Here is a 57,671-nt window from a genome sequence, read left to right on the forward strand (position 1 = left end):
TAGAACTTTTCTCCTTCCCCCAACCTCCAAAGCGTACTTCCAGACCGGAAGCTTGTGGATTGCGACATTTGGCCTTTCAAGTTGGGAGTATCGAAGAAATGGTCATCTATTGCAACCAAAACAATATTGCGGTAGAACCTATCCGAGTGGATGAAATCACCGGAAAAAAATTCACCTTCATCTCCGATCCTGACGATTTGCCCATTGAATTTTACGAGCAATAATTTTATCCATTTGTAAACGGATAATTGTTACCTTGTTGCAAACTAATCATATATGAAACTATTCTTGATTATTTGCTTGTTTCTTGTCCATTCCATAGGTGCACAGAACACCCTTTCTTGGGAAGAAGGAATGGAGTCGCCGGAAGCCACGCTCAAACATGTGGAATGGATGACCGGTCACTGGAAAGGGGAAGCTTTTGGCGGCATTACGGAGGAAATCTGGAGTCCGCCGTTGGGAGGAACCATGATGTTCTCCTTTAAATTGGTAGCGGAAGGCGCCGTAAGTTTTTATGAATTGGGGCACATCCGGGAATTGGACGGAACCTTGTTATTTCAACTGAAACATTTTGACGGTGACCTCTTCGGGTGGGAAGAAAAAGAAGAAACGGTAGACTTTAGGTTGGTGAAGCTTGAGGGAGACAGGGTCTATTTTGACGATTTCACTCTTGAAAGGATTTCGGACCAGGAAGTGAATCTATACGTTGTCATAGAGAATGAAGACGGCTCCCAAGAAGAGGTGCAGTTCAACTACAAAAGGCAATAGATGGCAAAAAGAAAGTGTCTGGAATGTGGGGCTGAAGTCATGGGCAGGGCGGACAAAAAATTCTGCAACGACTATTGCCGAAACGCATACAATAACAAATTCAATAAGGACAGTAAAAACCTCGTACGGAACATCAACAATCGCCTACGAAAAAATTACCGGGTGTTGGACAGTTTCAAACTTACGGACGGTAAAACAAAGACCACAAAAACCCGACTCATGGACAAGGGTTTTGATTTTGAGTACATCACCAATCTTTATACCACCAAAAAAGGAACCACCTACTTTTTTGTCTATGACTTGGGCTATCTGCCCTTGGACAATGATTTTTACATGATCGTAAAGCGGGAATAATAGTCACGAAAACCGCAAAAACAAAAAAATCCGAATCTATGAAAACACTAGTATCCGCAACATGGCTACATCAGCATATAGAAAAACCCAACCTGGTCATTCTAGATGCCAGTTCGGCGACCAATGGACAGACCATTCCAAAGGCTAGGTTCCTGGACCTGGATCATGCTTTTGTGGATACCTCCAGCCCATTTCCCAATACCGTTCCCAATCCAGAACAATTTGAGCTTGCATGTCAAAACCTGGGCATCGACAAGGATTCTGAAATTGTCGTGTTCGACAATAAGGGTATTTATACCAGTCCACGGGTTTGGTGGTTGTTCCAGCTTATGGGACATAGCAGCATTAGCGTTTTGGACGGTGGCCTGCCCGCCTGGATAGAAAATGGTTTTGAAACGGTTACGGAACATTTCAAGCCGACAAAAAAGGGAAATTTTAAGTCGGACTATCAAAAAGATATGGTGATTACCTTTGAGCAGATCAAGGCAAATATCGGGCAACAAAAATTTGTTGTTGTGGATGCGCGGTCGGCAGGAAGGTTCAATGGAACGGCGCCAGAACCCAGAAAACATTTAAAGAGTGGCAGTATACCAAATTCGGTAAATCTCCCTTTTGAGAATGTACTTGAAAATGGCAAATTCAAGTCTGCGGAAGATATCAAAAACCTGTTCCAAAGCATCTTCAAAGAACCCCAAGAGATGGTCTTTAGTTGTGGATCCGGCATTACTGCCAGTATCATTTTATTGGCCAGTGTTATCGGATATGAAAAAAGTCTAAAACTATATGACGGTTCCTGGACGGAATGGGCGGAATTGAACCAACTAACAACTGACAATAAATAGCACGTTTCAGGAAATAGCAAAACCCTTCAAAATTTCAATTTTCAAAAATTCCAAAACGATAGCATTATATTTTGCAGGTTCGTTGGCTAGTCTACATGCTGAAAACATAGCATTGGAACCCAAAAAAAATGCCTCCTTTCGGAAGCACCTTTATTAACTAACTTGGGTTAAAAATTTATTTCCAATTGTGGCCGCTCAGTTTTAGGGCCGCAATGACGATGTCCTTTCTACTGATCTGGCCCACCAAGATACCGTTTCGCATCACGGGTAGTCTTCTTCTGTTATGCTGGGCAAAAATACCGGCAGCATCGAATATTGAAATATCATCGGGGATGGTTTCCACATTTTTTGTCATGAAGTTCTCAACGTTCTTTTCCAAAATAGGCTGATTAAAATAGCGGCTCTCGGAAATTTGCTTCATACAATCGGCCTCTGATATGATGCCCACCAAAAAACCGTTATCGTCCAACACAGGACCACCCGAAATATGATGCTTCGCGAATTTTTCCATGACCTCCAAAATCGACTGATCCGGCCTAAAGGTCACCAATTTGGTAGTCATGTAATCGGCCACCAATATAGGGGCCTCAAATTCCTTTTTAACGGTCTTCCTGATTCCTTGAAAGCTTTTGATTCCCATGAGTATATATTTAGCGGTTGATTAATAAATATATTAAAAAAAAGTTAATATGGTAAAAAAAATAGATGAATGGTTGCATCTCTTTAATATTTAATAATTTTAGACAGAACCGATAACCAATGAAAAAGACATCCTCCGTACTTATTTTGCTCCTCTTGACGTTGGCCGTGTATTGGAGCATTGCTTCACTAATGCCCACATATTCCGCGGATATAGACCTTGAGAGGGATAGCTTTTCCACAGATAGGGCCTTGGCCCAAGTGGAAGCCATTTCCAGGGAACCCCACGGGGTTGGATTTCCCGCACATCAAAAAGTACGTTCCTATATCGTTTCCCAATTGGAAAAGATGGGCTTGCAGACCCAACTACAATCGGGGTATACCTCCGGGGACTGGGCAAACCTTAGTAAGGCTACCAATATTCTGGCCAGAATCAAAGGAACGGGCAAAGGCAAGGCCCTGTTATTGTTGAGCCATTATGATAGCAGTCCGCATTCCTCCTTAGGCGCCAGCGATGCCGCTAGTGGGGTTGCCACCATTTTGGAAGGGGTTAGGGCCTTTTTGGCAAAAAACGAACCCCCTAAAAACGATATTATCATCCTAATTTCCGATGCCGAGGAGTTGGGCCTTAACGGTGCCGATTTGTTCGTAAGGGAACATCCATGGGCCAAGGACGTTGGATTGGTCATCAATTTTGAGGCACGTGGCAGCGGTGGCCCCGGGATTATGCTGTTGGAAACGAACCGTGGCAACTATAATTTGATCAAGGAGTTTACAAAGGCAAATCCGCAATATCCGGTAGCCAACTCACTTTCCTATAGTATTTACAAGTTGTTACCCAACGATACGGACCTAACCGTGTTTCGGGAAAAAGCGGATATCGATGGATTTAATTTTGCCTTCATAGACGACCATTTTGACTACCATACAGCCAAGGATACTTATGAGCGATTGGATAAGAATACCCTTGCCCACCAAGGCAGTTATCTAAGTGCCTTATTGGACCATTTTAGCAACTTGGATTTGAGAACGGTGCGCAGTTTGAAAGATTCCGTCTATTTCAATGTTCCCATTTTTAAAATGGTCTCCTATCCATTTGAATGGATTTGGCCTATGCTCTATTTAGGAATGGCCCTTTTTATTGGGTTGTTGGTATTGGGCATACAAAAAAAAGCCCTGAACGGAAAGGACATCCTTAAAGGTTTTGTCCCCATGCTATTGGCCCTGGTTATCAACGGAATCGTTGGGTACTTTTCATGGGGCGTACTAAAATCAATATATCCGGCCTACGCGGATATCCTGCACGGCTTTACGTATAACGGCCATGCGTACATCCTTGTTTTTGTTTTTTTCTCCTTGAGCATCTGTTTCTACGCCTATCACAAATTTCAGTTGGTTAAAACCCCCAATCTGTTGATTGCGCCCCTGTTTCTATGGTTGGTGATTTGCGGTCTCCTTTGTTTCTATTTGAACGGTGCGGCATTTTTCATCATTCCCGTTTATGCCAGTTTAGCGGCCCTTTATATCCTTATCAATCAAAAGAGTCCTAACGGATTCTTATTGTTGTTCTTGGGCTTGCCGGCTATTTTTATTTTTGCACCCTTCATCCAACTTTTCCCTATTGCACTAGGACTCAAAATGATGGTCGCGAGCACGGTATTCACCACGTTGACCTTCTTTCTGTTGCTACCCTTGATCATACGGTTACGGAACAAAAGGGGCTTGGCATTTTTGAGTTTTTTGTTGTTCCTGGGCTTCTTTGTATCGGCGCATATGAATTCCGGTTTTAATGCCGATACTCCAAAACCCACCAGTTTATTGTATGTATGGGATGTGGATAAAAATGAGAGTCGCTGGGCCACGTATGAAAAGGTGCTATCGGAATGGACACAACAGTATATAGGCGACACCAAGACCCGGCCGCAGAATCTGGCCGAAAATACGATCAGCAGCAAGTACGGATCAGGATTTAGTTATATAGCCGATGCCCCAACGAAGGAGGTCGCCCCGCCGATCATCGAGGTACTATCGGATACCGTTATGGGCACCAATCGGTCTATAAAAATTCAAGTAATGCCCCAACGAAATGTAAACCGATTGGAAGTCTTTACCAACGACACCCCCATTAATAAGGCCATTGTGAACGGTATTGCACTTTCCGATTTCTATCTGAAGGAACGAAGGAACGGAAAATTGGTGACCCACTACATCAGCGATAACGATACGACAAAGCTAGCCCTTGAGTATCCGGTGGAAGCAACACTTGAACTTACCTTTTACGAGGCAAGCAATGACCTGTTGAACAATCCACAGTTTACGATCCCGAAACGGCCAGAAGACAACATCCCGATGCCCTTCGTGCTGAACGATGCCATATTAACCATCCAAAAAATGAAGTTTGAGTAAGGTAATAGGAGTCATAGGCTGCGGTTGGTTGGGACTTCCCTTGGCCAAATCGCTCGTAAAAAAGGGTTATAAAGTAAAGGGTACCACTACCTCCAAGGAAAAATTGGAAACCCTTTCCACAGAGGGTATTGCACCGTTCCTGGTAGAAGTTTCCGAACATGAAATACAGGGAGATATCTTGGAATTCCTAAATGGGACGGACACGCTAGTGGTTAACATTCCTCCAAAACTTAGGGGCAAGGGACCTAAAGAGAACTATGTGCGTAAGATAGAACTGTTGGTAGCCAACATATCGACCTCGGCTGTTCGCGAGGTGCTTTTTGTGAGCAGTACATCGGTGTATGGTGACGGTCAAGGGGAAGTGGATGAGGAAACCATCCCTGTGCCTACATCGGAAGCCGGCAAACAGCTTTTGGCCACCGAAGAACTACTAAAGGAACACACACTTTTTAAAACGACCATCCTCCGGTTTGCGGGACTTATCGGTCCGGACAGACATCCCATATATATGCTATCGGGCAGAACGAACCTTTCTGGAGGTAATGCCCCGGTCAACCTCATCCATCTGGAGGATTGCATCGGCATCATGACTTCCATAATACAGAATAATTTGTGGGGCGAAACAATTAACGGAGTCTATCCAGCCCACCCAACAAAGAAATCCTACTATACCCAAAAGGCCCATGAGAAGGGATTAAATCCACCCAATTATGATACAAGTGATACTGAAAATCCTAAAATAATCACTTCTTGTAATCCTTTTATTACTAAAATTTACGTTTTTTCTACTTCTATCTGATTCATTTTCACCACAATTTTTGAGACTTTCACAACAAATTCGTCGAATTTTTGTTAATAAAATGTTGATTTTTAAATCGTTATCGATGAAATAAATAACTTAGAGTAAACAATAAAACAATATATCATGAAAAATTCTAAGCTTAACGAAGGGATTATCATGGAGTTGGAACGCTTGATCGCACAAAGCTGCGGGGACGAGCGAAAATGCAGGAAGTTTACACAGCTACATGTAGCATTGCTCAAAAAATACTACAATGCCGCCTATGTTTCCATAGACTATCACAGAAGACGCATAAAAATGGACGTTCTTATGGATGATGCTTCCTATAGTCCGGGAAAGATAAATCTCAACCTACCTGTCTTGCACATCAATCTTTTGTTCGGGAACTTGAAGACCTTCCTGCGCGCTTGTATCGATAGGGACCAAAAAAGTCTGGGATTCTATGCCCAGTTGTTGAACAACTTTAGGCAAAAGGAAAAGACCTATTCATTGGTGTAAGATACCCGTAGACAAAATAACCAGGAGCTATTAAAGAGTCGAATCCCGTGTCATCCTGAGGCTGTCCAAATCGTATTTCCCATAGAAAAGGGCCATTGGTTTGGACAATCTCAAGCTTGCTATCCATGGAATTATGGACTTTTTAGACTGCCTATTTTCTTTTGCACACAATTAAAGCTTTCGTTAACAAGTTCATTCGGAATAATTTAATAGTTTAGCGCACCAAAAAATAATCAAAAGAGTGATGAAAAAATTAGTTATGGTGCTTGTGTTGACCGTAGGTCTTTATGGGACGGCACAGACCAAAAGTGAGCTTCAAAAACATTATGAGGAATTTTATAACCAAATGAGGTTACAAGGGGATGTAGATGGCGTTATCAATGCCCTTACCCACCTGAACGTGCTATCTCCTTCCAAGGAACGTATGGATACCCTCGCCTATATCTACGCCAACGACAACCAGCACTTACAGGCTCTTAATACCATAGGGATTGAAAAATTGGATACCGATTCCGATCTGGCCGTTCAAGTGAAGGCAATATCCTTAAAAGCATTGAACCAGCCCAAAAGGGCCTTGGAACAGTTTGAAGTACTGTACCAAAGAAACCCAAATCCATATCTGGCCTATGAATTGGCCGATCTAAAGATTCAGGTAGGTGACAACGCTGGTGCATCGACCAATATTGAATATGGGATTACTAATTCCAAGGACGATATGCGCTATGCCTTTTATGAGCGCCAACAACCCTATGATGTTCCCTTAAAGGCCGCATTCCTTCATTTGAAGGGACTGGTACAATTCAATACCGACAAAGAAAATATCGATACCGCCATAGCTATCATAGACGAAGCCTTGGCCATTGATCCCAACTTTAACTTGGCCAGTTTGAGCAAGCAGGCACTGACCGCAAGAAAACAAGCACCTACAGAAGAACCAAAGCAATAGTATCGCTTAGAAATAAAGCAAGACCGTTTGAGAACTATACCCTTGAACGGTCTTTTCTTTTTGGCTACCTTCCTGTTACATTTGGATGCCCTACAGGCGAAAGGTCGCTACACAAGTCAATACATAGTTTCTTGGTCCGAACCTTAAAGCTAAAATTCTGGTTTCTAGCTAAATAAGGTTTTGGGGATTCCTTTAATATAATTGGTTGACCGTTTTGGATTGCCTAGGAATCTGAAGAATCCATAGCTGTGGTAATTGAACCTACATTGGGGTTGGTACGTTGCCCAATGCAGGGCATCCCGTGTTTCAGTAATTTCTAATTTCCATTGCCTGTTGAGTTTTTAAGACGAATGCCCACAAAATCAATGGGCACTAGAGCTCGTCAGTCTCCATTAATTCTGCCGGTAGGGTATTGTTTACCGTGACATTAAATTGATCCCTTAAGGCATTGTAGGCGGTAATGAGTTCCTTGATGGAGACTTCCGGGTTCAAGCGATATTCCAAATCGCCCTTTGTCTTCAAAATATAGGTTTTAACGACCTTCTGTCTCCCCTTTATTTGCGGAATATTGAACTCGGCAGGATATTCACTATTTTCCAACGCCTTTTGCTTTTCCACTAAATCCTCAATGACCAATACCAGGTCTTCCCTAGTATCTATGGTATAGATGCGTTCAAAACCTTGATGAAACATACTGTAGTCCTTCCACCCGTCAAGAATAGCTTTGGCCTTGGCGTTCACTGATATGACTTTTGGCAATTCGTTGGCCATGGCCCCAAAACTGGATTCCTCCACGATGGCCGTCTCTTGCACCCCCTCTTTACAGGAGACCAAAATCAACAGCAATACAAGAAAATACCCGAATTTTTGCATAGATCGAAGGTACACATTTTAAGAAAAGGTATCTTTACCCATTAGGTCATTTAACTTCATTTTTAATGGAAAAATACATTTTGATTATTGGTGCCTGCGGACAGATCGGAACGGAACTCACACTCACTTTGCGGGAACGCTATGGGGATGACCGTGTCATTGCCAGTGACATCCGCGAGGGTAGCGATAGTTTGATGCACTCTGGACCTTTTGAGATCCTGGACGCCACCAACTATGATGCCCTGGAAGAGGTGGTAGCCTACTATGACATCAGCGAGGTCTATTTAATGGCCGCCATGCTAAGTGCCACGGCCGAAAAATTCCCCATGCGCGCCTGGAACCTCAACATGAACTCCCTTTTCAACGTGTTGAACCTGGCCAAGGAAAAGAAGATCAACAAGGTCTTTTGGCCGTCCAGTATCGCCGTATTCGGGCCCACAACGCCCAAGGACCATACACCACAACATACCATCATGGAACCCAGTACCGTCTATGGTATCAGTAAACAGTCCGGGGAACGGTGGTGCGAATATTATTTTAAGAAGTTCAATGTGGATGTGCGCAGTCTACGTTATCCAGGACTCATCAGCTGGAAGACCATGCCCGGTGGCGGTACCACTGACTATGCCGTGGAAATCTATCACAAGGCCTTAAGCCAAGGGTGTTATTCCTGTTTCTTAAAGCAGGATACCATGCTTCCCATGATGTTCATGGACGATGCCATTAGGGCAACCTTGGAATTGATGGAAGCAGATGCTGAAAACATTAAAGTACGCTCTGCCTATAACTTGGCCGCCATGAGTTTTGACCCAGAGGAAATGGCCCGAAGCATTCAAAAGCATCTTCCTGATTTTAACATTGACTATGAACCTGATTTTAGACAGCTCATTGCCGATTCTTGGCCCAAAAGTATAGACGATTCCCACGCCCAAAATGATTGGAACTGGAAGCCGGAATTTGATTTGGACCGCACTACGGAAACCATGCTGGAGAATTTAAAATCCTAGAGGTTAATTAAAGGATTTCCGAAACTCCCTAGGTGAAAAGCTGGTTTTGGTCTTAAAGAGTTTGCTAAAAGACTGCGGGTGCTCAAAACCCAGTTCATAGGCAATTTCACTTACTGATAATGTTGTCGTAGAAAGTTTTAGTTTGGCCCGTTCCACCAATTTTTCATGAATATGCTGTTGGGCATTCAATCCTGTCAAATGCTTTAATGTACTGCTAAGATAGTTAGGAGATACATGTAATGCCTCGGCTACAAAGTTCACGGTAGGCAAACCTTTCACTTGAGCTTTCCTCTCAAAAAAATCCTTTACCACCTCTTCAAAACGGGAAAGAATTTCATGGTTCTGCTGTTTCCGAGTGATAAACTGTCTTTCATAAAATCGTTGGGCATAATTGAGTAGCAGCTGAATCTGGGAAATAATAATATCCTGACTAAACCGATCCATATTGGCCTGATATTCCTGTTTGATATTTCTAAAAATCTCCGCCACGACTTTTTCCTCCTTCTCGGAAAGGAAGAGGGCTTCGGTCAAAGAATAATCAAAAAATTCATAGTTTTTAATGGTATTGGCCAACGGCGTATTCCAAAGGAAATCCGGATGGATCAGCAATATCCATCCAGAAGGTTCCTTGTTTTTATCCTTTTCTACATAGTTGATGTTGAGAATCTGATTGGGAGCAAAAAAAGACATCAATCCTTCATCAAAATCATACTCCTGTTGCCCATACCTATATTTTCCGGGTACATCTTTTTTCAGCGCGATGGAATAATAGCCCTGTAACCAACTTACATGGTGGTTTTCAGGGGTGTGGATAATAGAACTATAATCTACCACGCTAATCAATGGATGTTCCGGTTTTGGTAACTGACGAATTTTATGAAACTCGCTAATGGAATCGATACGATGTACAGGCTTGTTCTCCATTGCTTCAATTATAGCATGGTTCCACCAGAGGCTTCAATGCGTTGTCCATTGATCCATCGAGCATCCTCCGTACATAAAAAAGCGACCAATCCTCCAATATCTTCCGGTTCCCCTACTCTTCCCAATGCCGTAACACTGGACACCATTTTTCGTTTTTGTTCGTTGGTCTTGTTCTCACCGTTCCCAAAATCTGTAGCTACCGCACCCGGTGCCACAACGTTGGCCCTGATTTTTCTATCGCCCAATTCCTTGGCAAGGTAACGGGTAAAGACCTCCACACCACCCTTCATGGACGCGTAGGCCGAGGATTTGGGAAAGGTGAATCGAGCCAATCCAGAAGAAATATTAATAATACCTCCACCATCGTTCAAGTATTTTAGGGCTTTTTGGGTCAGGAAGTACACCCCTTTTAAATGAATGTTCATCATCTCGTCAAAAACTTCCTCGGTGGTTTCCAAAAATGGTTTGTAAATGCCCGTTCCGGCATTGTTGATGAGAAAGTCGAAGTGGCTGCTCCCCATAGTTTCTTTAAGTCCCTCTTCCAATTGGCCATAAAAGGCATCAAAAGTGGAAATATCGCTTGTGTCCAATTGCAGGGCAAAAGATTTTATCCCATATTTTATAACCTGTGCTACGACGTTCTCCGCAGCATCCCTATTGGTATGATAGGTTATCACCACGTCCAAACCTTTTTTAGCTATCTGCAAGGCCATATCCTTACCCAGTCCCCTACTTCCTCCTGTAATTACTGCAATTTTATTCGTACCCATAATGTCATTGTTTTTGTTTTAACAAAGTTCGGCAGGTTTCTCCCGTAAAACGTATCCAAATCCATGGATAATGAAGCCAAATCCGTTTCTTCATCTTAATCACCTCTAAAGATAAACCCTTTGTTCTTTCAGAGCTAGTAGTCAAATACCGACTTGGAAATGGGGATGCTCTGAAAAATATCCGATCACATCCTTAATTTCCTATTTATTATTTTTTGTGTCCTGGTTCCCAAATTAGTCTTAGGAAAGAGCTTAATCGTTCATTTTCCCGACTTACAGGAATTCCACCAACGATACCGATCATAAGATTATCGGCAATACCCAATCTCATCTGAGGTCGTATAGTCATATCAAAATCACTTCGGCCCATGGTTTTATTAAACTCCACTCCAATAAAATTTCGGGTACCCGTTATCATATAATGAAAACTGGTATTGATGTCGTACGTGGTGTGAAACTTTTGGGTTTCAAAATTTTGCGCTATCATGGGACCTGTATAGATAAGGGAATGAATATTGGTTCCCCATCGCTTTGCAATAACCAAAAAAGGGTTATAGACATTTCCGGAAATAAAGGGCGCCCCAAAATTTCTAAAGTTGGACAGTTCAAATTCATTGATGTATCCCAAAGCCATAGAAGTGGCCATAGGTTCGCTCACAAAAAAAGACCATTGCGCAGCTATTTTGATACTGTTTAATTTGTTGGAAGGCAACGAATCCCTTTGAGTGCCGTTTAGGGGCGAATAAAAAGTGAAAGGTAGTTCAACTTCCAAACCTAACCTATCCATGGGGGCCCATTCGTACTCGATCAATGCCTCATAGGAATCGAACCTTAAATTATCTGTAAGTCCAAATCCCAAGTTCCATTCCTTTTCGCCTTTTCTGGCGCCCAAATCACGGATAAGGTCAATATAAAGCGGTTCCGCATGCAACACCTTGCCGGGTTCCTTTAGGCCTTCTACTTGATGAATATATATGCTGTCTTTTTCGATATTTGAAATTTGGGCCATGCCGGTGGCCGAAAGTGCCCATACGCAGATGAACACTACTAACTTTCGTGTTTGCATTTTTAATTTGTTAAAGCATTAGAAATTAATCCCATATCGCCATGGCGCAGGGAAAACGATGTGCTAGAAAACAAATTAAACTTTGGGCGGAGGGGTAATTAATTGACCAAACCCATGGGGTAAGTGTATTTGATAATCGGGAAAGGCTCGTAAAGAGGTATCAAGATTCGAAGTATCCAAACCAAAATCAGAAACGATCGCTGATATAAGATTTATTTTTACTTTAGAAGGGCTATTATGCTCCTCCGTATCCGGATCGTCAAATTCCTCAAAAGCTTCCTCAAAACCCAATAACTGCTCAACGACTATTTCAACGATACTTTCCTGATCGTTAAAAGTAAGATTTTCAGGAATATACTCTGGTTTGGGATCTATGGTATCTACACTAATATTCAAAAGGTACAATCCCATGAAACCCCAAAGGAACCTAACATAAACGCTATTTCGTATTTTACCGAACACGGGTCAAAATTAGTCTCCCTGTTAGATTTACCAAATGTTTAACCCATTTTTAACGTCGCGGATTTATTCCAAATCATCCGGTTCTATATGAATAAGGACATGTTCCAGATTGGGTATGACCCACTTGAGATGGTCCTGTAGTCGATGGGCAATTTCATGGCCCTCCCGCACAGAAATATCGGCCTTTACCATCGCATGGAGATCAATATGGTACTTCATACCGGCCTTACGGATGTAACACTTTTCCGTTCCTTCAATACCTTCAACCTTCAGGGACTCGACTTTGATTTTTTCCAAAATATCATCATATCTGTGTTCGTCCATGATCTCGCCAAGGGCAGGCCTAAATATCAGATAACTATTATATAGTATAAAGCCCGAAGCCAATAGGGCCGCCCAATCGTCCGCGGTTTCGTAGCCCTTGCCAAAAATCAGGGCAATGGAAATACCCACAAAGGCCATAACGGAGGTAATGGCATCGCTTCTATGGTGCCAGGCATCCGCCTTTAACGAGGAACTATGTGTTTGTTTGCTCTTTTTGAGTACTACCCTATAGGACACTTCCTTCCAGAGAATAATGATACCCAGTACGATCAAGGTCCAAGGCTTGGGGACCTTGTGGGGCGTGCGAATGTTCTCGATACTCTCATAGGCGATGACCGTGGCCGAGGTCACCAAAAAAGCGACGACCAAAAAGGTAACCAAAGGTTCAATTTTCCCATGACCGTAGGGGTGGTTATCATCCGCGGGCCTTTTGGCATAAGTAAGGCCGAACAACACCAACAGGGAAGAAAAAATATCCGTGGTGGACTCAATGGCATCCGCAATGAGGGCATAGGAGTTTCCAAAAAATCCTGCCAATCCCTTTACCAAGGCCAAGGCAGTATTTCCTATGATGCTGAAATACGTGGTGCGAATAGCGCTTTGTTCGTTGGTCATATCCATTAAGAAGCTTCCAAAAGAGTGGTACAAAAATACCACCTTCCAAGCGTTCAGAAAGCCTAATTCCACGATAGTTTTTGTACCGACTTTACTTTAGATACCTGTCCTCAAATGCGCCCACCTTTTGTTTGAGATAATTTGGCGCATCCAAGCGGATTCCCAAAAAGAGATGGTAGAACACCCTGGTATCATGATTGACCACTGTGGTGTTTTCCTGTTTGTATTGGGTTCCCGATAATGTTCCATACAGGCCGGAATAGAATCGGTCTCCGTTATAGCCTATACCTACCCTTCCATCCCATCGGAACAATACATTATTCTGATCGCTGACATTCTCCCCGGTGTTGAGACGGGTCGTAAGTTTGGTGTGCAGATACCCCACATGGGCCTGTGCACCCAATGAGAGATAATATTTTTCCTTGGCCACAAAGGTATAGGCATATCCCGGACCGACGCTCGTTTCCCAGTTGTTGGACTTCTGCGTACCGGAAGTCCCAGAGGTATCGTCCACAATATAATATCGTAAATTGAAGGTAGGCATAAAACTACCGGCACTCTTTAATTGCCGCTCCGTTTGTGAGGTTAGGCTTCTAATGGAAAACCTGGAATTGTTGTAATATCCTGCCGAAAGGGAAAAACCCTTGTATCTAAGATCCGGGAACTGAATAAAGGAGTCTCCGGGATCTAGGGTGGTAAAATCCGCTGTATTGTCCAAATAATATCCCTTTACCCTATCATAAGAGACCTCAAAAAAACTGTGTTTAAAAATAAGGGTAGTACCCAAGCTAAAGCTTTTGGTCTCCCCTTTTCTATTTTCGTCCCCGTTGCCCGGAATAAAATCCGGGGCCAAGGAAAAACCGACAGATATGAACCTATAATTTAAATTGTACCGTAGGTTGGTCGCCGCGTTGGGGTGGATGACCAAGCGTTGATTGGGCGTACGTACCTCGAATACCTCATAGGCGTTGTTCAGGGAAAGGTCCATGGCGACCTTATCGTCCATTTTTTGAATAAAGCCGTCCTCCACAATCGTATTGGCATCCAGCTCTTGGGCATATACTGGAAGTAGCACAAAAATGGCACATATAAGGAACGGAATCAGTTTATGGATTGGCATGAAAAAAAAGGGCTTCGTTGTCATATCCCAAAGGTTGGATGGTCACTTAAAGATACGAATGCAGATGGTTTTTTAATCGATACCTTCTTATAAACCATAGGCCTTTTTGGCACTAGCAATCTGTTCCTCCTCGGTAGTATCTGGGTACAACAGGTATCTTGGAGCGATGATGGGTTTCACCCTTTCAACGGTTATCCTCGTGATGGTCGAAAAAGGAAATTTCCCTTCGGTCATTTTAGTCAGTATCCCTTCCATTGATTGGAAATCGGGATGGGATTTCTGTATGATTTCCGCCTTCCCTATCACCTGAAAGCCCTTTTGCACCAAAATATCCAGAAAGCTGATGCATACCTGCGGATTCTGTTGAATGTTTTTTACCGTTTGCGGCGATGCGATATTCGCCACAATGATACCATCCTCCCCGTATTGTGCAAAAATTTCCTTTGGGGAAACGTTGGGCAGGTTACCCTTGGATGCCGTGGCCAACCAGCACAAGACGCTTTTGGACATACACGCTTTAAGTTCTTCGGATAGTTTCATGTTGAAAATTGACTATTGGCAATCCAATTTACATTTAAAACAATTAAAAATCCCTTCAAAATAAATTTGGGTTTAAGGTTTCCCAAGATCCTGAAGCAAAACATAGCTGGGCGGTCAGTGTCATCCGCGTCACTTTAATTCCAATAGCTCGAACAAATCCTTTCCCGCTATGGTTTCCCCATTGAAATAGAAATAGCGCCAGCCGCCCTCCGGAGTATCGTTGTCCACCTCCAAACGCTCCGTTGGGGTCACAATCTTAAAACGCCTTCTTTCCGTATTGATGTAGGGAATTTGCAGACTATCCAGTAGGTCCATCATCTGGGCACTGTACCACATAAGGTCGTCCATGGCGGTAAAATAATCCTCTTCACCCCATTTGGATTCCATGGCCTCCAACTGAAGGGAATCTGGGGAGACCCCCACCACGCTTCGTTCATTCAGCTTTATTTCGTACAGCACCTCCTGTGGCCATAATGTCTTGAACACTTCACAGACCACGAGCATATCCTCGGTGAATTTTTGACCACTTTCTTCCAAGGTGTTTTGAAAAAATGCACGGTGTGCCTTCTTCCATTGGGCCAGCGCGTCTACTTCAGTACCCATATCTATAGCAGCATACGCAGCCGAAATCTGATTGAAAGGCACTGTATCCACCTGTACGGTCACAATGATGGCCTGTGCTGTCCCGTCAAAATTGGTGATGATGTGTTTAGTACCTACCGTAGGCAAATCCGCACCCGCCTCTTCGTACCAGGCATATAGCCCTGTGGATGCCGTCTTTTTGCCCTCCACTACCAGTTCCGCCAAGCGATCCGCATCCTTTTGGTTGTTGTGAAAAAACCAAGATTCTGGTATTTCTTCATTTTTAAATCCTGGATTTGCTTGGATAAAATCCTCCCACATTTTGTAGACTGATGGGTCAATTTCAGTTTCCGTAGGCACCTCGGTTTTGGGTGCGGGTTTGCAGCTAGCCAAAATGAATAGTAAGATAAAAGGGAGGTTTTTCATTTGTTTATTGTCGAAGGTTTCGTATAACAGTCAGTTACAGGGTTTATATGCGTTAATTTTCGGTTTGGCACTGACGTTAGCAATTCCGAGTGGACTCGGACGCAGTCGAATCCGCCGTAATTGCGATTATATATTTTTGCCAGTAGTGTTTTTTATTTTATCTCATATAGATTATTATTAAAATCTTCGAGCACAAAAACCTTGTCAAATTCTGATTTTACACTATATTTTATGTTTCGGTCAATCAGATATGAACTGTCTCCATTGCTTCCAATAACAATAAGTAACCACTGTTTTTCAGTACTGTTTTCTTTGTATTTTGAAATTAGTTTCTCTTTTTTCGAAACTGCCTTAATTAATATTTCATTAGTTAAATCCTTTTGCCACCAAGCTCCTAAACTTTCAGAAATATTAATTCCGGAATGAGGCATTTTCCATATTCTTTCAATAAGTGGATTTTCCTCTAAAATATCAGTTAGAACATATTTTTTTACTACTCGAACAACGGTAGCTATTAATTCTTCCTTTTCGGAAAGTTTAAAATTAACGTATGGCAGGAGGTAGCAGTTTGCAAGGAAATTAGGTAAGCTATTATCTTTTTTCAATTCTAATTCCGCTAAGTCAAATATGTTTTTAAAAAAACCTTCTCTTTCCTTTGATTTATTGTCGACAAGAATTTGATGTTCAAGTCCTACTAATTCAGTCCCATTGGTCAAGATAAAATCGGGTTTTTCAGTAACCTTTGATATTTCAAAATCATTTTCAAAGAACATTAAGAATTTCCCAACGTGACAAATTTCAAGAATCTTTTGTTGGTTTTTTCTTCTTTCGGTAAGCAAAGGTTCCAAATGTGAGTCAATCAGTTTTCTTAATGACTTTTTGTTTTCAAAAACTGATTTATTGTTTTCAATTATTCTCATTTCTCACATTACTGGCAACAATTGTATATAGTAACAAGTTACTATGATTCTACTTTAGGGGAAGTAGTTTAAAAATCCTACAAATAATTGGTTGGTGCAAATAAAGTTTTGGATTAATAGGTCTCGACTTAAGTTTATCTTGAGCGCCGTCGAAAGACTCGACCGGACAATTGAATATGCGATGTCATGCTGAGCCTGTCGAAGCATTCAACACGCCCATGCTAAAACCGATTATTATACATTTAGATTCCAAAAAGCTCCCCTCCCTGACCAGGGAGGGGTGTTCCGCGACAGCGGAACGGGGAGGGTTGGAATTATGGTACTACTTCTCTCCACTTGCCGTGAAAATGAAAGGTTTGTTCTCCGATACTTTTTCCATCGCCGAAAAAGTATCCAAAAAGGCTAGGCTGATTTTAGGATACTTGAAATCCAAGAAGTCCTTGGCCCGCATCGCCCAGGCCGTTTCCGATTGCATCGGAATACTTTATGGGCGATTTCCTATTGCCCCGACACCAAGGCCTCCCGGATTTACTACGGATCCCAAAATAGGCCGCTTTATTTCCTAACATAAATTTGTGTTACATGGCACTCTTTAACATCCAAAAAAGCTCCCCTCCCTGAGTAGGGAGGGGTGTTTCGCGATAGCGGAACGGGGTGGGTCGAGGTTTTCTTTCCGATACTTTTTCAATCGCTGAAAAGGTATTTAATATCAAAAAGTAAATTAACCCTTTCCGCTATCAACCAAAAAAAGCCCTTTGAAAAAGGGCTTTGAGTATGTTCTAGTTTGGTTCGCTTAGAGCTTAGGGCTATCTGGATGCCTTAAAACTATATTGATGTTGCCCTTTAAAGGTATTCTGTGTTTCCTGATATCCAAAGATATGATAGACGTCTTTTCCCAATTCCTTTGCGGATCGGACAACGGGTCTTTGAAAAAATAAGTGCTTACTATCGGTGTGCTGGGTGGGTCTTTGAAAAGATTTCATAATACTGTATGTATTTAGTTAATGATAATTTTTCGATTTTTTTAGGTTCAAACCTCCCGCAGGGCGCACCTTTAAAATCACCAGAGTGCCGGTCCTTAACTACATAACTATCATTTTGTTATATCTAAATGTATTAAAAAATTCATCCGGTAGGCTTGTTTTGAATGGGCATAAAGCAAGAATTATGACAACCCCAATTGTGGTGCCGTCATTTTATCAAGTATTGATTTTTGGTGATGGTTTTTTGCTAACCATATTTGGTTGTCAACGGGAATGGACATACAATAAAATCGACACCCTGTACATATTGCAGGGTCACGAACAAAACAAACTAATTCCAAAGAAGACGTAGCTGTTTCATTAAAAAAACATTAGTTCATCTTAGCCTTCTGAACATCCCTATTATTTACGTTCCTTGTCCAACCGTTTCTTAGTTTGTTTGGCCTCATTCAATAGCGAATCTAAATCCGTTCTATTAAAATACTGCCCATCATTGATAACGGCATAAATATCCCGCGTGCCACGAATGTCCAGCAACGGATTACTGTTCAAAATTACCATATCCGCCTGTTTGTTGGCTTCAATTGTCCCCATCGTATTTAATTGCCCCATTAATTCGGCTCCATTTATTGTTGCACTTTGCAAAATTTCTAAAGAGGTTAACCCTGCTTTTTGAAACAGCTCCAACTCTTGGTGTAGCGACAATGCAGGGTAGACAAATGTATTTAAGGCCGCAGCATCACTACCCGCCAGTATTTTTATTCCAGCTTTTTGAATGTAGGGTAGTTGTTTGGCTATGAGTTCATAGCGTTTTTTACGATCCATTTTCTGCTCTGGGGTGTCATTTGCCATTCTATCAATCCTCCATTGATAATTTGCAGTAAAACGATCTGTTAGAAATTCTAAAAAGTCATCCTCAGAATGGTCGTCCTCCTCCAAATATGCAAGTTGTTTTCCCCCTATCAAAGTAGGTGTTATGGCAATATTAGTTTTACTTAATTTTTGGTAGGCAAGCATGGCGGTATCTTGGTTAAAAGCTGTACTGTAATATGCATTGGCTTGGTTCCTTGAAATATCCCCAGAATTCAGCCGCTCTACAATACCCTTTTCATCACTACCTAACCGTAATAAATAACTCGCATGTTCTATACTTGTAAAACCCGCATCCACAACTTCTTGAATCGTCAAATCAATGGGGATATGGCCGGAAACCTTAAAACCTCGCTTTCTGGCCTCTTGTACACTTTTTAGAAATAATGGCCCCGCCAGTGTATTTTCAGTTATTTTTACCAAATCGACATTGTAGGCTTCAAGTTTGTCAAGCATTTTACTCAGATCATCCTCATTAGCTATTTCCAAATCCCCTTTCCAAATGGAGTTTATACCTTCAAGTTTTCTGCCAGCGGTAAATATTTGGGGTCCCAATAATTTATCCTCTTTTATATCCTCTCTCCAAGCCAATACCTGTTCTCCAAGATCGCTTGCCATATCCCTTACTGTAGTAATACCATAGGCTACAAAAACGGGAAGTAGTGCGAGGTTGTCGTCAACAAGGTCTTGACCTTCAATATGAACATGCATATCCCAAAGTCCCGGAATAATAAATTTGCCTTCAACATTAATCTGATTATTAAGATTTATCATGGATTTCAAAGTGTTATAATCTCCCACCCTTTTTATTATTCCGCTATCTATAAGTATTGCCTTATCTTTTAAAACATTACCGTTCACAACATCTATTATAGTAGCATTATATACCAAAATAGCCTTGGTAGAGAAATCATGGTTCTTTTCTCTTGTTTCCTTGCAGGATATTAATCCCAAAAAAATTATAAATCCAAATAAAATAATTCTTCCCATATAAAATTCCTTTTACCCAATAACTAAAAGTAACTATTACTAGCCCATATGGCAGCGCTGATTTCTTTCACTTTATAATTACATTGCCCATTTTAATCCTAATTGCTATAGGAATGAAGCACAGTGGTTGAGCTTCTACTTACTGTGGAGTGACATACTACTAAATCCCTGGCCGCAGACTAAACATACTAAATAAGTGTGGATTTTACTTGGAAAAATCCAACAGTAATGCATTATAGGCATGCAACATAAGAATAGCGCAAGAAAATTAGATTGGATGGCAACTATTTTAGACCGCCAAATCATCCTTTATAACCTCCATGGAGCTGTTCGATTTTCGTTCCAACAAGGCAAACCCAAAGGTGAGTACACCAACCCGACCAATGAACATCAAGATAATGACCAAACCCTTTCCCCAGTCCGAAAGGCCAGCCGTAATCCCAGTACTTAGCCCAACGGTACCCAAGGAAGATGCGACTTCAAAGAGGATTTGCCTCAGTTCGAACGTTTCGGTAAAGGTGAGAAGAAAAGTGAAAAGAAAAATGATACTGGTATACAGAATAAAGGTGGACGTAGCCACATAAAGCCGTTCAAAGGGGATGATCCTATTGAAAAATGTTATCTGACGTTGCCCAAACAGCCTACTTTTAAGCACGGATATCATCGCGGTCAAGGTCGTAATCTTCATACCGCCCGCCGTTCCCGAAGGTGATGCACCTATGTACATTAAAAATATGACCAACAATAAGATGGGAAGACTTAGGCCGTCCGTAGAAATGGTATTGAAGCCCACGGTGGTCATGGCGGTCATAGTCTGAAAAAAGGATTCCGTCAGTTTGGACCCTGATGCTTGAACACTAGGTTCCGCGACATAAATCAGCAGGGTCCCCAACCCTAATAGCAATACAAAACCATAGGTTATAATCTTGGTGGTAAAGGAAATCTTTTTGGAACGCCCGGAAATACGATACCACAAATCCGTAATCACGATAAACCCCAAAGAACCCGCAATGGCCAGTACCGAAATAATGGTATTTATAAACACGCTATCACTATAGCCTTCAAAACTATCGTTGAACAAGCCAAAACCGGCCGTACAAAAGGTCGAAACGCTGTGAAAAATGGAAAACCAAACCGCTTTTAGGGGTTCCATTCCGGATTGCCTGAAGGCTATGAAAAAGCCAACGGCCCCCAGCACTTCCATGACCGTGGTAAAGACTACGACACTCTTGATAAAATCCCTGATTTTTATGGTATTGGGCATGGTAAATTCCGCCCCAAGAATTTTGTTATGCCAGGCCGATATGTTCCTCGTAGTGAACAATAGATAGTATGTGGTCAAGGTCATGTAACCAACTCCTCCAATCTGGAACAGGACCATAATTATGAATTGCCCAAAAAAATTGTAAGAATCATAAACACTTACCGTCACAAGACCCGTAGTGGAAATTGCCGATGTAGAAATGAACAGATTATCAAGCAGGCCTACATTTGTTTTATGAAATATTGGCAAGGACAACAGTCCAAAACCAATAATTGTGTACAGAAAAAAACCCCACACCAAATTCATTTGGGGGGATTTGCTAACCTGGAATTTCTTATACCATCGAACAAGCCTGTCGATACGGTTATTACGCTTTTTCATGCCGCATACTTACAAACATCAAAAATAGTGGCCCAAACCCAATGAAAGGTGCCTTTTAACTAAACTTAAGTTTCCTTTCAATGTCCTTGATCATCTCGTTGGCAATGTCCTTTCCGGTAGCGTTTTCAATGCCTTCCAGACCTGGGGACGAATTTACCTCCAACAATAAAGGTCCCTTATTGGAACGGATGATGTCCACACCGGCGACGGCCAGATTCAGGGCTTTGGTAGCCTTTAGGGCCAATTTCTTCTCCTCTTGGGTTATCTTGATCATGGACGCCTTGCCACCCTGGTGGATATTGGCCCTGAACTCGCCCTTTTCCGCTTGGCGCTGCATACTGGCCACAACCTTGCCATTGACCACAAAACAACGAATATCCTGTCCGTTCGCCTCCTTGATGAACTCCTGCACCAATATATTGGTATTTACGCTTTTAAATGCGTTGATTACACTTTCCGCAGCCTTGTTCGTCTCGGCCAACACCACGCCCTTACCTTGGGTACTCTCCAACAATTTAATGATCAAGGGCGCACCGTTCACCATTTTGATCAAGTCCTTGGTATCCATGGGCGATTTGGCAAATCCCGTAATGGGAATGTGGATATCGTTCTTGGAGAACAACTGCGAAGCAAAAAGCTTATCGCGCGATTGGGTGATGGACTCCGCAGAATTCTGGCAGTACACCCCCAAATTGTTGAACTGCCGGATTACCGCACAGCCGTAAAAAGTCACCGCAGGTTTTATTCGCGGAATTACGGCATCAAAATCCCTTAGTATATTCCCCCCACGATACCGAATCTCGGGAGAATGGGCGTCCAACTTCATATAGGCCTGTTCCACGTTCAAAAACACGATCTCATGCCCACGGGCCTCGGCCGCTTCCATCAAGCGTTTGTTACTGTACAGGTTTGGGTTGCTTGCCAACAGACCAATTTTCAATCCCGTTTTTTCCTTGTAATAGGGCTTGTACTTTTCCGTAATCTCATCCTCGCTAAACTCCTGTATCTGATAATTTACCGCAGGGTTCACAATATAACGGTCCGTCAATGCCTCCCTACCCAACAGCATACGGAATTCCATAGTGTCCCTGTTCGCCAGCGTAAGTTCAATGTCAAAGGTGTTTTCGCCCAAGGTAACTGGGGTACGTACTACCAAACGCTCTTCTGAAATACCACTGGAGCTTTTTACCATACGCCTATCAATCAAACGCGCCTCACAGTTTAAGGCAATACTACGGTTTTCCTGCAAGGGGTTCACCTCGAACTTTACCCATTCCTGGGCCCCTTTGTTCACAATTTTCAAGTTGGTCGCCTGTATGGAGGAAGTCTTGGCTCCGGAATCTACCCTAGCTTTGATGGCCGGAACGCCCAATTCCTTAAACACACACCATTCCTCGCTACCTATAATCTTTAAATCTTCCAATGTTATTTTTTTCTTAGTTCAAAAATATCCTTACGGCGGTCCCTAAGATTGCGTACCGCCCCAAATTGATTCAGTTCCCGCAACAAACTTATGTCCACATTGGCAATGAGGATCATCTCCGTATTGGGAGTCGCCTCTGCCTTGATTCCGTTCGTGGGAAAGGAAAAATCACACGGGGTGAAAACCATACTCTGTGCAAACTGTATGTCCATATTCTGCACATTGGGCAAGTTTCCCACACTACCGGCAATGGCAACGTAACATTCGTTTTCTATGGCCCTGGCCTGTGCGCAGTTTCGCACGCGGGAATAACCGTTCTGTGTATCCGTCAAGAAGGGTACAAAAAGGATGTCCACTCCTTCCTCTGCCAACAGCCGTGGAAGCTCAGGAAACTCCACATCATAACAAATCAGTACCCCAATCTTTCCACAATCGGTATCAAAGGCCTGTAACTTGGACCCTCCCTGCATGCCCCAAACCTTGGCTTCGTCCGGGGTTACGTGCAATTTTTCATAACGCTCCAAAGAACCGTCCCTTCTACATAAATACCCCACATTATAAAGTTTGCCATCGATTACCTCTGGCATGCTTCCAGTTATAATATTAATATTATAGGAGATGGAAAATTCTGAAAACTTTTGTACCAATACATCGGTATGCTTGGCCAGTTCCCTAATGGCGTCCGGTGTGCTCATGTGGTTGTTCCCCGCCATCAAGGGTGCATTAAAAAACTCTGGGAACAGGGCAAAATCCGACCGATAACCGGATACGGCATCGATAAAATATTCCGCCTGCTGCAACAACTCGTTGATATCCTTATACGGGCGCATCTGCCATTGGATCAGACCCAACCGAACGATAGTCTTAACCGTAGTGGCCACACCAGTGGGTTTTTGGTAATAAATGTTGTCCCATTCCATAAGAATGGCGAAATCATTGGATTCACTGTCCCCTTCCAAATAGCCTTTCATTACCTTGGATGGATGAAAATCGTTACTGATCTGAAAATTAAGTACGGGATCTTGGATTTCCTTTCGCTTAACCAAGTCGATATACTGTTTAGGCGAAAGTTCATTGGCATATTTGTGGTAGTTGGGCATACGACCGCCAAAAACAATGCTTTTTAGATTTAGCTTTTCGCACAACTCCTTTCTATAATCATATAATCTTCTGCCCAATCGCAGACCTCTATACTCCGGAGCAATGAAAACATCGATACCGTACAATACATCACCTTTTTCATCATGGGTATTAAAGGTATAGTTGCCCGTAACCATTTTATAGGTGTGTTCATTATCAAATTTTGAGAAATCAACTATGATAGATAGGGCACATCCGGCCAACTTACCGTTGATCTTAATGACCACCTGTCCTTCTGGAAACTTGTTTATTAGGTTGTCTATCTGCTCTAGGCTCCAAACGGCATTTTGCATACTGGTATAAGAGGAAACCATTGCTTCCTTTAATTCCTTATAGTCCGAAAGACTTATGTACTCCAGTTCAATATTTTCAATTTCTTCTATATTCATATTAATAAAAGGGATATCTGTTAATGATAGGGATTTTTGTATAAAAAAGTTGGGTTTAGGTCAAATGGACCTAAACCCAATATTAGTTATGTTATTAATTTACTTTCCAGTACAGACGATTTAAGGCTAATCCTCTTCATCATCCCCATCTACCATATCCTTTGGATCTGGTTCCATGATTGCATCTGGATCATCGTCAGCAAAATCCTCGTAGTCGTCCTCATCGTAGTTTTCCATGGTATACTCCAACTTGGCACTGATCTTTACCAAGTATTTGGTATCCTCCGTTAGGACCTCCACTGCCTCAATACGTTCTCCTTGGGCGTTTTTAAAGGATATGATGTTACGATCATCGTACCCATCTGGATAGCGCTCCACTAAAAGCTTCAAAACTTCGGGGGTCAACTTCTTAAAGTCTACAATGACTTTTTTTAAATGTGCGTTCTTGTCCATAAATAATTAATAGTCCAAAAGATAAGCAAAAATTAAAGGTGCAACAATGGTCGCATCACTTTCTATAATAAATTTTGGGGTGTCTATATCCAACTTGCCCCAGGTAATCTTTTCATTAGGTACGGCACCCGAGTAGGAACCATAACTTGTCGTGCTATCGCTGATTTGGCAGAAATAGCTCCAAAAAGGCGTATCCGTGCGTTCCATATCCTGATACAGCATGGGAACCACACAAATGGGGAAATCTCCGGCAATGCCTCCACCAATTTGAAAAAATCCTATACCGTTTTCTGAATTATCGGTATACCAATCTGCCAAAAAGGTCATATACTCAATACCCGATTTCATGGTGCTGGCCTTCAACTCCCCTTTTAGCACATACGATGCAAATATATTACCCATGGTACTGTCTTCCCAACCAGGGCATATAATTGGCAAATTTTTCTCAGCAGCGGCATACATCCAAGAGTCCTTCAAATCTATTTCATAATACTCTTCCAATACTCCTGAAAGCAACATTTTGTACATAAACTCATGTGGCAAGTAGCGCTCTCCCTTATCATCGGCATCCTTCCAAATCTTAAAAATATGCTTTTGCAATCTACGGAAGGCTTCCTCCTCTGGAATACAGGTGTCCGTAACCCGGTTTAAGCCCTTTTCCAATAAATCCCATTCCTGTTGTGGCGTAAGGTCACGGTAGTTGGGCACCCGCTTGTAGTGCGAATGGGCCACCAAGTTCATAATATCCTCTTCCAAGTTGGCACCGGTACAGGAAATGATCTGCACCTTGTCCTGACGGATCATCTCCGCGAAAATTTTGCCCAATTCCGCAGTACTCATAGCACCTGCCAAGGAGACCAACATCTTGGCCCCATTGTTAAGCTGCTCCTCATACCCTTTGGCGGCATCCACCAAAGCAGCGGCATTGAAGTGTAAATAATATTTTTCAATAAAATTGGAGATAGCTCCCTTATTCTTCGTCATCATTAAATTTTAAACTGTTGTTCGATTTATAGTCCACATCATAGGTATTATCATATTCCTCATCAGCGTCCTGTCCCATAAACTTATAACTCAACATCTTATAATACAACTTTGCGGCCACAAAATCAGAGGATTTAGCAGATGGATTGGGGCAAAGCTCCACCAAATCAAAGCCTACCACATTTTTTTCCTCAAAAACCCGCTTTAAGAATTCCAAGGTCTCGTACCATAAAAGTCCCCCTGGTTCCGGCGTTCCGGTAGATGGCATGATCGAAGGATCTAGCGCATCCAGGTCAAAAGTAATGAAAACATTATCGGTCATTGCCTCGATGACCTTGTCCATCCAATACTCATCTACCACCATCTCATGGGCAAAAAAAGTCTTGTCCTCATCGATCAAAGTCTTTTCTATGGCATCCATGGAACGGATTCCTACCTGTACCAAATTGGTGGTTTGACTGGCCTCGTGAACAGCGCAGGCATGATTAAACTTTGTACCGGCATAGGATTCCCTCAAATCTGCATGTGCATCTATATGCAAAACCGTGAGGTCATCAAAACACTCGTTAAATGCGCGGATCGTACCTATGGAAATGGAATGCTCCCCACCTACCAAGGTCACGAATTTATTTCGTTTTATATAGTCCTTGGTAACTTTATGGACTTCGTTCACCATGGCCTCCGGAGAGGTATGCCCCTCAATGGCATCGGCCAAATAAATACCTTGCTCGTACACCTCGGTATCTGTCTCAATATCATAGCGCTCCATATTCTCGGAGGCTTCCAAAAAGGCCTTGGGTCCGTTCACCGTTCCCTTGCCCCAAGTCGTAGTGCCTTCATAAGGCACCGGAATCAAAATAACCTTTGCGGTTTCCAATTGTGCGAATTTGTCAGGTATACCTGCATAATTCTTTGATGTACTCATCTGATTTAAAATTAGAACAAATTAATTTGAAAGCTGTTTTTCAACCTTTGTTGATTTTTTCTTTTTCCCTTTTTGATAGTCCCCATACCCTAAAATTTCCAAAAGATCCTCAGCGGTCTGTTGTGGACTATATAAGGTGGTTATCAATTCCCCATTTTCATCCTTATTGATCAGAACATGTTTGGGCTGGGGAATCAAGCAGTGCTGTAAGCCGCCAAAACCACCAATGGTCTCTTGATAGGCACCAGTATTAAAGAAACCTATATATAAAGGTTTATCCCTTTTATATTTTGGTAGATAGATGGCGTTCATGTTCTGCTCACTATTGTAATAGTCGTCACTATCACAGGTAAGCCCTCCCAAAAGTACCCTCTCGTACTCATCGTTCCACCGGTTAATGGGCAACATGATAAAACGCTTGTTAATTGCCCACGTATCGGGCAAGGTAGTGATGAAGGAAGAATCGATCATATTCCATTTCTCACGGTCGTTCTGTTGCTTTTGATAGAGGATCTCATAAATGGCACCGCCACTTTCGCCCACGGTAAAACTCCCAAATTCCGTAAAAATATTAGGAACTGGCACCTCAGCCTCGGCACATGCTATGTTGATCTGGTTCAATATCTCATCTACCATATACTGGTAATCGTATTCAAAGGCCAAGGAATTCTTTATTGGGAAACCGCCACCAATGTTCAAACTGTCTAGGGACGGACAGATTTTTTTGAGCCGCACGTATACTTTGAGACATTTCACTAATTCGTTCCAATAATAGGCATTGTCCCTAATACCCGTATTGATGAAAAAGTGCAACATCTTTAGTTCTACCTTGTCATTGTCCTTGATCTGATTTTCGTAGAATGGCACTATATTTTTATAGCCGATACCCAATCTGGATGTATAAAATTCAAATTTTGGCTCTTCTTCCGATGCAATACGAATACCTACCTTAAACGTATCCTTAATACTATCAGACAACAGTTCTATTTCTTCATAGTTATCAATAATTGGAATACAATTGTCATGGCCGTTATTTATCAACCGTGCTATATTATCGATATACTGTTCACGTTTAAAACCGTTACAGATAACGTAGGCATCGTCCTTTAGCTTCCCATCCTTTTTCAATTGCTCCACAATGTTGATGTCAAAGGCCGAGGATGTTTCAATATGGATATCGTTTTTTAACGCTTCGTGCAATACGTGCTGAAAATGCGAACTTTTGGTGCAATAACAGTAGTGGTACTTGCCCTTATAATCGTTCTTTTTAATAGCATTTGCGAACCAGTTCTTGGCACGCGCAATATTCTCCGATATCTTAGGTAGATATGTGAATTTCAAGGGACTTCCATATTCCTCAACCAAATCGTTTAAAGGGATATTATGGAATTTCAAGTGGTCTCCGTCCAAGGTAAACTCCTCCTGGGGAAAAAAATAGGTCTGATCTATTAGATCAATATATTTAGTATTCATGTAAGAAATTATATTTGATGTTTGAAAATACGTTTTAATATTTAATTAAATGTGCTCTTTTCATGTTAAGAAAACATGATGTATTTTCAAATCAAATAAGAATTTGTTTTTGGGTAGTAGGTATAAAAAAGTAGATGTGCTGACTCTGCACGATCGAGGGATTACTTTCGGAAGTTAGCTTTAAAATTCGGCTGCTTATCTTATAAGCCATTTTTGGGTTTGACTTCCTAATTCCCAAAAACCCGAACATAGAAACAAATTGCATTATGTTCAGCTAAAGGCCTAGGCCTTGCATTGAGTTAGCCTCATATTTTAGGGCACAAATGAAAACAAAAAAAATGAAAAAACAACCGTTTTCAAACAAAATACGTTCAAGGACCCAAAAAAGTTCAAAAGAGTCCATTTTTAAGAACTGTTAAATATACAAACTATTTATATTCAGTATCTTAATACCCATTACTAATCAATAAACCTATGAAGATAATACAACGTAAAATGGTACAAATACAATACTTTGCAGTATTTATCTTGCTGATATCCGTAGCAAATGCACAAATTGCCCCTGGAGTCTACCTTTCAGACAGAGAAAACAACCAACATGAGCTCAAAATCGACAAGGATTACCTAATACTATCCGTTTACAAAATTGATCCCGCCGAGTTCGTCAAGACAGTAGGTGGATTTTATAATATTGACGGTGAAATGCTTAAAGTGCAACTTGAATTTAATTCCGATTTTGAAGAGGACGGTGTAAAACAACTCGAAATTCCCATTTCCGCGCATGGAAACAATATCACCTTACAAATGGATGATACCTTTACCTTTGAAAAAACGGATACTTTAGAACAAGACTTGGACGGTCAATGGTTATTTGCTACCCGGGGTCCGGACACGGGCCAAGATCGTAGAGGCGAAGAAAACCCTAGAAAAACCTTGAAATTCTTGATGGACGGCCGTTTTCAATGGATTGCCTTCCAAACGGAAACCATGGCGTTTTCGGGAACGGGAGGCGGTAGTTTTACCTCTAAGGACGGTGTTTATATAGAAAATATTGAGTTTTTCTCCCGAGACAATGATCGTGTAGGGGCCAGTCTTGAGTTCAATTACGAACTAAAAGGCAGTGATTGGCACCATACGGGCCAAAATAGCAGGGGCGAACCCATGTACGAAATATGGTCCAAAAGAAATTGATCTAGTTCCTTTTGCATAAAATTGACAAAAAGTTCTATTTTTGCCAGCCTATTTGGCCTCGTAGTTCAATGGATAGAATAGAAGTTTCCTAAACTTTAGATGCAAGTTCGATTCTTGCCGAGGCTACAAATAAATGCATATGGATGTACCGAAGGTGTTACAACCGAAAATTAAAAAAGGACAGCTTGCTGGTCCTTTTTTTGTTAAGGTTTGTAATGCGATAGCTATCTATATGCATTTTCAGCATGAGACACAAAAGAACAACGTAGTTATCTCTTGCCAAGGCTACTTTGAATAAAAGGGAAGACCCATAGATTTGTCCCTTTAATTTTGTTGTTATCCATTGAATGATAGGTTTTATTTTTTAGCCCCACTATTCTTCAGCTGACTATCCATACTATCCTCTGCGAACTTTCCCTGAACACTCCATCCGCCATCCACATAAAATAATTGGCCCGTTACATAACTAGATTCATCCGAAGCTAAAAATAGGGCGGGGCCAATCATTTCTTCAGGTTCGCCAGTTCTTTTCATAGGCACAACTCGACCCCAATTTTCCTTATATTCAGGATCCTCGTTCAAGTTTCGTTCTGTGTTTATTGGACCCGGTCCAAAAGTGTTCACCCTAATATTGTACGGCGCCAGTTCAACCGCCATTTGTTTGCTCATGGCCTCAATACCCCCTTTACTTGTAGAATAGCAAATAAGGTTTTTCACACTCAATACCGAACATATGGAGGATATATTGATAATACTGCCACCCTTATTATTTTTTTTCATCAATTTCGCCGCCTCAATGGCGCAGAACAAGGTGCCTTTAACATTCAGATTGATGACCTTATCAAATAAAACTTCCTCGGTATCAAAGAAATCGCTCCAACCCGTTATACCGGCATTGTTGACCAACACATCCAGTTTTCCATATTTTTCTTCTATAAAGGAGAACATCTTTCGAATATTCTCCACCTTGGACACATCCGTTTGATAGAAATCCGCGCTACCTCCCTTTTTTTTGATGTCTTCAACCACTTTCTTGGCATACTCGGCATTAGGCAAATCGTTAATGATTACCTTAGCACCCTCGGCAGCAAACCCTTCCGCTATTTCCTTCCCGATACCTTTACCGGCACCCGTTACCAATGCAATCTTGTTTTTAAGTCTCATCTTTTAACTATTCAATTTAATAAAGCAGCCTATTGAATACTTACATCGCACAAATGGACACGTCCCTTTCAGCCTTGTTTCCCTTAAGTTTTTCAAGATATTTTGTCAAAATATCTACATAGGGACTATGCGACATTTTCGAACTTACCAATCGTGTCAGTGGACCATGGGTTTGCCCATTAACTTCTATATCCTTAATTCCATGCTTTTTAAGTTCTGAATTAAGTTCTTTGAAAATACTCATAAACTGTAACAGCTACTAAAATTTATATAAAAATCCAGGGACACCTTGGTACCCACTATTTCGTATCACAAATAGTGAACCCGCCAAAGGCTGGTTTTTTAGTTCTTCCTCTGTCAAATCTACTTTTGCAGAGGTTACGTACAAATCCCTTAAATCCTTTCCTCCAAAGGTACAAGAGGTGATTTTTGCCGCGGGAAGTTTAATTCTAAACAATAAAGTCCCGGTTTCTGGATTCCAACGAGTCACTTGCCAACCGCCCCAATGGGCGATCCAGAGCATACCTTCGGAATCGATGGTCATACCATCAGGAAACCCTTCCTTTACGTCTATAGAAATGACCACCCTACCCTTTGAAATTGTACCATTTTCTATGGCGTAATCATAGGCCATCACCGATCTAGTGGGCGTATCGATAAAATATAATATTGTATGATCTGCATTCCAAGCCATTCCATTGGAAATGGTCGTATTTCCTATTTTCTTACTACTTCGACCATTCTCGAACATATATACGGAGCCTGCTCCAGTAGCTTCGGAAAGGGCCATGCTGCCCACCCAAAATCTACCCGCTGGATCGCACTTACCATCGTTGAATCTATTTCCCGCTACATCCTTTTCCGGATGGTCCGCATAGGTTATCGCTCCAGATTCCCTGTTCAAAAAACCGATGCCTTCCGTAGTGGCCAGAACAAAATTTTGGTCCCTACATATTGCAGCACATCCCACCATTTTTTTGGTCAAATACCGTTTGTATTCATCGGTATATACAGCATATTCATGAATATGACCATTCAAAATATCCACCCAACAAATGGCCTTCTTTTGGCCATCCCAGAAAGGACCTTCACCTAATTCGCTTTTGTGAGGATGCACTGTTGTTATCTCCATTGGATCAATAGCATATATTGAAGTACATTACTCATATATCTCGACAACCATTTCTACCTCCACCGACATATTACCAGGTAAGGAACCCATTCCTACGGCCGCCCTTGAATGTTTTCCCTTTTCACCAAAAACCTCGACCATAAGATCTGAATAGCCATTGATAACCTTGGATTGTTCAGTAAATTCCGGAACTGCATTCACCATACCCTTTACATTTACAATACGCTTAACCTTACGTAAATCACCAAGCTCTTCCTTTAGCACGGACAACTGATTGATGGCCGCCTCCCTAGCTGCATTGTAGCCTTCTTCCACCGTTAAATCCAAACCCAACTTCCCTACGACGTTCTCTCCATTTGACTGTCGAGGACCTTTTCCGGCAAGAAAAAGCAAATTTCCAGTTCGTACTGCATGTACATAGTTGGCTACGGGCTTTCCTATGGACCTTAATTCAATGCCTAATCGATTTAAATTCGCTTCCGGATCGTAATTCTCATCCAAAGGAAGTTTTTCAATTTCATTTTTGGGCATTTCATTTTTACAGCCCACTACTAAACACATAAAAATGATAGGCAAAATTTGTTTCATATACTTGAATCTAAATTATGGATTGTGTTCCAAGGTACTCTATACGTATGTAGTTTACAAATAAGAGATTGGGCTGTTTTATTACATTTGAAAATTCACTTACCCTCTAAAGAATCTTCATTATCCTATATTAAAACACACCTAAACTATGATTTTCATAAAAAACAAGAGAAATTATCGCATTTTTATTAGCTTAGCGTACTAACCAAAAATCAATTAATAAAACCAACAAATATGACGAGTTCAACAGCAACTTCAAACGTGAATGCTAACAGATTGTTCTATGCAAGTTGTTTCGCATTGATTACTACAGCCTTTTCCTTTAGTATTAGAGCTGGTATTTTGCCTCAATTAGGAGAGGAATTAAGTCTTTCTGCAGAACAATTGGGATTTATTAACTCCATGTGGTTTTTGGGATTCCCAATTTCCATGGTCATTGGAGGGTTGATTTACCATAAGGTAGGTGGTAAGGCCATTATGAATTTTGCTTTTTTTGCACACGCCGTAGGAATTATTCTCACTATATATTCAGGAAGTTATATTGGACTCCTTATTTCAACCTTATTGATAGGACTTGGTAACGGATGTACGGAAGCCGCTTGTAACCCAATGATCGCGGATGCTTATCAAGGAACTAGAATGAGTACCATGATGAACAGGTTCCACATGTGGTTCCCTGGAGGAATTGTAATTGGTAGTTTGATTTCAAAATTTATGACGGACGCTGGGTTGAGTTGGGAAACCCAAATTTGGGTCATCGTAATTCCTACACTCATCTACGGGTATTTATTTTTAGGGCAGTCATGGCCAAAGGCAAAAGTAGAAGAAGGTGCCACTTTGAGTGGCAATCTGAAAGCTATGATTTCTCCTTTATTCATTTTTATGATCATCTGTATGGCACTTACCGCCGCCTCAGAATTCATTCCACAACAATGGTCGAGCATTATTCTAGCGAAGAGTGGAGCACAGCCTATGCTTATCTTGGCCCTTGTGACCGGTATTATGGCCGTGGCCAGATACTTTGGAGGTGATATGGTGAAAAAATTCGACCAAACGGGCGTACTATTGGGGTCTGCCGTATTGGCTACGATAGGCGTGTATCTCTTCAGTACGCAAACGGGAGCCATGGCTTATGTAGCCGCTATCTTTTTTGCTTTGGGCGTCGCTTATTTTTGGCCGAATATGATTGGTTTTGTGGCAGATAAAATACCAAAGAGTGGTGCCTTGGGTATGTCCATCATTGGTGCAGTGGGGATGTTTTCCCAAACAATCTTCCAACCTATTACAGGTATGTGGATAGATTCCGACCTAGAAAAAGTAGCCGCTACAGGACTAACAGGTGATGAATTGGAACTCGTGGCCGGACAGGAAACCATGCGTACAATAACCATTTTCCCTGCCTTGGCCGTTGTAATGTTCGTTATCCTGTATTTTTGGATGAAGAATAAGAATTCTGGGAAAGTAGCTACTGCTTAATACTTTATTGAAAACAGTAAAAAGGGACCATAGTTATGGTCCCTTTTTTTATTATATATTCTTCAGTAAAATTTCCAGTATTTCGATTGCGGCCTCGCTAATTTTAGTTCCAGGCCCATAAATGGCGGTAACTCCTTTTTCCTTTAGGAATGCATAGTCCTGTTTGGGAATGACACCTCCCACCACGACAAGTATGTCACCTCTATTATATGCCTTAAGTTCCTCAATAACGGCCGGCACCAGGGTTTTATGTCCCGCTGTCAAGGATGAGATCCCTAAAACATGAACATCATTCTCCACCGCCTGTTTGGCAACTTCCTTTGGTGTTTGGAAAAGGGGACCTATATCCACGTCAAAACCAATATCGGCATAGGCCGTAGCCACCACCTTAGCCCCGCGATCGTGTCCGTCCTGCCCCATTTTGGCTACCATAATCCGAGGGCGTCGCCCTTCTTGCTCCGCCAATTCATCTGCCATGCGGACGGCCTTTTTAAAACTATCGTCTTGTTTGATTTCTTTGGAATACACGCCCGAAATGGTATTATTGGTTGCGGTATGCCTACCATAAGCTACCTCAAGTGCCTGACTGATTTCGCCCAAGGTAGCCCTTGACCTTGCCGCTTCTACCGCTAAAGCTAGTAAATTATCGCGCTTTTTGTTTTTTTCAAGGGAATCTATTGCAGCATTAGTGATACGATTCAATATCTGACGTACTTGTTCTTCATTACGTTGTGCCTTCAATGTAGTCAACCGATCTATTTGCTGGATTCGTACCTTTTCATTGTCAACCTCCAAAATACTCAGGTTATCCTCCTGTTTCAGACGATATTTGTTGACCCCTACGAGAACATCTTTGCCACTATCCAAGCGGGCCTGTTTTTTGGCCGCTGCCTCCTCGATCCTTATTTTGGGAATTCCGGCCTCAATCGCTTTGGTCATTCCGCCAAGTTCCTCCACTTCCTCAATAAGCTTCCAAGCCTTATGTGCCAATTCATCGGTCAAAGATTCTAGGTAATAACTGCCTGCCCAAGGATCAACGGTCTTGGTAATTTTGGTTTCTTCCTGCAGAAATAATTGGGTTTCCCGTGCAATTCTTGCCGAAAAATCGGTAGGCAATGCTATCGCTTCATCCAAGGCATTGGTATGTAGACTTTGCGTTCCTCCAAACACCGCGGCCATGGCCTCTATGGTGGTCCTGGCTACATTATTGAAAGGATCCTGTTCCGTTAAACTCCACCCACTGGTTTGACAATGGGTTCTCAACATTAAGGACTTTACATTTTGTGGACTGAACTTCTTTACCAATTTGGCCCAAAGTATTCTTCCGGCCCGTAACTTGGCTATTTCCATGAAATGGTTCATTCCAATACCCCAAAAGAAGGAGAGCCTTGGTGCAAAATCATCTATATTGAGACCTGCCTCCAAACCTGTCCTAATATACTCCAAACCGTCTGCCAAGGTATAGGCCAATTCCATATGGGCCGGGGCACCCGCTTCGTGCATGTGATATCCGGAAATACTGATGCTGTTGAATTTGGGCATGTTTTGACTGGTATATTCGAATATATCAGCTACCAAACGCATGGATGGCCCTGGTGGATAGATATAGGTGTTGCGAACCATAAATTCCTTCAGGATATCGTTTTGGATGGTTCCCGTCAATTGCTCCTTGGAAATACCTTGCTCCTCGGCAGCCACAATGTAAAAGGCCATAACAGGAATTACGGCACCGTTCATGGTCATGGAAACCGACATTTTATCCAACGGAATTCCATCGAACAAGACCTTCATATCCTCCACGGAATCAATGGCAACTCCGGCCTTGCCTACGTCACCTACCACTCTTTCATGGTCACTATCATAACCTCTATGGGTAGGAAGATCAAAGGCTACTGATAAGCCCTTTTGCCCTCCTTCCAAATTTCTTCTGTAAAATGCGTTGCTCTCCTCCGCCGTTGAAAAACCGGCATACTGCCTGATGGTCCATGGTTTTTGAACATACATCGTTGCATAGGGACCTCGTAAAAAAGGAGGTAATCCGGCAGGGAAGTCCAAGTGTTCCAATAGGTCCAGATCGCTTTCCGAATACGTTCGCTTCAACGGTATTCCCTCTGCAGTCTCAAATTCATCAAGCGGTTCTTTTGAGGAGTCATTATTGATTCTTCTTAGTTTAAGACTGATATGCTGTACGTCCCTTCTACTCATCCTTCAACCTTTTTTGTTCCATGGCTTCCGCCAACCGCGATTCGATAATAGGTTCAATCAAGGTTTTCCTGGGCGCAGTCTTTACAAAGGGATACAGTTCCAAATGAGTCTTCATCGCATCGGAACCGGTTACAAATTTATTGGTGCCCACAAGCACTTCGTTTCTTTGGTTAAATTGCTCCTGTTGTCTGTTAGCGGCTTCCCTGATATTTTGCTGAACTGCTCCTGTTTTTAACTGCCTTAGGAATCCTCCTTCCTTTTCAACGGATTTAAATAAAATCAATGCCTTTTCGGCCAATTGGCGGGTGAGGGACTCCATATAATAGGCCCCATCGGCTGCATTTTTCACCTTATCGAAATAAGCTTCCTCCTTTAAGATCAATAACTGGTTTAAGGCGATACGGCTAGAAAAAGCATTGTCCTTATGGTATATTTTATCGTAAGCGTGATTGAAAACTACCTGTGCACCACCAAGAATTGCGCTCATGCATTCTGAAGTGGTTCTAACCATATTCATATTGTAATCGTACAGGGTTTTGTTCCTTCGAGAAGGTTCGGCGACTATGTGGCAATCCGCCTTGATATCATAATCGTCCATCAAAGTAGCCCAAAGTAGCCGTAATGCCCTCAATTTGGCTATCTCAAAGAAATAGTTACCCCCAATGGCCACTTTAAAATCGATTTTTTCCAAGTTTTTTAAAAGGCCCTTGTTATTCAAATGCTGAACATATTCATGGACATGGGCAAGACCATATCCAAGTTGTTGCACAATATCCGCCCCGGCATTTTCATACAACGTGGTGTCAACGCTCAAAAGATTCTTTGCTTCGGTTTTTATAAGTAGCTCCAGAATTTCATGATCTTTTGATAGGTTATGGAACCAATTTCCAGTACGTGCCAAATTCCCTATGATATCGATATGTAAATGAACTTTCGATTTTAAATTTCCAACGGACTTGAGCAGTGACTCTACATAGGAAGTCGATAAGTAATTGAACTGAATGGAAACAGGGATGTTCTCCAAATCAATATTCTTTATAATTTCCTGAAACTGTACCTCTTCATTGGGAATGTTAACATGAAGTACCTCCACACCATTTCCCAATAATGTATGGGCTCTTTTGTTGGCAGCCTTAGCATTCCCAGCATATATGGACTGCCCTATTTTCCATGTCTTTTCGGAATCCGTTGAGAGGCAGGGTTCCACCAAGTCTTCCCTGTGATAAAAGGGTTTTACATGGATTCCCTCCCTGGATTTCCATACCAATTCCTCATTATAGTCGGCTCCCTTTAAGTCATACTGGATTTTCTGCTTCCAAGCTTTGGCGGAAACGGGAGGAAATTCTTCGAAAAGAGGTGCTACTTTTTTCTTTGACATCACTCAAATATCTCAATAGGTGCTTACTCAAAGATACAATAAGAAAAAAGGTTTGTCGACAGCAAATATCTATTAGGAGTTGACCCAGTTTTTAAAGGCAGTGGCCTTTGCCTTGCTCACTACCACCTTTTCCTCACAAGAAGGTGTAAGGGTTACAATAAGCTTACCGTTAAAATAGTACTTGATGCTCTCCAAAGCATCCTTTTTTACAATAAACTGCCTATTGATCCTATAAAACTTGGAAGGATCCAATTCTTCTTCAATTTCTTCCAATTTGTTATCCATGACATAGGATTGATTATCCAAGGTAATTCCTTTGACAATACCCGTGTCAATTCTAAAATAGGCTATGTTATCCGTTTTTAATGGAATGAGCTGATCGCGATGGCTCACCAAAAATGTCTCCCTATAATTCTTCGCCCCTCCTCTTATTAGTCCCAATAGGCTATTTATCTGTTGTTTGTCTATACCCGTATCCAGGGTTCGGCTTTTGAATTTTTTGATTGCCTCTAAAAGCTCCTCTTCATCGATAGGTTTCAATAAATAGTCTATACTGTTGACCTTAAAGGCCTTTAATGCGTATTGATCATATGCCGTGGTAAAAATAATGGGCGTAGTAACCTCGACTTTTTCAAAAATTTCAAAGGAAAGTCCGTCCGCCAGATGGATGTCCATAAAAATAAGGGATGCCTTGTAGGGTCTGGATAAAAAATCCGCCGCATCGGTCACGGATTCCAAGACCTTTTCCACTTCAATGGTTTCATCCATGCTTTGAAGCAGATAGGCCAAGTTTTCGCTTGCCGCCAATTCGTCCTCTACTATGATTACCTTCACTCGTTTAAATTTTTGATTCTCTTCCTTTAGGTTTCATGACTATTTTGACAAGGGTAATTCTACACTAAATATATCATTATCCTCTCTAATGATCAATTCCTGTTTTAGAAGCAGGCCAAATCGTTTTTTCAAATTTATCAATCCGTTCTTTGTTCCATCCGCCAAATTCGTCCTAGGCCTGATAACGTTCTCTACAAAAATAGACCCATTCCTTTGAACGATGTCCACTTTGAGCGGGTGCGAAGCGGATATCTCATTGTGCTTTACCGCATTCTCTACCAACAGTTGAAGGGCCATGGGCGGCAATTTTTCATCCAGATACGCCTCGTTGATCTCTATATTCAGTTTAAACCGATCCCTATACCGCGTTTCAATGAGATAGGCATAACTTTCCAAATATTTCAATTCTTCCCTGACGGTCACCAAGTTGGAGTCCCCGCTTTGAAGAATATATCGGTACATATGGGAAAGTTTGTTCACAAACTGTGTTGCCGGTTTATTGTCCCTGATCAATGAGGTAAGCGAGTTTAGGGAATTGAACAGAAAATGGGGATCTATCTGATTTTTTAAAGCGGCCAACTCGCTCTGCAAATTCTGCTGTTTAAGCCGTTCGTTCTCCAATTTGCTTTCCTGTTGGTCTGTTTGCAAGCGCAATACCCTCGCAATAAAGAAAAGGACCACCATCAATACCGTATAATTGAAATTACTGAAACCCCTGGCCCTATCATCCATTTCCTGACCGGTAATAAAAGGAAACAAATAATTGAAGAGGTTTAGAAACAGTATTAGAATGAGGATGTTAACGAGTATCGATAACATGACCCCAAGTCTGGGGGATTCCTTAAAATATAAGTATACGGTATTCGTATTGAACTGCAGCATGATCCAGGAGAAAACCACAAAAAACACATATCTTCCTAAAAAGTCTATCAACAGGTCCCTGGAAAGTTCCAGGTTGCCATCGGATAACATATTATAGATATAAATAGACCTTGGTAGGGATATCAACAAGGCCAAAAGCAAAGAGATCTTCAGAATCTGACCTATTTTAACCGGCTTTAGCATGATACTATATTGCATGAATCGTAAGGTTTCAAATGTACATTAATTTTGGTTGGTTGGGCACAAAGAGGTTATTCATGGAGGATAGGCCCCCAATTTAATGAAGGCCTATTAAAAGGAGCTAACTAACAACAATCAACCACCTATTTCGCATATGCGTCAAAATTTTCCGGAAGATATTTGGATACGTCAAAACCTAAATCCACTTCTTCCTCGGCTTCTAGAACAACAATATCCTTTACATCCAATTCCATTCCTTCATAGGCATTAAAACCTAATGGCAGGTATTGCGAAGTATCAAAGCCTAAATCCAACTCTTCCTCGTTCTTCAAGACAACAATCTCGCTGGCATCCAAATTGGCGGACTCCATGGCAATTTGCAAACCTTCTGCAAAGGGATTGTATTTGGCCTTATGCGGATCGTGATTTGTATCCACACAATTAGGATTGGCTTTCGCCGAAATCAATAAAACTCCCAAAATTGCCATTCCTAGTAAAACACTTAATTTATTCATGATATTTATTTTTAATGATAAAATTTTTTTTGAATCATTTACAGGACAAATGTAGGGCTGAAGTATTGCCCATTTTGAAATAGTAAAGTGAAGTGACTGAAAATCAACTTGAACCTGCTTCGTTTTAAAATAAAGTAAAAAGGAATACTCGAATTCAAGTAAACAATGGCACTTGAATTTAGTCAAATGAGAAGTCTCTAAAAGATATTACGGGCAGTATTTACTGCCCGTAACATTATTTGGAATATGATTTATTAAAAAATCAAAGGTCAATGCAATGCATAAGACCTAAATGGATTTTTGGGAAAATTCTCCATCGACCAATCTCCAGATATGTAAAGGGTTGTCGTTTTTAAGTTCAACGGGAAGCAGACTTTCTGGATAATCCTGATAGCAAACTGGCCTAACGAACCTTTTAATTGCATTGGTTCCTACGGATGTAGAACTTGGAGCCGTTGTAGCTGGAAATGGCCCGCCATGCACCATGGAATGGCAAACCTCCACCCCTGTTGGATAACCGTTTACCAGAACTCGGCCCACTTTCTGCTCAAGAATTTCAAACAGCTCGGCATAGTTCTCCAAATCCTCTTCAGTGGCGTGAACGGTAGCCGTTAGGTGACCTTCCAGTTCACGTGCTGCCTTTAAAAGATCCTCTTTTGTGGCAGCTTCCACTACAATGGAAGAAGGACCAAAATTTTCTTCTGAGAGTTTGCTATTTTTTAGATATGTGTCCATTGTCGTCTTAAAGACTTTGGAACTGACGCCAATGCTGTCACTAGGCAATTTTCCCTCACCTATTATTTCCAAATCTTGTGTAGCGGAAAGCGCATCCAAGCCCTTTTTGTATGCCGATTGAATACCTGCGGTAAGCATGGTGGCGGCCTCCGTAGATTTAATCTGATTGGAAAGGACCTCCAAGAATTTATTGGACCTCTCCCCTTTTGGATAGAAACTAAGCCCGGGATTGGTACAAAATTGGCCTACACCCATATTGAGGGAATTGGAATAACCTTGCGCCAATTGTGATGCCCTGTCTTTTAGTGCCCCTGGCAATATGAACATAGGGTTTGTGCTTCCCATTTCAGAAAAGACCGGAATTGGAACTGGCCTGGTATTTGCATAATTGAATATCGCCATACCTCCATTATAAGAACCTGTAAAACCTACCGCTTTAATATCCTCATGTTTGACCAGGTTTTCACCAACTTCAATAGAGGTTCCCTGAACCATAGAGAAAACACCTTCTGGCAAACCAATTTTTGTAATGGCCTTCTGGATGGCTCCGGTAATCAGTTCCGTAGTTCCCGGGTGCGCCGGATGACCTTTATAGACCACAGGACAACCTGCGGCCAAAGCTGAAGCCGTATCCCCACCGGCGGTTGAAAATGCCAATGGAAAATTACTGGCCCCAAAGACCGCCACTGGTCCTAGCGGTATCAACATGTGCCGTATGTCCGATTTTGGCAAGGGTTCCCTATTGGGTTGGGCCAAATCTATACGGGCATCTACCCAAGAACCTTCCCTTACAACACTGGCAAACAAACGTAACTGGTTCATGGTCCTTCCTCGTTCCCCTGTGAGTCGGCCCAAAGGCAATGCGGTTTCCAAATGGCAGCGTTCCAATAATGCGTCCCCTAACGCGAGGATTTCATTGGCAATTTCTTCAAGAAATTCCGCCTTCGTCTCATTGTCCAACTTCCTATATACTTGAAAGGCCGTGGCGGCATTTTTGGCCGCTTGGTCCACATCCTTCCATGTTGAATTTTTGAATTCGCCTTCCAATTTTTGCCCAGTTGCCGGGTTTATGGCCTGATAATATGTCATATCGCTACTCATTAGATATACTTTTTCCTTAAATTTTGTAAACTACCCCTAAAATTAAGGATTGTAATAGAGCTTATCGCGGTATTCCCGCAAGATTTTGCAAATTTATAAGGAGATACCACGTTTCCATGGAATAAAATCATCCTGACCCAAAATATCTGCCTTGGCGTTCACCTCACCGCTGGCCACCTGAATGACGTATTCCAAAATTTCCTCTCCCATTTCTTCAATGGATTTCTCTGCCCGTATAACGGCCCCCGTGTCTATGTCGATGATATCGGGCATTTTCTTTGCCAAATCCGTATTGGAGGACACCTTGATTACCGGAGCAATCGGGTTGCCCGTAGGTGTTCCCAAACCTGTTGTAAAAACTACAACATTGGCTCCGGACCCTACCATTCCCGTAGTGCTTTCTACATCATTTCCTGGAGTACAAAGTAAATTCAGTCCTGGTCGCACTACATATTCACCATAATCCAACACCCCGTTAATTGGGGATGTGCCCCCTTTTTTGGCTGCGCCGGCCGACTTCATTGCATCCGTGATGAGACCGTCCTTGATATTTCCCGGCGAAGGGTTCATATCAAAGCCAGACCCCACCCGTTCCGCGGAATTCTCATAGGCCTTCATCAATTGCATAAAACGATCGGCATCCTCGTCATTTACACATCTGTTCACCAGCTCCTGTTCTACCCCGCATAACTCAGGAAATTCAGAAAGGATGGGAGAACCTCCCAAAGCGGCCAATAGATCAGAGGCATATCCAAGTGCCGGGTTTGCCGAAATTCCGGAAAATCCATCGGAACCCCCACATTCCAGTCCCATTTTCAATTTGGAAAGGGGAGCAGGTTTTCTTTGAATGTTGTTTGCTTCCTTAATTCCTTCAAAAGATTCCTTGATGATAATATTCAACATATCCTCTACGGTTCCCAATTGCTGTTGCTCATAGATCAATACGGGTTTCTGTAGATTAGGGTCCAAGGATTTTAAGGCCTCCGTTAAAAGGTTTATCTGTAAATTTTGACATCCCAGGCTTAAGACCGTAGCTCCCGCCACATTGGGATTTTTGATATACCCTGCCAATAATTTGGCCAAAGTTTCCGAATCTTGACGAATACCACCGCAACCACCTTGATGCGTTATGAATTTAACCTCTATATTTTCAAAAGTTCGTTCACCCGTCGTAGTATCTGCTTTATTGTCACTGAGGTCATTGCCGAGTATAAGCCGCCTTAAAAGTTGTCTTTGATTACTTATTTTTCCAATGGCCAATTCCTTTTCAAAGGTATCCTTTAGTATCTCAATATTTCTATTTTCACAGAACACCAAGGGAAAGAACAGCCATACATTTTGGGTGCCCACCTGGCCATCTGGCCTGTGATACCCCAAAAAAGTTCGTTCCTTCCACTGGGAAATATCGGGAGGGTTCCAAGTATACCTATCCGTTCTTCCTTGTACTTCCGCACTCTGATGCTTTACATTTTCCGTGGTTAAAAGCCCTCCTTTTTGTATGAAGTGGAGAGCCCTGCCTACTATAACCCCGTACATAAAAACGCTGTCTCCCTCCTTTAAATCCTGGATGGCTATTTTATGTTTTGCCTTGGTAGGATTTAAGATGGTAATGTCATGGCCTTCAAAATGTATCACCTCGCCTTGGGTTAAGTCCGCCAGGGCTATGCCGACATTGTCCTCTTTATGTACTTTGATCATCTGCTGCATCATGCTTTTATTTATAGCGGTCCATAAATCTCTTGAATCCCTCCTCTACGCCATTTGCTTCCAAATGATTTAAGGCCATTTCAATGGCTTCGGGAAGGCCGTCCACGTTGTTTAAATTGGTTTCCCAATAGTCAATATTGCCCAATACCTCACGAACCGTGCTCGACAGGTTGGGCAGATCCCAGAGCTTTTTAAAATTATCAACAATCGCCTTATCGTCATTCAATGGCAAATCCACTTCCTTCCATTGGCCATGATAAAATCGGATTAAACAAGCAAAGGCAAAAACCGTTTTTAAGGGTAACCCTTTTTTTAATTGAACATAGCTCAACAAACTAGGGAGGACTCTAACCTTAAACTTGGAGATGGAATTTAACGCGATGCTAGATAATTGATGTTTGATAAACGGATTTCGGAAGCGGTCAAAAACATCATTGGCAAAATCCTCCAATTCCCTTTTGTCCATTTCCAACGTAGGAATTACTTCCTCGAATATAAGGGAGCGAATAAAGGCACCTGTGAAAGAATCGTCCACCGTATCCTTTACAGTTTCATTACCATAAAGCAATCCCAAAGGCACCATCGCCGTATGTGCCCCGTTCAATATCCTTACCTTTCTTGTTCTATACGGTTGCATATCTGGTACAATGTGTACATCCAAATCCGTCTTATGAAATGGTAGTTTCTCCTTTAAGTTAGCATCGCCCTCTATTACCCATAGGAAAAAGGCTTCGGCACTGACAATCAATCTATCCTTATAATTCAACTGACCATCATATTCTTCAATATCATCCTTTGGATAGCCCGGCACAATTCTATCTACCAAAGTATTATGAAAAGTACAGGCATTCAGCACCCAGTGTTTAAAGTCCCCAGAAAGCCCCCATAGGCTTATATATTTTAGGATAATGGTCTTTAAGGTATCTGCGTTGTAATTGATCAACTCGCATGGAATAATAGTAAGCCCTGAATCCTTGCTTCCCTTAAAATACTGAAATCGCTCATATAGAAATAGTGTCAACTTTCCCGGAAATGAATTGGGAGGCTGCATTTCCTGCGTATCATTTTCATCAAAGCTGATTCCGGCCTCCGTGGTATTGGAAATAACAAACTCTAGTTCCTTCTCCCTTGCTAATGACATGAAGGCATTAAACGTTTCGTAGGGGTTGATTCCTTTGACAATGTTTTGAACAAGAATCTTTTCCTGAACCTCAGCCCCATCCCTAATACCATTTGTAAACAATGTATACAATCCGTCCTGCTCGTTGAGCAAGGAAACCATACCTTTTTCAATAGGTTGCACCACGGCCACACCGGCATTGAAGTCGGCCTTATCGTTTAAAACCTCAAATGCGTAATCCACAAACGCACGCAAAAAATTACCCTCCCCAAACTGGACGACTTTTATGGGTAAGTTCTTCAAGCTAATATTAAATTCCCTATTTAGTCTTTGCATAAAATTCTATGGATAGTTTTTTTCAAGACACTGCGAAAGCCTTATAATAATCTTTTGGTAATTCATTTGGATAAGGACAACAATTCCTTAGTAAAACGCACTATCTAATTTTGGAAATAGAGTGCCGAATACAATAATTTCATCAAAATAGTAATATATACCTGGAATTCCCTCTAAGAATCTGCGATTCTTATGGATTTGATAAGGACCAAAGTATCCTTGACCGTTTTAGTAAGTCCATCAAAATCCTTATTTGCCAGGACCTCCTTGCCAATGAGCTGTGAACCCATTCCTACACAGGTCACCCCGGCGTCGAACCAACCTTTCAGGTTACCCTCATCGGTGCTTACCCCACCTGTGGGCATGATGCTGGTCCAAGGTTGGGGCCCTTTGATTGCCTTTACAAAACCTGGGCCATACGTGGACCCAGGAAACAACTTTATAATTTCGCAACCTAATTCCTCCGCCCTATTGATTTCAGTCAATGAACCACAACCTGGAGACCAAAGTACCTTTCTTCTATTACAGACAAGGGCGATATCCTCCCGCAGTGAAGGAGTAACTATAAAGTTAGCTCCCATTTGCATGAACATGCTGGCAGCGGCGGCATCTGTAATGGAACCAACACCCATGATCATTCCGGGTAGTTCCTTAAGTGCATACTTGTTCAACTCGGAAAAAACCTCAAAGGCAAAGTCCCCCCTGGCGGTAAACTCCATAAGACGTGCCCCGCCCTTATAACAGGCCTCCAGTACTTTTTTCCCTAATTCTATATCTGCGTGATAAAACAACGGCACCATGCCTGTTTCCTTCATGACCGCAGCCACTTCCAATCTTGAATATTTTGCCATAAGCACATCCTAAATCCTTCCCTAAGGGAAGGACTTCCATTTTTTTAACTATTAATACTCGATTTTAAACATAAATCTTTTGATCTTACTCTTTTGGAGGGGTTTGTGCAGGCCTATCTAGCTACCCTACCGGAAGCATCTCCTCCCATGAGCTTTTCGACCTCATCGACCGTTACCAAGTTGGCATCTCCCTTGATCGTATGTTTTAAGCAGGATGCCGCAACGGCAAAGTCCAATGCGGTCTGGTCATCGCCTTCATACTTCATCAAACCATAGATCAGTCCGCCCATGAAGGAATCGCCCCCACCGACTCTATCTACAATATCCGTTATCTGGTACTGTCTGGTCTCGTACATTGTGCTACCGTCCCAAAGTACCCCTGCCCATGTATTGTGGGAGGCGGATATGGAACCTCTTAAGGTTGTAATGACCTTTTTGGCTTTGGGAAATTTCTTCATCATCTGCTTGCATACGGACAGGAAAGCTTCGGCCTTTACGTCTGCCCCATCTTTATGGACATCCAAACCTTCCGGATATATACCAAAATGCTTTTCGGCATCCTCTTCGTTTCCTAAGATAATATCACAATAGGAAGTAAGTTCCGTCATTATCTTTTCACGGTCGCCCCCATACTGCCACAACTTTGCACGATAATTTAAATCCGTAGAAATAGTAATTCCTTTTCTATCAGCAGCTTTCACGGCCTCCAGACAAACATCGGCGGCACCTTGGGAAATCGCGGGGGTTATACCCGTCCAATGGAACCATTCTACCCCTTCAAAAACATCGTCCCAATCGATCATGCCCTGTTCAATCTCCGCAATTGCGGAATGTGCCCTATCATATATCACCTTACTTCCACGGCTAACCGCCCCGGTTTCCAAAAAATAGATACCCAAACGGTCCCCACCGTACACAATCTTATTGGTGCCTACCCCTCTTTTTCGCATTTCCATTAACGCACACTCCCCAATATCGTTCTTGGGCAAGCGGGTCACAAACTCCACAGGAACGCCATAATTGGCCAAAGAAACGGCTACGTTGGATTCTCCCCCACCATAGACCACCTCGAACTCATTGGCCTGTGAGAACCTTAAAAAACCGGGTGGTGACAACCGCAACATAATTTCACCAAAGGTTACTACTTTTTTCATTTTGAATTTAGATTGAAAATTGTTTTAAATATTAAAATATTCCTTTGCATTATTATAACTTATGTCCTGTACCATTTTGCCCAACCATTTCGTGTCTTTAGGGAGCTCCCCATTGGCAATATCCCTTCCAATAAGATTGCACAAAATTCTTCTAAAGTACTCATGACGTGGAAAGGATAGAAAGCTCCTTGAATCCGTCAACATCCCAATAAAGCAACTTAACAGCCCTATATTGGATAGGGCGTTCATCTGCTTTTCCATACCATCCTTTTGATCAAGGAACCACCACCCGGACCCAAACTGGACCTTTCCTCGGATAGAACCGTCGTTAAAATTACCGATCATACTCGCCATCATCTCATTATCCCTTGGATTGATATTATAGATGATGGTCTTACATAGCTGGTCATGGGTATCCAGCTCATTTAAAAACTTGGATAAAGCTTCCGCTTGTTGCCAATCCCCTATAGAATCCCAACCGGTATCAGGTCCCAATTGGGCCAGCATCCTGTTATTATTGTTTCTTAAAGCCCCTAAATGAAATTGTTGTACCCAACCATACTCATGATATTTCCGCGAAAGAAACATGAGAATAGCACACTTAAAGGAATCCATTTCATTATTGCTGATAGTTTTATTATCAAACCTCTTGTTAAGCACAGTGTTCAAATCGTGTTCCTTGAAGAAAGTGAAGTACATATGGGGAAGTCCGTGATCCGCTATTCTGCAACCATGGGTATGGAAGTATGCTATTCTTTTTTCAAGCGCATCGCACAAGGTGGCAAAGCTGTTAATGGCAACCCCGGAAACTTCCGAAAGTTCTTCCAAATAATCAACAAAGCCCTCCGCTTCAACGAAAATGGCCTTATCCGGTCTAAACGCCGTGCTTACCTTGGTCTTAAAATTGCTTTGTGCCAACGTTTGGTGATGCTTTAGAGTATCGGTAGGGTCCTCAGTGGTACACAAAAATTCAACATTCATTTGAGTTATCAATCCCCTACTGCCAAAGCCTTCACCCTTTAAATGATCGTTAGCCCGATTATAAATCTGTATAGCGTTATCCGACGATAAAGTTTCCGAAATATTAAAATAGCGTTGCAGTTCCAAATGGGTCCAATGATATAGTGGGTTTCGCATGGTATAAGGTACCGTATACGCCCATTTTTCGAATTTCTCCAGATCCTTCGCGTTACCTGTTATAAATTCCTCGGAAACGCCCAAGGTACGCATGGCCCGCCATTTGTAATGGTCTCCATAGAGCCATGCTTGGGTCAAATTTTCGAATTTAGTATCATGTGCCAGCATTTCTGGTGATAAATGATTGTGATAGTCAATAATTGGCATATCACGGGCGTATTCATGGTACAATATTTTGGAGTATTCATTCTCCAATAAAAAGTCGCCATCCATAAAGGACTTCATAAGATTCTTCTTTAAAATTGATATTCTTTACTTGACCAAATTATAGATTATGTAGGTTTCTAGTACACCAGAAAACCATTTTTTGTTTTAAAAGACCCCAACTAAGGCTTGCGATTCATAGGGGTATCGTCCACTTTCAAATCTCCAGTTACATATTGGAGGCCGTCCAAGTAAAACTTGAATAGCTCCGGATTTTGTAAACTTTGCGCATTGTGCGAAGGAGCAGAATAAAAAACCCGTCCCTTACCATACTTTTTTATCCAGGAAACATAATTCTTAACATCTTTTACCTTATGCTTGATTCCTTCTATCTTATCCACCTCAAAATAAAGTAAGGGTCTAAAATTATAATCAAAGTAGGCATTTTTGAAAAAATAGGGCTCATCAATATGCTTTAATCCCTTTCCATTGAAAGCACTCACCAAGGGATGGTCCTTGTCCACTTCCTTAAGATGTATTTCCTGCTGTTTTGGATGATAATCAAAACTCCCTCCGGTCATTGTACTGAATTCCGGGGAATTGTTCTGTACCACAATAGCACCATGCATAATCACTAGTCCACCTCCTTTTTTCACATATTCCAATAAGTTGGACTCATAATGTAGCGCTTTCTCATTGGCCTCTTCATCCGATATGGAAGAATACTTTTTTAACAAGTCATAAAACAAATTTCTTTCAGGACCTGTTGGGTTCGAATTGTTCAATATTACAGCATCGTAGTTTTTAAGGCTTTTCTTTTCAAAATGGGTGATGTCAAAACCGATTTGAACTTCAAAGGCTCCTGTTTTACTAGCCAAAATTTTCCAGACTTCGTTGTTATGGGGTATGGTCCAATGGTCAAAGCCCGTTGCTTTTGAGAACACGAGCACCTTTCTTTTTTTTTGCCCAACGACTGTGGTTTTTGATGGGGCGTTATCATAAATACTTGCCAACCATTCATCGGTTATGGGCAATGGTTTTAACTCTTGGGCACTAACTGCGCTGTACATTAGGGTAGCGCAAATAATTAAGGAAGGCAAAACCTTTTTCATTTTGAAGTGGATGTTCTAATTATTAATTTATGACGAACTAAAATAGTATTCGTAGTCTGTAGGTTTATGTTACCATTGAGATGAGCTATAATGCTTTCTCCTGCAAGCGTTCCCATCTTATATCCGGGATATTCTATTGTTGTGAGGTTTGGACTGACTATTTCGCAAACGGGATCATTATTAAAACCAACTACTTTTATGTCCTCCGGCACCCTGTAACCTTCCCTTTGCAAGGCTATAATGCAGTGTGCCGCAAAACTATCGCTGGCAACAAATAGTCCATCTATTTTTTTACCTGCCCGCTTAATGTGGCTAATGACTTCTTGAATATGTATGGGGTCAAGGCCAGTTTCTATCAATTGATCGGCATGAAGCGAAATGCCGTTCATTAAAAGGGCTTGTTTAAAACCTTTGAATCGATCCGCGTACAATGACCGTTTTAGATTGCCGCTAACGTGCAAAAGGTTTCTACACCCTTGGTCTATAAGGTGCTGCCCCGCATCAAAACCTGCCGCTAAATTATCTATTAAAATGGTGGGGCAGTTGGGAAAGTCAATTACGCGATCAAAAAACAGCAACGGAATTTTCCGAGAGGTAAAGGCCTCAAAATGTTCATAATTGTTTGACTCGTTGGCCAAGGACACCAACAAAGCATCCACACCACTGTTCAACAGTGTACTTGCGTTTATTTTTTCCTTCTCTTCAGATTCCTGGGACTGACTTATAATAAGGTTATAGCCCACCTTATTTGCGACTTGCTCGATTCCCGCAAGTACCGTAGACATAAAATATGAATTCAGTCTTGGTACAATTACCCCTATAGTATTTGATTGTTGCTTGCTCAAATTGGAAGCGAACTTGTTTGTTCTGTAACCCTTTTCATTTGCCAGGTCCAAAACCTTTTTCTTGGTTTTATCGCTTATGGACGGATGACCATTAAGACTACGGCTAACCGTTGCAGGAGATAAACCCAGGAGTTCCGCCAAGTCATAAATGGTTATTTTTTTTGACATAGAAAAAGTTTAGTTGGATAAAATTATGCAACAAAAATAAGGTTTATTGCATAAATGAACTAATAAAAGGATAAAAATTAGTGTCTATAAGCGTAATATTTATAAATATACTAATACAAATATGTTAATTTTGCAATTATTTACGAAATATATTATGCAATCGGTTGCTTTTTTCGATATTGATTTCTAGATTTGGCTCCGTTAACATTACGTTCACGTTTTAGAGCATTTAATTTAATCATCAACCTAACAACATAGAATATGGAAAAATCAAGTCATTTGACCATTTTAAAAAGAGCGTGCCTACTGATAGTATTCTGCTATCTGACCTGCACAAACTTTTCAAATGCACAAAATGGGCCCACGATAACTGGAACCGTTGTGGACAGCCAAAACTCACCCTTGCCAGGAGCTTCGATTGTGGAAAAAGGCACATCCAACGGGGTTTCTGCTGATTTTGATGGAAACTTTTCAATCGAACTATTAAGTGCCAACGCAACCTTGGTCGTTTCCTTTATCGGGTATGACCCTAAGGAAATCAGTGTTGACGGAAGATCAAATCTTGTCATTTCCCTCATAGAAAACACTTCCGCGTTGGACGAAGTAGTTGTTGTAGGTTATGGTAGCCAAAAACGTTCCGATGTTACCGGTGCCGTTGCCAGCGCCAACCTTGAGGCATTCGAGGAAGCCCCCAATACCAATATAGCACAGAGCCTACAGGGTACCGTACCGGGTCTAAATGTGGGCCAAGTAAACACGGCAGGTGGAACCCCAGAGATTACGATAAGGGGTCAAGTATCCTTAAACGGCAGCCAAAGTGTGCTTATAGTTTTGGATGGTATCCAATACAATGGATCATTGTCTTCAATTAACCCAAATGACATAGAATCCATAGATGTGTTAAAGGATGTTAGTTCTACCGCAATTTATGGGGCGCAAGCAGCCAATGGTGTGATTTTAATAACTTCGAAAGGTGGCAAGAGAAACCAAAAACCAAAAGTTTCCATTAGCTCCTCCTATGCAACCCTACAACCGTCCCAAAATATTAGGCCGCTTAGAAGGGAGGCTTATATCGATCATCTGAACATGCAGTTATATGACTTGCGATTCCTAGCTCCGGACTATCTAACTCCAAATCCCGATTACGTAGGATACTTTGAACCCGGGCAAGGTATCAATGCCAATTTTGAGTTACAGTCAGATACCAATCCTGGACAGTTCAATGACAATGATTATGATTGGTGGGGAGAGGGTACCCAAACTGGATTTGTAAGGCAAAACGAAATAAGCGTGGCAGGTGCATCAGAATCTACCAGTTATTTGGTTTCCCTTGGTCTTACGGAACAAGAAGGTATTATTAGAAATGACGATTTTTCAAGAAGAAGTTTGAGGGTCAATCTGGAAAGTAACATTACAGATGGTTGGAAAATAGGCGTACAATCCTTTGGATCGTTTGTTAAACAAGATGGTGACGAACCGTTTTTATCACAGTTGGCAGGATTTTCACCGCTGTTGGTTCCTTTTGACGATGAGGGCAAACTAATACCCAATCCCGCAGGCACTATAGAACCTAATCCTTTTTTGGGCCTAGATACGCAAGACTATGAGCGTCATGATTATTTCTTCGCCAATTTATATACAGAAGTGGACCTTCCTTTTATAAAAGGTTTGTCTTATCGTCTCAATTTTGGTAACAATTACAGAATAGATAAGTTTTATGGGTCTAGTATTTATGAAGCGGGACAAACAGGGCTTGCTAGCAAGGATGTACGGTTTTACAGGGATTATACTTTGGACAATCTGTTAAATTACAATAGGATTTTTGGAAAGCATGACGTTTCGGCCACCTTACTCTACGGAGCCATCGAGCGACAAGAGGAGACCACTGTGGCAACGGCCACCGGTTTTGACCGATTGCTGTTGGGCTACAATGATTTAGCTGTAGGAGCCATACCCACGATAGAATCAAGTGCATATACGGAAACATTGAACTATCAAATGCTCAGGGCAAATTACAAATATGACAACAAATATATTTTAACCGGTACCATTAGACGGGATGGGTTTTCAGGCTTTGCAGCGAATGAAAAGACTGCCTACTTCCCTTCAGGTGCCCTAGGGTGGATTGTATCCAATGAATCTTTTTTAAGGGATTCTGAATGGATAAACAACTTGAAATTCAGGGCCAGTTATGGTATTAGTGGAAACCAAACCCCAAGGTTTACCTCTCTTGCACGATTGGGAACCAGGGCCGCCTATGTTTTTGGTGACGGTTCAGGTCCTGCCTTTGGTCAAGAACTTACGTCTCTGGCCAATCCTAACCTACGATGGGAAAAAACCGCAGGTCTCAACCTAGGTTTGGACTTCTCACTTTTTACCAATAGGTTGCGAGGAAACTTGGATGTGTATCAAAACACTACGGACGATTTATTATTCTCGGTAAGGATTCCATTCCTTACAGGCTTTAGCAATATCCAAACAAACGTTGGAAAAATACAAAACACGGGGATGGAAGTTTCGCTCTCTGGCGATATAGTACGAAACGATAGTTTCACTTGGACGGCCACCGCAAACTTCTCGACCAATAAAAATGAAATTCTTGAACTAACCGGAGAGGATGCTGATGGGGATGGTGTTGAGGATGATTTAATCCAAAGTAATCTTTTCATAGGGGAATCCATAAATGCAATATATGATTACGAAGTAGATGGTATTTACCAAGTAGGAGATGATATTCCAGAGGGTTATGCTATTGGAAATTACAGGGTGGTAGACCAAAACGGTGACGGAGTTATTACGCAAGCGGATGACCGTAAAATAATAGGGACCAGGGATCCTTCTTATGCAGTGTCTTTGTTGAACACATTCACCTATAAGAACTTGTCCTTTAGTTTTTTCCTGAATTCAATACAAGGAAATGGAGGCAACTATATCTCACGAAATGACAATGCGCTCTATAGAAATGCCAATACTTTATATCAAAATGTACTTACCGGCATTGATTACTGGTCACCAGACAATCCAGATGGATTGAACGCCATGGCGCCAAGCAGACCCGGAATTTCTGGAACACGCTATGAAAATAGAAGTTTCGTTCGCCTACAGGATATTAATCTTAGATATAACTTCAATAGGGATATTCTTGAAAGGATAGGTTTAACAGATTTAAGTGTATTTGTTAGTGGAAAGAACCTGTTTACATGGACAGATTGGACCGGGTGGGACCCTGAATTTCAGGATACCTCAGACCCGGACAATAGAATCTTTGGTGTTGGCCTTACTACAAATGGCAGACCTGTATTAAAAGGATACTCACTAGGTATAAACTTATCATTCTAATTCAATAAACAATGAAAAAAATAATAATATTTCTAGCTATAATTCCCTTCATCTGGGGATGTGACGAAGATTTCTTGGAAGAAAGACCAGAAGACTTTTTGAGCTCTACCAACGCTTTTACGACATACGCCGACTTCACCGCGTCCGTAAACAACTTATACTATTTAGTAAGAAGACAGTTTTATAATAGGGACGAAAATAGACCTTTCGATTTTGTATATGGTACCGATCTGGTCTTTGACGGGGAACCCGGGGGTACCCAAAGGCATGGGAATATGGTACAAGCCTACGATCCTGCCGGTGACATTGCAACGACCCATTGGAATTTGCTCTACAAAACAATTTCCGAGGCAAATACAATAATTGAACGCGCCCCATTATCAGAAATGACAGAAGAAGAAACCATTGATATTGTGTCACAGGCCAGGTTCTTCAGAGGTTTTGCTTACAATGTTCTCGCAACCTTATATGGAGGCGTACCTATTGTGATAGAAGAAATAAAAGAACCAAAGATTGATTTTGTTAGAGCCAGTAAAAATGAAGTCCTACAACAAGTGATAGAGGACTTGTCCTATGCAGCACAGAACTTGCCCTCCATAACCGAAGCACAGGACGGCCGCATCAATAATCTGGTAGCCAATCATTATTTGGCGGAGGCCTATCTCTCCATGGGTATGAACAGTGAAGCTATTGCCACTGCCACTGTTGTCATTAACGATCCAAATACCGGTTTAATGACATCCCGTTTTGGATCACGCTCCACCGAAGAACCTGGAGATGTTTTTTGGGACCTGTTTAGAAGAGGCAATCAAAATCGTGCAAACGGTAATACAGAGGCACTTTGGGTTATTCAATTTGAACTAGATGTACAGGGAGGTGGCATCCAGTCCGGTAGTAGGGGCGGTTCATATGCTGCTGAAAGACATTTTGCACCCTTGCTACGCTTTGCCCCCTTCAACTCTTGGCCAGTAGGTGATTACACTGGAGGAAGGGGAATTGGATGGGGAATTACCACAGAGTTCTACACGAATACGGTTTGGGGCAACGACGCCTCCAATCCAGATTTCGTAAATGACATTAGAAATGCCAACCATAACTTTATACGGATATTCAACAGGGATAATTCCTCTGCCTTGGCAATAATAGCAGATGAAATAGGAAGAGATTCGGTTTGGTCCACAGAAACGCAACCAAGGATTAGGGAATTTTATGCGTATCCAACCAAAGTAACCACACCATATAACCATCCAGAAGGTCTTTTAAGACCTAGTAGCGTACCGTTTGCCCTTACCTCGGCAGCAGGTGCCACCTACACAGACCAATATATGTTAAGACTGGCTGAAACTTACTTGTTACGAGCAGAGGCTTATTTGGCAAATAATCAGCCGCAATTGGCGGCAGATGACATTAATGTGGTACGTAGCAGGGCAAATGCATCTGCCGTGGACCCAGGAGATGTAACGTTGGATTACATTTTGGATGAACGTGTGCGTGAATTGGGTCTAGAAGAAAAGAGAAGGCTTACTTTAATGAGAACCAATACCATATATGATAGGGTTATGCGTTATAATCCATTTTATGTTGATAACGGCATGCAGGAACATTTTAATCTATGGCCGATTCCTGCCAACGAAATAGAGGGTAACCGTGGCGCAGTTCTAGAACAAAACCCTGGTTACAATTAAAAAAGATATTTACCAAAAAGTTAGTTGTTAGTTTTATTTTTAGTCAATGGAAAGTAGATCCTACTATTTTCTGAGATTAATTGAGTTGTTAGTTTAGTTTGCAATAACTATCGTTGTCCTAATCGAATATATTTATGAGGAATTGTCTTTTAATTTTGATTTTGTTGCCATTTCTGGCTTGTACTTCTAAAAAAAAGGAGGTCACTTTCTCAATTGAAAAGGACAGCGGTAGTTTAATTGATAAACCTATCTCGGTAAGTATTGGCAATTTGGACATTTCACAATATGTTCTATTAAACAATGGGCAATCTGTTCCATTTGATTGGGACAAGGATGCAAAAGTTATATGGTTTGTCCGGAGCCCTTCACATTCTAGGGAATATACATTTAGTATGTTTGGTGAGGAAGCTTCAAAAGTAAATAGATTATCCGCACAAAAAGACAACGGAACCTTGACCCTATCTATAGGAAAAGAACCCAGAGTAGGTTACAAATATGGAATGCATTATCCTCCAAACGGAGTAGATTCCATCTTTAAAAAATCTGGTTTTATTCATCCACTAATTACCCCTTCTGGCGATACGCTCACCAGAATAAACCCCCCAGACCATTGGCATCATTATGGTATTTGGGGACCCTGGACCCATACCAGAATCGATACCGTTAGGGTAGACTTTTGGAATATTGGAGACGGAAACGGCACAGTTCTGCACAAGGAGTTTAAAGATGAATCAAATGGACAAGTAACTTCAAGTTTTACCGCAGTTCAAGAACACATAGACCTTAAGACAGAAAATAGTCCGCAAATTGCCTTGGAGGAAGAACTTGAAGTCAAGATTTGGAATCTCAATAACGCACCACGCTATATTATGGATTATACTTCTACCTTTTCAAGTCCCTTGAAAAATGGTATATTATTCGAGGCCTATAGATATGGTGGCGGAATTGGAATGCGATTTACGGAACGTTGGAAAAAAGATAACTGTAAGGTGCTGACCTCCGAAGGTAATGACCGACTTACTGCCGACGGCACAAATGCCAAATGGGCCATAGTAAGTGGTGAGGCAAGTGACGGGAAAGGAACCAACGGCATACTATTTCTAAGCCATTCAGAAAATAGGATGCACCCAGAACCTATGCGGGTTTGGCCAATCGATGGTAACGGTGGCCGTGGAGACATGTTTTTCGAATTTTGTCCAATTAGACATGAGCCTTGGCAAATTAAACCCAATGAAGCATATCAATTAAAATATAGAATGGTAATCTTTGAGGGGGAACTTTCCCCGGAAGAGGCCGAAGCTTATTGGAACGACTTCGTTGATCCTACAAAAATAGAATTAGAGGTAAATTAAAATTAACTACCAATGCAAAGAAGAAATTTTATTAAAAAATCATCCTTGAGCGCTGCAGGGGTTGTAGCTTTTCCAACGATTGTGCCTTCAACGGTATTTGGGAAAGATGCTCCAAGCAACAAAATCAATATTGGTCAAATAGGCTGTGGGCGTATAGCGCGCGGACATGATATTCCAGATACTATTAAGTATGAAGATGCGCGTTTTATTGCCGTTTGTGATTTGGACTCCAAACGTCTTGGAGATGCAAAAACATTGGTAGACGATTATTACAGGAAAAAAACGGGTAAATCCAAGTACATGGATACCAAGACCTATGGCGACTATAGAGAGATGCTTTTGGATAAGGATTTAGATGCCGTAGTAATTAGCACGCCAGACCATTGGCATTCCCAACCAGCCATGGAAGCTGCCATCGCAGGTAAGGACATCTATCTTCAAAAACCCACCTCTTTAACCGTAAAGGAAGGACAACAGCTGCAAAAAGCTGTGCTTGAAAACAATGTCATATTGCAAGTGGGCACACAACAAAGAGCGATGCCACAATTTAGAGTCGCAGCAGAATTGGTAAGAAATGGTAGAATAGGTAAAGTACACACGGTAAAAATTGGCTTGCCTGGAGACCCTGCAGGTCCAGAGGCACCAGAAATGCAAATACCAAGTAATCTTAATTTTGATATGTGGTTGGGCTCCACTCCCGAAGTTCCCTACACTGAAATTGGGGTTCATCCGCAAAACGATTATAGTAGACCAGGTTGGTTAAGACATCGAAATTATGGAGCTGGCATGATTACTGGCTGGGGACAGCATCATTATGATTCCGCCGCTTGGGGTATGAACACCGAACTTACCGGACCGGTATCGGTTGAAGCATTGGCAGAATTTCCAAAATCCGGATTATGGAACGTACATGGTGATTTCTTTGTAAAACATGAATATGAGAATGGCATTACCGTTTATACCAGTGGCGGTTATACCAATGGAGTTCAATATATAGGAGAGGATGGTTGGATTTTTGTTTCACGGGGAGATTATACAGCTTCCGCTTCAGATCCAGTGGATAAAGAAAAGAGTTCAAAAGCATTGAATGCCTCAGACCCTAAAATACTGGAGTCCGTCAT

General features: G+C 41.8%; 53 protein-coding genes and 1 tRNA gene (2 of these 54 only partly in view). 17 read left to right on the forward strand and 37 right to left on the reverse strand.

Features of this window, described 5'->3' with window-relative positions:
* The 4 genes in view from gloA2 to DZC72_RS03855 are tightly spaced (at most 52 nt apart) and all read left to right on the forward strand, a layout consistent with a single transcriptional unit that may run on beyond the window.
* Positions 1–224 carry the 3' portion of an SMU1112c/YaeR family gloxylase I-like metalloprotein gene (gene gloA2, locus DZC72_RS03840; protein WP_125221556.1) on the forward strand. Its footprint begins 160 nt before the window's first position, so only the last 224 of its 384 coding nucleotides appear in the window; the start codon falls outside the window, past its left edge; the stop codon is at positions 222–224.
* A gap of 52 nt (positions 225–276) precedes the next feature.
* On the forward strand, positions 277–768 hold the full coding sequence (locus DZC72_RS03845; RefSeq protein WP_125221557.1) for a DUF6265 family protein: 492 nt from the start codon (positions 277–279) through the stop codon (positions 766–768).
* The gene (locus tag DZC72_RS03850; protein ID WP_125221558.1) at positions 769–1,122 is read left to right on the forward strand and encodes a hypothetical protein; all 354 of its coding nucleotides are present in this window, start codon (positions 769–771) and stop codon (positions 1,120–1,122) included.
* Between the two features lie 38 nt (positions 1,123–1,160).
* Positions 1,161–1,964, forward strand: coding sequence for a sulfurtransferase (locus DZC72_RS03855; RefSeq protein WP_125221559.1), 804 nt, complete (start codon positions 1,161–1,163; stop codon positions 1,962–1,964).
* A 175-nt stretch (positions 1,965–2,139) separates the two neighbouring features.
* On the opposite strand, the gene DZC72_RS03860 is transcribed toward DZC72_RS03855, so the two are convergent.
* Complete coding sequence (locus tag DZC72_RS03860; RefSeq protein WP_125221560.1) at positions 2,140–2,604, reverse strand: CBS domain-containing protein; 465 nt, start codon at positions 2,602–2,604, stop codon at positions 2,140–2,142.
* 119 nt (positions 2,605–2,723) lie between these two features.
* On the opposite strand from DZC72_RS03860, the gene DZC72_RS03865 reads away from it, so the two are divergent.
* The 4 genes from DZC72_RS03865 (at position 2,724) to DZC72_RS03880 (ending at position 7,255) form a co-directional block, all read left to right on the forward strand.
* Positions 2,724–5,009 (forward strand): M28 family peptidase, encoded by a 2,286-nt coding sequence (locus DZC72_RS03865; RefSeq protein ID WP_125221561.1) that lies wholly within the window; start codon positions 2,724–2,726, stop codon positions 5,007–5,009.
* A complete protein-coding gene (locus tag DZC72_RS03870) occupies positions 5,002–5,808 on the forward strand; it encodes an SDR family oxidoreductase (protein ID WP_125221562.1) in 807 nt (268 codons plus the stop codon). The genes DZC72_RS03865 and DZC72_RS03870 overlap by 8 nt, the downstream gene beginning before the upstream one ends.
* 126 nt (positions 5,809–5,934) lie before the next feature.
* On the forward strand, positions 5,935–6,309 hold the full coding sequence (locus DZC72_RS03875; protein WP_125221563.1) for a hypothetical protein: 375 nt from the start codon (positions 5,935–5,937) through the stop codon (positions 6,307–6,309).
* 244 nt (positions 6,310–6,553) lie between these two features.
* Entirely contained in the window at positions 6,554–7,255 is a 702-nt protein-coding gene (locus tag DZC72_RS03880; RefSeq protein ID WP_125221564.1) for a tetratricopeptide repeat protein, read from the forward strand.
* A gap of 372 nt (positions 7,256–7,627) precedes the next feature.
* On the opposite strand, the gene DZC72_RS03885 is transcribed toward DZC72_RS03880, so the two are convergent.
* Positions 7,628–8,128, reverse strand: coding sequence for a hypothetical protein (locus tag DZC72_RS03885; protein ID WP_125221565.1), 501 nt, complete (start codon positions 8,126–8,128; stop codon positions 7,628–7,630).
* A 65-nt stretch (positions 8,129–8,193) separates the two neighbouring features.
* On the opposite strand from DZC72_RS03885, the gene DZC72_RS03890 reads away from it, so the two are divergent.
* Positions 8,194–9,135, forward strand: coding sequence for an NAD-dependent epimerase/dehydratase family protein (locus DZC72_RS03890; RefSeq protein WP_125221566.1), 942 nt, complete (start codon positions 8,194–8,196; stop codon positions 9,133–9,135).
* A 3-nt stretch (positions 9,136–9,138) separates the two neighbouring features.
* Here DZC72_RS03890 and DZC72_RS03895 read toward each other — a convergent pair whose 3' ends face one another.
* From DZC72_RS03895 to DZC72_RS03935, 9 genes are all read right to left on the reverse strand, one after another.
* Positions 9,139–10,059 (reverse strand): helix-turn-helix domain-containing protein, encoded by a 921-nt coding sequence (locus tag DZC72_RS03895; protein WP_125221567.1) that lies wholly within the window; start codon positions 10,057–10,059, stop codon positions 9,139–9,141.
* Between the two features lie 8 nt (positions 10,060–10,067).
* Complete coding sequence (locus DZC72_RS03900; RefSeq protein WP_125221568.1) at positions 10,068–10,829, reverse strand: SDR family oxidoreductase; 762 nt, start codon at positions 10,827–10,829, stop codon at positions 10,068–10,070.
* A 208-nt stretch (positions 10,830–11,037) separates the two neighbouring features.
* Positions 11,038–11,838: an HAEPLYID family protein gene (locus DZC72_RS03905; protein ID WP_243641696.1), complete on the reverse strand. Its 801-nt coding sequence runs from the start codon at positions 11,836–11,838 to the stop codon at positions 11,038–11,040.
* A gap of 132 nt (positions 11,839–11,970) precedes the next feature.
* Positions 11,971–12,357, reverse strand: a complete 387-nt coding sequence (locus tag DZC72_RS03910; protein WP_207891707.1) for a hypothetical protein — start codon at positions 12,355–12,357, stop codon at positions 11,971–11,973.
* A 63-nt stretch (positions 12,358–12,420) separates the two neighbouring features.
* Positions 12,421–13,296: a cation diffusion facilitator family transporter gene (locus DZC72_RS03915; protein WP_125222595.1), complete on the reverse strand. Its 876-nt coding sequence runs from the start codon at positions 13,294–13,296 to the stop codon at positions 12,421–12,423.
* Positions 13,297–13,387: 91 nt separating this feature from the next.
* Positions 13,388–14,440 carry a DUF4421 family protein gene (locus tag DZC72_RS03920; RefSeq protein WP_125221571.1) on the reverse strand — a complete coding sequence of 351 codons (1,053 nt, stop codon included), beginning with the start codon at positions 14,438–14,440 and terminating at the stop codon, positions 13,388–13,390.
* A gap of 63 nt (positions 14,441–14,503) precedes the next feature.
* Positions 14,504–14,956: a pyridoxamine 5'-phosphate oxidase family protein gene (locus DZC72_RS03925; protein ID WP_125221572.1), complete on the reverse strand. Its 453-nt coding sequence runs from the start codon at positions 14,954–14,956 to the stop codon at positions 14,504–14,506.
* Between the two features lie 129 nt (positions 14,957–15,085).
* A complete protein-coding gene (locus DZC72_RS03930; protein WP_125221573.1) occupies positions 15,086–15,964 on the reverse strand; it encodes an ASCH domain-containing protein in 879 nt (292 codons plus the stop codon).
* Between the two features lie 152 nt (positions 15,965–16,116).
* Entirely contained in the window at positions 16,117–16,884 is a 768-nt protein-coding gene (locus DZC72_RS03935) for a hypothetical protein (RefSeq protein ID WP_125221574.1), read from the reverse strand.
* A 176-nt stretch (positions 16,885–17,060) separates the two neighbouring features.
* Here DZC72_RS03935 and DZC72_RS03940 point away from each other — a divergent pair, with 176 nt between their 5' ends.
* Entirely contained in the window at positions 17,061–17,450 is a 390-nt protein-coding gene (locus DZC72_RS03940; RefSeq protein WP_125221575.1) for a hypothetical protein, read from the forward strand.
* A 240-nt stretch (positions 17,451–17,690) separates the two neighbouring features.
* Here the strand turns inward: DZC72_RS03940 and DZC72_RS17695 are convergent, their stop codons facing one another.
* The 9 genes from DZC72_RS17695 to DZC72_RS03980 form a co-directional block, all read right to left on the reverse strand.
* Entirely contained in the window at positions 17,691–17,867 is a 177-nt protein-coding gene (locus DZC72_RS17695) for a hypothetical protein (RefSeq protein ID WP_165869267.1), read from the reverse strand.
* Positions 17,868–18,269: 402 nt separating this feature from the next.
* Positions 18,270–19,727 carry an amidohydrolase family protein gene (locus tag DZC72_RS03945; RefSeq protein WP_125221576.1) on the reverse strand — a complete coding sequence of 486 codons (1,458 nt, stop codon included), beginning with the start codon at positions 19,725–19,727 and terminating at the stop codon, positions 18,270–18,272.
* Positions 19,728–20,016: 289 nt separating this feature from the next.
* Positions 20,017–21,297 carry a TrkH family potassium uptake protein gene (locus tag DZC72_RS03950; protein WP_243641638.1) on the reverse strand — a complete coding sequence of 427 codons (1,281 nt, stop codon included), beginning with the start codon at positions 21,295–21,297 and terminating at the stop codon, positions 20,017–20,019.
* Between the two features lie 130 nt (positions 21,298–21,427).
* Entirely contained in the window at positions 21,428–22,795 is a 1,368-nt protein-coding gene (gene rimK / locus DZC72_RS03955; RefSeq protein WP_125221578.1) for a 30S ribosomal protein S6--L-glutamate ligase, read from the reverse strand.
* Positions 22,796–22,797: 2 nt separating this feature from the next.
* Positions 22,798–24,324: a bifunctional GNAT family N-acetyltransferase/carbon-nitrogen hydrolase family protein gene (locus DZC72_RS03960; protein WP_125221579.1), complete on the reverse strand. Its 1,527-nt coding sequence runs from the start codon at positions 24,322–24,324 to the stop codon at positions 22,798–22,800.
* A 126-nt stretch (positions 24,325–24,450) separates the two neighbouring features.
* Positions 24,451–24,777 (reverse strand): hypothetical protein, encoded by a 327-nt coding sequence (locus tag DZC72_RS03965; RefSeq protein ID WP_125221580.1) that lies wholly within the window; start codon positions 24,775–24,777, stop codon positions 24,451–24,453.
* A 6-nt stretch (positions 24,778–24,783) separates the two neighbouring features.
* The gene (locus DZC72_RS03970) at positions 24,784–25,761 is read right to left on the reverse strand and encodes a deoxyhypusine synthase family protein (protein WP_125222596.1); all 978 of its coding nucleotides are present in this window, start codon (positions 25,759–25,761) and stop codon (positions 24,784–24,786) included.
* Positions 25,748–26,686 carry an agmatinase gene (speB, locus tag DZC72_RS03975; protein ID WP_125221581.1) on the reverse strand — a complete coding sequence of 313 codons (939 nt, stop codon included), beginning with the start codon at positions 26,684–26,686 and terminating at the stop codon, positions 25,748–25,750. Before speB ends, DZC72_RS03970 begins: the two co-directional genes overlap by 14 nt.
* A gap of 21 nt (positions 26,687–26,707) precedes the next feature.
* Complete coding sequence (locus DZC72_RS03980) at positions 26,708–28,159, reverse strand: arginine decarboxylase (protein ID WP_125221582.1); 1,452 nt, start codon at positions 28,157–28,159, stop codon at positions 26,708–26,710.
* A gap of 474 nt (positions 28,160–28,633) precedes the next feature.
* Here DZC72_RS03980 and DZC72_RS03985 point away from each other — a divergent pair, with 474 nt between their 5' ends.
* Both DZC72_RS03985 and DZC72_RS03990 read left to right on the forward strand, forming a co-directional pair.
* A complete protein-coding gene (locus DZC72_RS03985; protein WP_125221583.1) occupies positions 28,634–29,350 on the forward strand; it encodes a hypothetical protein in 717 nt (238 codons plus the stop codon).
* Positions 29,351–29,404: 54 nt separating this feature from the next.
* Positions 29,405–29,476: transfer RNA gene (locus DZC72_RS03990), tRNA-Arg, on the forward strand.
* Positions 29,477–29,707: 231 nt separating this feature from the next.
* Here the strand turns inward: DZC72_RS03990 and DZC72_RS03995 are convergent.
* Genes DZC72_RS03995 through DZC72_RS04010 form a run of 4 tightly spaced genes read right to left on the reverse strand, consistent with a single transcriptional unit; the run spans position 29,708 to position 32,234 of the window.
* Positions 29,708–30,514: an SDR family NAD(P)-dependent oxidoreductase gene (locus tag DZC72_RS03995; protein WP_125221584.1), complete on the reverse strand. Its 807-nt coding sequence runs from the start codon at positions 30,512–30,514 to the stop codon at positions 29,708–29,710.
* Positions 30,515–30,554: 40 nt separating this feature from the next.
* On the reverse strand, positions 30,555–30,758 hold the full coding sequence (locus DZC72_RS04000) for a hypothetical protein (RefSeq protein WP_125221585.1): 204 nt from the start codon (positions 30,756–30,758) through the stop codon (positions 30,555–30,557).
* 15 nt (positions 30,759–30,773) lie between these two features.
* On the reverse strand, positions 30,774–31,646 hold the full coding sequence (locus DZC72_RS04005) for an SMP-30/gluconolactonase/LRE family protein (protein ID WP_125221586.1): 873 nt from the start codon (positions 31,644–31,646) through the stop codon (positions 30,774–30,776).
* Between the two features lie 27 nt (positions 31,647–31,673).
* Positions 31,674–32,234 carry a RidA family protein gene (locus DZC72_RS04010; RefSeq protein ID WP_125221587.1) on the reverse strand — a complete coding sequence of 187 codons (561 nt, stop codon included), beginning with the start codon at positions 32,232–32,234 and terminating at the stop codon, positions 31,674–31,676.
* Between the two features lie 234 nt (positions 32,235–32,468).
* On the opposite strand from DZC72_RS04010, the gene DZC72_RS04015 reads away from it, so the two are divergent.
* Positions 32,469–33,710, forward strand: a complete 1,242-nt coding sequence (locus tag DZC72_RS04015; RefSeq protein ID WP_125221588.1) for an MFS transporter — start codon at positions 32,469–32,471, stop codon at positions 33,708–33,710.
* 51 nt (positions 33,711–33,761) lie between these two features.
* On the opposite strand, the gene scpA is transcribed toward DZC72_RS04015, so the two are convergent.
* From scpA to DZC72_RS04080, 13 genes are all read right to left on the reverse strand, one after another.
* Positions 33,762–35,915 (reverse strand): methylmalonyl-CoA mutase, encoded by a 2,154-nt coding sequence (gene scpA, locus DZC72_RS04020; RefSeq protein WP_125221589.1) that lies wholly within the window; start codon positions 35,913–35,915, stop codon positions 33,762–33,764.
* Positions 35,908–37,293: a methylmalonyl-CoA mutase subunit beta gene (locus tag DZC72_RS04025; protein WP_125221590.1), complete on the reverse strand. Its 1,386-nt coding sequence runs from the start codon at positions 37,291–37,293 to the stop codon at positions 35,908–35,910. The genes scpA and DZC72_RS04025 overlap by 8 nt, the downstream gene beginning before the upstream one ends.
* A gap of 72 nt (positions 37,294–37,365) precedes the next feature.
* Complete coding sequence (locus DZC72_RS04030; RefSeq protein WP_125221591.1) at positions 37,366–38,127, reverse strand: LytR/AlgR family response regulator transcription factor; 762 nt, start codon at positions 38,125–38,127, stop codon at positions 37,366–37,368.
* Positions 38,128–38,166: 39 nt separating this feature from the next.
* The gene (locus tag DZC72_RS04035) at positions 38,167–39,207 is read right to left on the reverse strand and encodes a sensor histidine kinase (RefSeq protein ID WP_125221592.1); all 1,041 of its coding nucleotides are present in this window, start codon (positions 39,205–39,207) and stop codon (positions 38,167–38,169) included.
* A 125-nt stretch (positions 39,208–39,332) separates the two neighbouring features.
* Positions 39,333–39,704 carry a hypothetical protein gene (locus DZC72_RS04040; RefSeq protein WP_125221593.1) on the reverse strand — a complete coding sequence of 124 codons (372 nt, stop codon included), beginning with the start codon at positions 39,702–39,704 and terminating at the stop codon, positions 39,333–39,335.
* 288 nt (positions 39,705–39,992) lie between these two features.
* The gene (locus DZC72_RS04045; protein WP_125221594.1) at positions 39,993–41,540 is read right to left on the reverse strand and encodes an aldehyde dehydrogenase (NADP(+)); all 1,548 of its coding nucleotides are present in this window, start codon (positions 41,538–41,540) and stop codon (positions 39,993–39,995) included.
* A 93-nt stretch (positions 41,541–41,633) separates the two neighbouring features.
* Positions 41,634–43,250 (reverse strand): UxaA family hydrolase, encoded by a 1,617-nt coding sequence (locus tag DZC72_RS04050; RefSeq protein WP_125221595.1) that lies wholly within the window; start codon positions 43,248–43,250, stop codon positions 41,634–41,636.
* 4 nt (positions 43,251–43,254) lie between these two features.
* Entirely contained in the window at positions 43,255–44,703 is a 1,449-nt protein-coding gene (locus tag DZC72_RS04055) for a tagaturonate reductase (protein ID WP_125221596.1), read from the reverse strand.
* A 173-nt stretch (positions 44,704–44,876) separates the two neighbouring features.
* The gene (locus DZC72_RS04060; RefSeq protein WP_125221597.1) at positions 44,877–45,554 is read right to left on the reverse strand and encodes a bifunctional 4-hydroxy-2-oxoglutarate aldolase/2-dehydro-3-deoxy-phosphogluconate aldolase; all 678 of its coding nucleotides are present in this window, start codon (positions 45,552–45,554) and stop codon (positions 44,877–44,879) included.
* A 113-nt stretch (positions 45,555–45,667) separates the two neighbouring features.
* Positions 45,668–46,708, reverse strand: a complete 1,041-nt coding sequence (locus DZC72_RS04065) for a sugar kinase (RefSeq protein WP_125221598.1) — start codon at positions 46,706–46,708, stop codon at positions 45,668–45,670.
* A gap of 24 nt (positions 46,709–46,732) precedes the next feature.
* Entirely contained in the window at positions 46,733–48,130 is a 1,398-nt protein-coding gene (uxaC, locus tag DZC72_RS04070) for a glucuronate isomerase (RefSeq protein WP_125221599.1), read from the reverse strand.
* Positions 48,131–48,231: 101 nt separating this feature from the next.
* Positions 48,232–49,161: a ThuA domain-containing protein gene (locus DZC72_RS04075; protein ID WP_125221600.1), complete on the reverse strand. Its 930-nt coding sequence runs from the start codon at positions 49,159–49,161 to the stop codon at positions 48,232–48,234.
* Entirely contained in the window at positions 49,158–50,174 is a 1,017-nt protein-coding gene (locus tag DZC72_RS04080) for a LacI family DNA-binding transcriptional regulator (RefSeq protein ID WP_125221601.1), read from the reverse strand. Before DZC72_RS04080 ends, DZC72_RS04075 begins: the two co-directional genes overlap by 4 nt.
* A gap of 261 nt (positions 50,175–50,435) precedes the next feature.
* On the opposite strand from DZC72_RS04080, the gene DZC72_RS04085 reads away from it, so the two are divergent.
* The 4 genes from DZC72_RS04085 to DZC72_RS04100 all read left to right on the forward strand — a co-directional run.
* Positions 50,436–53,513, forward strand: a complete 3,078-nt coding sequence (locus DZC72_RS04085; RefSeq protein ID WP_125221602.1) for a SusC/RagA family TonB-linked outer membrane protein — start codon at positions 50,436–50,438, stop codon at positions 53,511–53,513.
* A gap of 11 nt (positions 53,514–53,524) precedes the next feature.
* Positions 53,525–55,198, forward strand: a complete 1,674-nt coding sequence (locus tag DZC72_RS04090; protein ID WP_125221603.1) for a RagB/SusD family nutrient uptake outer membrane protein — start codon at positions 53,525–53,527, stop codon at positions 55,196–55,198.
* Between the two features lie 134 nt (positions 55,199–55,332).
* Positions 55,333–56,550: a DUF6807 domain-containing protein gene (locus DZC72_RS04095; RefSeq protein ID WP_125221604.1), complete on the forward strand. Its 1,218-nt coding sequence runs from the start codon at positions 55,333–55,335 to the stop codon at positions 56,548–56,550.
* Between the two features lie 12 nt (positions 56,551–56,562).
* On the forward strand, positions 56,563–57,671 hold the 5' portion of the coding sequence (locus DZC72_RS04100; protein WP_125221605.1) for a Gfo/Idh/MocA family protein. Its footprint extends 271 nt past the window's final position; 1,109 of the gene's 1,380 nt are visible here — the first part of the coding sequence; its start codon is at positions 56,563–56,565; the stop codon falls past the right edge of the window.

Origin of the sequence: Maribacter algicola (assembly GCF_003933245.1) — a bacterium.
Lineage (GTDB): Bacteria > Bacteroidota > Bacteroidia > Flavobacteriales > Flavobacteriaceae > Maribacter > Maribacter algicola.

Coding starts and splice junctions, on each gene's coding strand:
- DZC72_RS03845 (WP_125221557.1), top strand. CDS start 277: ATGAAACTATTCTTGATTATTTGCTTGTTTCTTGTCCATTCCATAGGT.
- DZC72_RS03850 (WP_125221558.1), top strand. CDS start 769: ATGGCAAAAAGAAAGTGTCTGGAATGTGGGGCTGAAGTCATGGGCAGG.
- DZC72_RS03855 (WP_125221559.1), top strand. CDS start 1,161: ATGAAAACACTAGTATCCGCAACATGGCTACATCAGCATATAGAAAAA.
- DZC72_RS03860 (WP_125221560.1), bottom strand. CDS start 2,604: ATGGGAATCAAAAGCTTTCAAGGAATCAGGAAGACCGTTAAAAAGGAA.
- DZC72_RS03865 (WP_125221561.1), top strand. CDS start 2,724: ATGAAAAAGACATCCTCCGTACTTATTTTGCTCCTCTTGACGTTGGCC.
- DZC72_RS03875 (WP_125221563.1), top strand. CDS start 5,935: ATGAAAAATTCTAAGCTTAACGAAGGGATTATCATGGAGTTGGAACGC.
- DZC72_RS03880 (WP_125221564.1), top strand. CDS start 6,554: ATGAAAAAATTAGTTATGGTGCTTGTGTTGACCGTAGGTCTTTATGGG.
- DZC72_RS03885 (WP_125221565.1), bottom strand. CDS start 8,128: ATGCAAAAATTCGGGTATTTTCTTGTATTGCTGTTGATTTTGGTCTCC.
- DZC72_RS03890 (WP_125221566.1), top strand. CDS start 8,194: ATGGAAAAATACATTTTGATTATTGGTGCCTGCGGACAGATCGGAACG.
- DZC72_RS03895 (WP_125221567.1), bottom strand. CDS start 10,059: ATGGAGAACAAGCCTGTACATCGTATCGATTCCATTAGCGAGTTTCAT.
- DZC72_RS03900 (WP_125221568.1), bottom strand. CDS start 10,829: ATGGGTACGAATAAAATTGCAGTAATTACAGGAGGAAGTAGGGGACTG.
- DZC72_RS03905 (WP_243641696.1), bottom strand. CDS start 11,838: ATGGCCCAAATTTCAAATATCGAAAAAGACAGCATATATATTCATCAA.
- DZC72_RS03915 (WP_125222595.1), bottom strand. CDS start 13,296: ATGACCAACGAACAAAGCGCTATTCGCACCACGTATTTCAGCATCATA.
- DZC72_RS03920 (WP_125221571.1), bottom strand. CDS start 14,440: ATGACAACGAAGCCCTTTTTTTTCATGCCAATCCATAAACTGATTCCG.
- DZC72_RS03925 (WP_125221572.1), bottom strand. CDS start 14,956: ATGAAACTATCCGAAGAACTTAAAGCGTGTATGTCCAAAAGCGTCTTG.
- DZC72_RS03930 (WP_125221573.1), bottom strand. CDS start 15,964: ATGAAAAACCTCCCTTTTATCTTACTATTCATTTTGGCTAGCTGCAAA.
- DZC72_RS03935 (WP_125221574.1), bottom strand. CDS start 16,884: ATGAGAATAATTGAAAACAATAAATCAGTTTTTGAAAACAAAAAGTCA.
- DZC72_RS03940 (WP_125221575.1), top strand. CDS start 17,061: ATGCGATGTCATGCTGAGCCTGTCGAAGCATTCAACACGCCCATGCTA.
- DZC72_RS17695 (WP_165869267.1), bottom strand. CDS start 17,867: ATGAAATCTTTTCAAAGACCCACCCAGCACACCGATAGTAAGCACTTA.
- DZC72_RS03945 (WP_125221576.1), bottom strand. CDS start 19,727: ATGGGAAGAATTATTTTATTTGGATTTATAATTTTTTTGGGATTAATA.
- DZC72_RS03950 (WP_243641638.1), bottom strand. CDS start 21,297: ATGAATTTGGTGTGGGGTTTTTTTCTGTACACAATTATTGGTTTTGGA.
- DZC72_RS03960 (WP_125221579.1), bottom strand. CDS start 24,324: ATGAATATAGAAGAAATTGAAAATATTGAACTGGAGTACATAAGTCTT.
- DZC72_RS03965 (WP_125221580.1), bottom strand. CDS start 24,777: ATGGACAAGAACGCACATTTAAAAAAAGTCATTGTAGACTTTAAGAAG.
- DZC72_RS03970 (WP_125222596.1), bottom strand. CDS start 25,761: ATGACGAAGAATAAGGGAGCTATCTCCAATTTTATTGAAAAATATTAT.
- speB (WP_125221581.1), bottom strand. CDS start 26,686: ATGAGTACATCAAAGAATTATGCAGGTATACCTGACAAATTCGCACAA.
- DZC72_RS03980 (WP_125221582.1), bottom strand. CDS start 28,159: ATGAATACTAAATATATTGATCTAATAGATCAGACCTATTTTTTTCCC.
- DZC72_RS03985 (WP_125221583.1), top strand. CDS start 28,634: ATGAAGATAATACAACGTAAAATGGTACAAATACAATACTTTGCAGTA.
- DZC72_RS03995 (WP_125221584.1), bottom strand. CDS start 30,514: ATGAGACTTAAAAACAAGATTGCATTGGTAACGGGTGCCGGTAAAGGT.
- DZC72_RS04000 (WP_125221585.1), bottom strand. CDS start 30,758: ATGAGTATTTTCAAAGAACTTAATTCAGAACTTAAAAAGCATGGAATT.
- DZC72_RS04005 (WP_125221586.1), bottom strand. CDS start 31,646: ATGGAGATAACAACAGTGCATCCTCACAAAAGCGAATTAGGTGAAGGT.
- DZC72_RS04010 (WP_125221587.1), bottom strand. CDS start 32,234: ATGAAACAAATTTTGCCTATCATTTTTATGTGTTTAGTAGTGGGCTGT.
- DZC72_RS04015 (WP_125221588.1), top strand. CDS start 32,469: ATGACGAGTTCAACAGCAACTTCAAACGTGAATGCTAACAGATTGTTC.
- scpA (WP_125221589.1), bottom strand. CDS start 35,915: ATGAGTAGAAGGGACGTACAGCATATCAGTCTTAAACTAAGAAGAATC.
- DZC72_RS04025 (WP_125221590.1), bottom strand. CDS start 37,293: ATGTCAAAGAAAAAAGTAGCACCTCTTTTCGAAGAATTTCCTCCCGTT.
- DZC72_RS04035 (WP_125221592.1), bottom strand. CDS start 39,207: ATGCAATATAGTATCATGCTAAAGCCGGTTAAAATAGGTCAGATTCTG.
- DZC72_RS04040 (WP_125221593.1), bottom strand. CDS start 39,704: ATGAATAAATTAAGTGTTTTACTAGGAATGGCAATTTTGGGAGTTTTA.
- DZC72_RS04045 (WP_125221594.1), bottom strand. CDS start 41,540: ATGAGTAGCGATATGACATATTATCAGGCCATAAACCCGGCAACTGGG.
- DZC72_RS04050 (WP_125221595.1), bottom strand. CDS start 43,250: ATGATGCAGCAGATGATCAAAGTACATAAAGAGGACAATGTCGGCATA.
- DZC72_RS04055 (WP_125221596.1), bottom strand. CDS start 44,703: ATGCAAAGACTAAATAGGGAATTTAATATTAGCTTGAAGAACTTACCC.
- DZC72_RS04060 (WP_125221597.1), bottom strand. CDS start 45,554: ATGGCAAAATATTCAAGATTGGAAGTGGCTGCGGTCATGAAGGAAACA.
- DZC72_RS04065 (WP_125221598.1), bottom strand. CDS start 46,708: ATGAAAAAAGTAGTAACCTTTGGTGAAATTATGTTGCGGTTGTCACCA.
- uxaC (WP_125221599.1), bottom strand. CDS start 48,130: ATGAAGTCCTTTATGGATGGCGACTTTTTATTGGAGAATGAATACTCC.
- DZC72_RS04075 (WP_125221600.1), bottom strand. CDS start 49,161: ATGAAAAAGGTTTTGCCTTCCTTAATTATTTGCGCTACCCTAATGTAC.
- DZC72_RS04080 (WP_125221601.1), bottom strand. CDS start 50,174: ATGTCAAAAAAAATAACCATTTATGACTTGGCGGAACTCCTGGGTTTA.
- DZC72_RS04085 (WP_125221602.1), top strand. CDS start 50,436: ATGGAAAAATCAAGTCATTTGACCATTTTAAAAAGAGCGTGCCTACTG.
- DZC72_RS04090 (WP_125221603.1), top strand. CDS start 53,525: ATGAAAAAAATAATAATATTTCTAGCTATAATTCCCTTCATCTGGGGA.
- DZC72_RS04095 (WP_125221604.1), top strand. CDS start 55,333: ATGAGGAATTGTCTTTTAATTTTGATTTTGTTGCCATTTCTGGCTTGT.